Origin of the sequence: Taibaiella soli (genome assembly GCF_003236175.1) — a bacterium.
Lineage (GTDB): Bacteria > Bacteroidota > Bacteroidia > Chitinophagales > Chitinophagaceae > QKTW01.
Map to the genome: position 1 here is coordinate 27,589 of NZ_QKTW01000001.1, position 52,035 is coordinate 79,623.

The window sequence follows — 52,035 nt, forward strand, 5'->3', positions numbered from 1 at the left end:
TTGGAGCTCGGAGCTCGAGCGTTGAACTTCAAAGCGTTGGCATTGATGTTTTTTAATTCAATTATATTCGAGCCGTCATTCGCATTCAAGTACACTAGTCTCCACTCGGCAATAGCAATTCCTTCTTTTTCTTGTAGCGTTCTTGAATGATTGCATTAAATTTAGAAGCCAAATCATTATTTAACTTCTCTTGGTCCAATCCTTTGTTAGACTTACTTTTCGACACCTCCAAGTTAAAATGTAGCTCAGTATTCGCTCCCATTTCCAATGCTCCTTTAAAATCTAATTCGATGGTGCAAGTCCCCTGATGCAATCCAAATTCATAAGAATATTTTATGCGCACTTTTTGCATTAAAAGTGACTTTTTATACTCATCTGTGAAATAGTGAACAGAATCTAATGAAGTCCCTTTGAGTGCAAGCTCATTAACTTTACCTTTCAAGGATTCTAAATCAAAAGGAAGAACTTCTGGCAAGTCTCCATCGGGTTTTACCAAAATATATTCGAGCCGGGCATCACTAAAATGAACCATCCCCGAAGTGGTCATAAAATTTAGAAAAAATTCAATCCTTCCTTTATTATCAAAGTCATTAAAATAAATACTTAAAAACTCATCCTTAATGACCGCTTTTGAGAGCAATTCTTGCTCTATTTCTTTAAACAATTTTGTTCCGTAGGTATAAACTTCTTTGGAAGTATAGTCTATACGTCCAATCAATTCGTCATTTTCTATTTTAAATATTAATGCTCCATTATTATGCTGCGTTCCTGTTATTAAGTCTTTTGTAGAATTTCTCTTTTCTAAGACAAAGGATATAACAATTTCGTCACTAGAACCAATACTAATATTTGGCTTTTTATGGAACTTGCAATTTGTTGGGGGAAAAACAGAATCAAGAGAATTCTCCATCACCTCTTGTAAATTGCTCGCAAGCACATCCCGAGAAATCTCTTTTTGTGCCAAGTTTGTCTTACGAAGGACAGTTTTTATTTTATCTTCCTTCTCTTTTAAAAGAAATTTCAATGTATTTAATTCCTCAGGAGAAAAAAGCATCGTTGACATCAAAGGCACAGTATGTTGCTTGTCTTTATTTCCAATAAAAATTCCTTTTCGGACCAAAAATGATTTTAAGTCTGTTTCAGAAAGAATTGAAGAAGCAAGAATTGGCTTAATTATTTCACCGAACGGTAGCATCCGATCCAAATCATCGGACACTTTAGCATGTATCTGAGGTCTGACTTCTGCAATTTGATTGACGATTATTTGTTCCACCTGATCTTCCTTCAACGTCACAAAATCATATTCATTGATTCTTCTAATTGTCGTTTTAGAAATCAATTGACTGTCTGGAAACATTTGCTTCACCACTGCCTCGGTTTTCGAATCAGATGTAACGTCATAATCATTGAAGAAAATATCCACTTTGTTTGCCAATCCACATGTTTTGTGAGCGAGCCAAATTATTCTTTTCAAATATTCTTTATCAAAATCAATATCGCAAAATATCAGAACCTTAACGGAATTTGCGTCATCAACTACGATTGGTAAAATCGAAGTATTCATGAATTGAATAGGCAGTATTTTACCGTATGGCTGTAAGTCATGCGGCGAATTATTCAAACCAGTATGAGGATAAAGAAAATTAATCTGGTTGCCTGGATAGAGTTGTTGCGCAGTTTTAACTGAACTGTAAATGAAAGTTACCTTCTTATTATCTAAGACATAAATGCTATCAAAATTTATGCCTCGTAATCTTGGCTTGCCATCAGGATCGTCCTCTTTGAGAAAACCGTCACTAATTTTATCTACCATACTCTCATTTCGTTCGCTTGGATTCGATGAAATCCAAAAAAGAAGACCTTTATAAACTTTCTTTCTATCCCAGTTTTCAAATTCACTGTTAAAGCTAAAGTCTTTAGGAGCGCATTCAAGAGACTGAGCTAGATCTTTCATGTGGGAATAAGCTTTGCTCTTAGCAGAATAGGCGTCTTGATTATGTTTTGCCGAGCACAACACAACGTCAGTTTCATCATGATTTAAAGGATTCGCATAATGAAATATTCCGTCCACATTATGCCCTTGTCTGTCGGAATCTGAAAGCTTATGCTTTTCACCTAAACTACAGGAAAAAGAACTAGCAGGGGCCAAAGCACCCCAACCTACTAATTTCAAAAATTCTCTCATCATCTTTTCTCCGTCCTCACCAACTTTTTTAGGAAATTCGCCTCCGTTCATATTATATGGTTTAAAATGGTTACAATTTCTTCATCTCCTTTTCCGTCAATCCCGTCATTTTCTGAATGAATTCATCTGATACTCCTTCTCCTTTCATTCGCTTCGCAATCTCAATATCTCTTCGTTTCGCAGCTAGTTCCTTCTGTAGCTTCAATTCAAATTTCAATATCTCTGCAGTCTCTACTCCATCTACTTCATAACGGCCGCTTTTATCGATCTGCTCCATGATGCCGTATTCGCGGAAGGAGAAGAAATCTGTTTCGGAGATGACGAGGTGATCGAGTACTTCGATCTGGATGAGCTTGCCTACTTTGTAAAAACGATCGGTAAGGTGCATGTCGGCATCGGAGACGTTGTGCACTACGCCGCTGGGATGATTGTGCACCAGCACTACTTTGATGGCTGTTTTGTAAATGCCCATCCGGAATACTTCGGGCGGCTTTACGCTTACTATATTGTTGGAGCCGAGGGCTACGAGCTCTATGAATAAAATCTTGTGGGCGTTGTCGAGCCCTATCACCCAGAAATGCTCCTGGTTGCGGCGAATCTTGTTTTCGCGCAGCAGCACTTGCTGCATTATTTTGTAGATATCTTCTGAGTTGAGGATCGTAACCTTCTGTTCTTTAGACAGCCGTACATTCATTTGGTAAATATAGGATAAAAGGCTTCTCTAGCTCCTTCGAAAGAGGAGAACCTCTCATGTTATGCAAGCTCGTGTTTTTGTGAAGGTTGCTCATGGCGGCACAACGGCGCGGTGGTGTTTTATAACACTGGCGCGAGTGTTCCGAAGGATCACTCGTGTCTACGAATTCCTTCCGATTGTATCGGACTACTTTAGTGAAACTGCTCAATAGTTGTACAGTCGATGAATGGAGCGTCGCAACTATGTTTGACCGGAGCGATGGAAGATGGTGGCAACCCTCACGTTTCGCTCAGGGCAACAAATTTGACCTCCAAACGCACGTGTGGTTATGACTTGCCCGTGTTGTTGTGCAGGCTGCTTCCTTCGTCGCAGTGACGGGCGAGTGAGTGGCGTGAGCGCCCTTCGACTCCGCTCAGGGTGACAAATGCGAGCGACCCCGTGTGATTGCGGCTCGTATTTTGGTGCAGGCCGCTTCGTACCTCGCAGTGACGCAAGTGGGTGCGCGAGCCCTTCGACTCCGCTCAGGGTGACAAATGCGAGCGACCCCGTGTGATTGCGGCTCGTATTTTGGTGCAGGCTGCTTCGTACCTCGCAGTGACGCGAGTATTAATTATGCGAGAAATAAACTTGTATTAAAACACAAGAAAAAAATCAGACATCAGCCATCAGATATCCGAGATCTAAAGAGATTTAAGCAGGAATTTTTCCCATTACGTACACCTTGTCCATAGAAGGTGTGGGGCTGCCGCCGGCTTTTTCGAGAGTAATGGCGAATGCCTGTGCGGTGCCGGTCATTGGTTTCTGAACTTTTTCCATACCGCTTTTGGCAACGACATCGTTTGAAATCATGCCCATATCCACAGGCTTGTTGTCTTTCATAACCCAAAGCTGGTATTGCATACCGGTGGGCGGCGCGGGGAGTTTTTGAATGGAAACGTAACCTTCGCCTTTGTTGGGGCTCCAGTACACGGTGGCTACCATCGGGTGTCCTTCCTGCATGGTGTGCATCACTACAGACTTCATAGACGGATCGGCCATCATTTCTTTTTCGTGGCTGTATTGCTGCATGGTTGCGGCCAGGGCTTCGTGCTGCTGCTTCATCGTATCCATTTCCTGACGCATGGCTACTTGCTCTTCGCGGAGTGCGTTGCGTTCATTCATCAGATAAAAATTAAAGAGCAAACTACCTGTAAGCACAATCACTGCTGCGGCCCAGAGCCATCGCCATGGATGCAGTTGCCTGGGCGACTGGTGGGCTATTGTGTAAACATCAGCGCCTTTGGGTTCTGTTGGCGTTTCGGTGTTTGATGTGCTGGCTGCGGCGGGCTGGGCAGCTTCAATGGCTTCCCAGATTTGATTTTGCAGATGGGCCGGTGGTGCAATGGCGTGCTCTTCCACAAAATGCTGCATGGCATTTTCGATGGCTTCGAGCTCAACGGCAAGTTCCGGATGCGCTGTTACCTTGGCCTCTACGTCTCTGCGCTCTTCTTCTGTGAGGGCGCCGAGCACATAGGCTTCCAGTATTCCGGATGATATGTATTCGTTGATATCCAATGTTTATCTGCTAAATTTTTCCCTTAATAATTGTATAGCGTGGCGCATGCGGGTTTTGACCGTCCCAAGCGGCACCTCAAGCATCTTCGAAATTTCGTCTAATGTGAATCCTTTAAAGTAAGACAGCTCTATTATTCGCTGATATTCTGGCTTTAATTCTGCGATCAGCTTCTTCAGTCCGATGGCATCTGTATGCTGCTCCGTTTTCAGGCTTTGTTGCAGGTTATATACGTGATCTTCACCCGTATGGATTTTTCCTTTCATAATTTCACCTTTCGACCGAAGCTTATCGATGGCGGCATTACGGGCAATATTGATCATCCATGTATATACTCTTCCCTTGCCGGCGTCGTATGAATCTATATGCGTCCATATTTTCACAAACACTTCCTGTAACACGTCCTGAGCGATCTGCTGATCAGAGATGACACGAGCGATCACCCCAAACAACACGGCTGAATAGTTTTGATACAGATAATTAAACGCCTCCTGATTCCGCTGCTGAAGCAGATAAACCAGTTCGTCTTCCGAATATGAAATAGCAGGAGGCAATTAATTAAGTTGGAGTCTAATATATAAAATTATTTTGCAAACAGCATCTTATAATCCACACGGATTTTACCGCCGGCGATATCTTCCAGTTTCTTTTTGATCAAACGTTTTTTCAACGGAGGCAGATGATCGATAAACAGTTTACCGTCGATATGATCATATTCGTGAAGAATAACGCGGGCTGTGATGCCGTCGAATTCTGCTTCTTGTTCCTGGAAATTTTCATCTACATAACGCAAACGCACTTTTTCGGCACGTTTTACATCTTCACGTACTTTAGGAATGCTCAGGCAACCTTCGTTGTAAGCCCAGGGCTCACCGCTTTCTTCGATTTTATGTGCGTTGATAAACACTTGTTTCACACCCTTTTCGTTCGGATAATCTTTTTTATCCTGATCGTCGAAGCTTTCTACAATCTGCACTGTATCAATCACAAAAAGGCGGATAGCGCGGTTGATCTGCGGCGCAGCCACACCAACGCCGTTGCTGTTATACATGGTATCCCACATATCAGCAATGAGTTTTTTCAGTTCAGGATATTCCGGCGTAATATCATCACACATCTTACGCAACACAGGATGGCCATAAGCCACAATCGGTAAATTCATGAATTGTCTATTTACTATAAGAATGTAAAAATAGTAAATCAGGACTGGCTTTCGAGGTATTCCTGCAATATGATAACAGCGCTTACCAGATCAATACGACCTTTTTCTTCTCTGTCCTTCTTCTTCAGGCCCATTCCGGAAATGGCCTGAGACGCCATTCTGGAGGTCATGCGCTCGTCTACTTTCTCTATTGGCAGGTTGGGAAATACGTTTTTAAACTTGCCGATGAATTTTTCTACCAGCGGCGTGGCATCTGTGGGAGAATCATCCATGTTCAACGGATAACCTATTAGAACTTTCTCCACCTGTTCCTGCAGCATGTATTTTTTCAGATACCCGATCAGCTCACCGGTATCTACTGTTTCCAATCCGGTTGCAATAATCTGCAAGGGGTCTGTTACCGCCAGGCCTGTCCGTTTCTTTCCGTAGTCTATCGCTAGTATTCGTGCCAATATGAATTGTGTAAAAAGTAAAAATACTGTAAAATATATGTTAATACATCTTTTTTGTGTGGATTTCAAACTATTTGGGATGAAAACCCGTCTTATGAATAGAAAATATCCTACCTATTTAACAAACGAAATAATAATTTAGCGTAGTCAACGATCAATCATGCCACGTTTCCTCAAACAATTTCTGATACTTGCCGGTATCAGTGCCCTGACGACAGAAAGCCGGGGTCAATGCGGCGCGTTTATATCTAACCTGTCAGATACCATTCCGGCCTGTAAAAATACCAAGGTGCAGCTTGATGCTACCATTAATTCGACCGGAACGTTCTTTAAAGTATTGGATACGGTATGGACGCCGGCGACGGGCCTTACGAATCCAAATATTATTAATCCGGTAGCATCTATCGGTACCACCTCTCAAGGATATAAATTAACCGTACACGCGCTCACCGCAAATAACTTCGTGACCAATGGTAACTTCAGCGCCGGTAACACGGGCTTTACCACATCTTACGTTGTAGGTACGGGCGGTACCTGGGGATTGCTTTCTCTGGAAGGCACCTATGGTGTTTCATCGAACCCTAACCTGCTGCACACCAACTTTTCTTCTTTTTACGACCATACTGTTGGTACCAGCGCCGGCTCTATGCTGGTGGTAAATGGTGCCTCTGTTGCCAACGTAAATATCTGGTGTCAGACAATTACGGTAGTTCCAAATACTACTTATGATTTCTCTGCATGGGGCGCATCCTGTACCAACAGCAGTCCGGCGATTCTGCAATTTGCGATCAACGGTAACCTGCTCGGTACGCCACTTTCGTTACCTAGCACCACTGCTCAGTGGGTTCAGTTCCACACCACATGGTTCAGCGGCAACAATACTTCCATTCAGATTTGTATTACCGATCAGCAAACAGCTGTAAGTGGTAATGACTTTGCGATTGATGATATTGAATTCCGTGAAGTATGTACGGTGGAAGATTCTACCTATATCGCGGTAACCAATATGCAACCACAGATTAGCCAAACCGTAAATCTGGGCTGTCTGAGCGATACTTTAAATGTACAGGCACAAAACAATGGCGGCGATGTACCAAGCCAATACGTATGGGATTTCGGCGACGGTACTGGCGCTACTACTGCGAATGCACAGCACGTTTATCCTACTCAGGGTCAGTATACCGTAAAACTGGTAACGAAGAAAAACAATTGTGCTGATTCTGCCAGTGTAACGATCGATACGCGTCACCCGCTTACAATTGCTGCAGCTTCTGATAAAGACACAGTATGTGCCGGCGGTAGCGTGCAATTCTCTAATACTGATAATGGCACTACTGCACTCAATTATTCATGGGATTTTGGAGATGGGTCTCCTATCGACAATACGTCTGGTCCGTCACACGTGTACAGTACTGCCGGGGTTTATACGGTGACACACACAGTCACAGATCAGGTACCTTGTTCTGACACAACACAACTTACTATTGTGGTACAACCTGGTCCTACCGCTACTTTCCTGGCGAGCGACTCGGTTATTTGTCAGGGTACTTCCATTAATTTTCAAAGCACAGTGACGGACGGATTTAAGCGTCTCAACTGGAATTTTGGCGATGCAGACAGTATCCAGGCTATTACACAGACAATGCACTCTTACGATAAAGCGGGTGATTATACTGTTACACTGACGGTTGACTATCCTGTTTGTCCTTCAGCTATTGTTTCGAAAAATGTTCATGTACTCCCAATTCCGAAAGTATATGTGGGTCGTGATACGGCGATGTGTCCTAACTCTGGTCCAATTCCGATTTACAACCACTGGACAAACGGTCCGGATGTAAGCTATCTCTGGAATACCGGTGAAACAACGCAGTCTATCATGGCGAACGCAGTTGGCATCTACTGGCTGAAAGCTTCGGATACGCTGGGTTGTACCACATCTGACAGTCTGGAAGTATTCCGTAATTGTTATCTGAATATCCCGAATGCATTCACTCCGGATGGCGATGGTAATAATGAATATTTCTTCCCACGTCAGTTACTCAGCAGTAAACTGGTTTCATTCCATATGCAGATCTTCAATCGCTGGGGACAACTTATATTTGAAACCTTCAGTACATCAGGCCGTGGATGGGATGGTAAATTCAACGACAAGCCACAACCTTCCGGCGTATATGTGTACATGATCGAAGCGCAGATAGAAGGCGCACCTGTGGAGAAATATCAGGGGAACGTGACGCTTTTACGTTAATAAGTTAAAAGGTTGATAAGTTAATACGCGCGACAAACGCAATCACTACTACTAATAATAAAAAGAAAGTCCCCCAACGACATTGTTGGGGGACTTTCTTTTTGAAAAATCCAGACGAATTAACCAATTAACATATTACCTTATTAACCCAACAGGGAAACCATCTTCTGCAATTCTTCGGCATCAGATAAAAACTCAGAACCAATATCTAATACGCCAGGATGCTCGTTGGGAACGATATCGGGCTGCGTCATTTTAGCTGCGGTATGAAATTCATTAACGCCGGATGTCACCATTAATTCTGCGATATTCGCCGCGCGAACGCCACCGCCAGCCAGAATAATAATGCGTCCATTCGCCCATTGAACCAATTGCGCCAGCGTTGCTGCGCCTTCCAGCGCCGTTCTTTTTTGTCCCGAGGTCAATACTCTTTTTACGCCACAGGCAATCAATTGTTCCAATGCCTCAAACGGATCGGGAACCAAATCAAATACACGATGGCAGGTCACTTCCATACCGGCAGCACAGGCCACAAATTGGGCCATCAGCTCCGTATCGATCCGACCATCCTGCATTGCAGCACCAATTGAAATGCCTTCACAGCCCAATTCCTTGCACATTTCAATATCTGCCTTCATAATAGCAATATCATTTTCATCGTACAAAAAACTACCGCCACGTGGCCGGATAATCGGAAATACCGGAATATTAAGAATAGCTTTTGCCTGTTTAATCAATCCATACGACGGGGTTGTACCACCATCTGCCGGACTATCGCACAATTCAATTCGCGAAGCGCCAGATGCGGCTGCAATTACACAAGACTGAATATTAAAGGCACAAACTTCCAGGATCGCTGACATAGCTATACTTTTTAAAGTTTAATAAATGCTTTTGGCATCATAGATCTTTTCTTCTTTACCGCTTCTCACCGCATAAGTAAATCCTGACTGCAATGCGTACGCACCATATTCCCCTTTCTTATTCATCGCAAGAAAACCGACCTGTACTTTTTTTGCCTGCTCCGGGTTGCGGGAAATAATTCTTTCCACTGCTGCTTTACAAGCTGCCTCTGGCTTCAACCCCTGGCGCATTAATTCTACCACAAGATGAGAACCTACAATACGGATTACTTCTTCACCCACACCGGTAGAAGTTGCAGCGCCTACTTCATTATCTACATACAAACCGGCACCAATGATCGGAGAATCCCCCACCCGTCCATGCATTTTATACGCCATACCACTCGTTGTACACGCACCGCTCATATTACCAGACGCATCCTGAGCAATCATACCGATCGTATCGTGATTGTCTTTGCCACCCGGCATTGTATGGTACAATTGATTTTCCACGTTTACCTGTGGTTCGTATTTAGAAGTCTTCAGCCATTCTTTCCATTTCTGTTCGCTTTCCGGCGTGAGCAGGTTCTCTTTTTTGAAACCCTGTTCCAATGCGAATTGCAAAGCGCCATCGCCGGCTAGTACCACATGCGGTGTTTTTTCCATCACCAATCTCGCAACGGAAATAGCATGTGTCACATGTTCCAGACACATTACGGAACCGCAGCCATATTTTTCATCCATAATACAGGCGTCAAGCGTCACACGCCCATCGCGGTCTGGCAAGCCACCATAACCCACGCTCTGATTATTAGGGTCTGCTTCTGGCACTTTTACGCCGGCTTCTACCGCATCAAGCGCACGGCCTTTTTTCGCCAGCACTTCCCAGGCAGCAGAATTGGCTTCTTTACCAAAGTTCCATGTAGAAATTACAATCGGCTCTTTGTTGACAGTATTGTCTTTGGCCGGCGCGGCGGCAACTGATTTTCTGTTGGCCAATACACCAGCGCTCCCCAATAAGGAGAGTCTTAAAAATTTACGACGGGTAGTCATTAGGAGTTAACTTTTTTGCACAATACAAATATTGCGAAATACCTCCGGTTTCTATAATTGTTCAAAAGTCAAAATCCAAAATACTTCTTACTGCCCTGATGGCACCCATAACCAGTAACGCGAAAAAGACTTATTATTTAGCGTTTATAAATGCTTTGCGCCTTTGCCTTTTATGCGTCTTCGCGGGAAACCTAATTTTTGAATTTTGACTTTTGATTTTTGAATTAATAGACATTCATCGATATCCGTATAAAAGAAATTAATTTTCAATTTACATGTATGTACATACATTTGTACTGTCAAACGATCAAAAAACAAAAAAACGACAAAATGAAAAAAGTACTTTTCGTAGCAGCTATGGCCTTCGGCGCCTTAAACGTAACGGCTCAGACAGCAACAACTTCTTCTGCAGCAGGTAAATGGGCGGTAGATCCGGCACACTCTGCTGTGAAATTTAACGTAGACCACCTCGTAATCTCTGAAGTGGACGGTAATTTCAAAAAATTTGACGGTACTATCGATGCTCCGGGAGCAGATTTTACCAATGCTAAAGTGTCATTCACTGTAGATGTGAACAGTATCAATACGGATAACGCTGATCGTGACAAGCACCTGATGAGCGATGATTTCTTCAGCGCTGAGAAATTTCCGAAAATGACCTTCGTAAGCACTTCTTTCAAGAAAGTAAAAGGTAATATCTATACAGTTGAAGGTAACCTTACTATCCGCGATGTAACGAAAAAAGTAACATTTGCTGTGAGCCTGGGTGGTGTAACTAAAGATCCTTGGGGCAATACCAAAGCCGGTTTCAAAGCTGCAGGTACCATCAACCGCAAAGACTTTGGTCTTCAATGGAATAAAGTAACCGAAGCTGGTGGTGCAGTTGTCGGTGACGAAATCAGAATGCAGATCAACATGGAATTTGCGCAACAAAAAGCATAGTCAGCTGTTTCAATAGTTTATCCCAAACAATCCCCACAATCATTGTGGGGATTTTCTTTTGCATATAGTTCTCCAAAACGGAGCGATGTTTATGCCCCGGTTATTCATTATTTTTGTTATCGACTTATGGCTGCTAAGAAAACTGCGGATGCCGCAAAAGATTCCAATAAAAAAGAAACCGTAAAATCTCCCAAAACTTCCAAAGCGAAAATTGATCGTTTGCCTGATGAAGAAACAGCGCATGATGGAAATTCTATTTTCATCAAAGGCGCGCGTATGCACAACCTGAAAAACGTAAGTGTTGCCATTCCAAGAAATAAACTGGTGGTAGTAACAGGTGTTTCAGGCTCGGGTAAATCTTCGTTGACGATGGATACGCTTTTTGCTGAAGGCCAGCGCCGCTACGCAGAAAGCCTGAGCGCATATGCACGTCAGTTTCTCATGCGTATGGACAAGCCCGATGTGGATTACATTCATGGTATTTGTCCGGCGATTGCTATTGAACAAAAAGTAACAACGCGCACGCCTCGCTCCACCGTTGGTTCGATGACGGAGATTTACGATTACCTGCGTCTGCTTTATGCACGGGTCGGACGCACATTCTCACCGGTTTCTGGAAAAGAAGTGAAGAAAGATAGCGTTACCGATGTGGTAGATTTTGTGCAAAAGCTGCCCGAAGGAACAAAAGTGCAGATCATGGTGCCGCTGATAACGCGCTATGGCCGCAGTGTAGATGAAGAACTGAATATTCTGATGCAGAAAGGTTTTTCACGTGTGTATCAGAAAACCAAAGAAGGAAAACCGATCCGTATTGAAGAAATTTTGAACGGTGAAGTAAAAGTAACTGCAAAAAATCTGTACCTGCTCATTGATCGTATTGTTGTAAAAACATTTGACGAAGATGATTTGCATCGACTTGCAGACAGCATCCAGACTGCATTCTACGAAAGCGAGGGCGATTGTTTTATTGAAACGGACGGTGACAAACTCCACAATTTCAACAATCGTTTTGAAGCGGACGGCATCAAGTTTGAAGAACCTTCTCCGAACTTTTTCTCGTTCAATAATCCATACGGTGCCTGCCCGGAATGTGAAGGCTTCGGACAAGTATTGGGAATTGATGCAGATCTCGTCATTCCTGATAAAAGACTGAGTGTATATGAAGGTGCTGTGGTTTGCTGGCGTGGAGAGAAAATGAGCGAATGGCAACAAGCGTTTATTCGCAGTGCTACGAAATATGATTTTCCAATACACAAGCCAGTAGGTGATCTTACAGACAAAGAATATGATTTGCTTTGGTTTGGCAATGACCGTGTGAATGGTATACAGGACTTCTTTGACATGGTTTCACAAAACCTGTACAAAGTGCAATATCGCATCATGCAGGCCAGATTCCGCGGACGTACTACCTGCCCTACCTGCAAGGGTACCCGCTTGCGCAAAGAGGCGCTATATGTAAAAGTAGCTAACACCAATCTAGGCGAATTAATGCTGATGCCTTCTTCAAATTTGAACGACTGGTTTCAGAATATTAAACTGAGCGAACATGAACAATCGATTGCAAAACGTATTCTCTTTGAAATCAATCAGCGTCTAAAAACCTTGCTGGACGTAGGTTTGGGCTACCTCACCATGAATCGGCTGGCGAATACATTGAGTGGTGGTGAAAGCCAGCGTATACAGCTCACCAAATTCCTCGGTAGTAATCTGACTGATTCACTTTATATACTCGATGAACCAAGCATTGGTTTGCATCCTCGCGATACAGCACGACTCATCAATGTCTTGAAATCATTGCGTGATCTCGGCAATACTGTTGTGGTTGTAGAGCATGATGAAATGATGATGGAAGAAGCCGACCACATTATTGACATGGGGCCGCTGGCCAGCCATTTGGGTGGTGAAGTTGTGGCTACAGGACATTATAAAGAACTAATCAAAAATAAAGATAGCCTTACAGGTCAATACCTTTCCGGCAATCTGCGTATCGAGGTTCCGGCAATCAAACGGAAGCCCGTTGGTAAAATTACCATTGAAGGCTGTCGTCAAAATAACCTGCAGAATATCGATGTGAGCTTTCCATTGAATGTACTTTGCGTAGTAACAGGTGTGAGTGGTTCTGGTAAAACAACATTGGTAAAACAAACGCTGTATCCTGCCCTGATGAAGCATTTCGGACAAGGAACAGACAGACCGGGCATACATAAAGGTATTGATGGTGATCTGCAAAATTTTGCGCAGGTAGAAATGGTGGATCAAAATCCGATCGGTAAATCTTCGCGAAGCAACCCGGTAACTTACATTAAGGCCTGGGATGAAATCCGCAAACTGTTTGCCAAACAACAGCTCGCAAAAATGCGTGGCTTTGTAGAGAAACATTTTTCGTTTAATACAGACGGTGGCCGTTGTGATACTTGTAAAGGAGAAGGCGAAGTGGTAGTGGAAATGCAGTTCCTCGCGGATGTGCATCTCGTTTGTGAAAGCTGTAAAGGCAAGCGTTTCAAAGATGAAGTGCTGGAAGTTACCTACAGAACCAAGAATGTGTATGATGTACTGGAACTGAGTGTGGACGATGCCATCGCATTTTTCAAAGATGAAAAGAAAATCGCCACAGCACTGCAGCCTTTATCAGACGTAGGTTTAGGCTATATCAAACTGGGACAAAGCAGTGATACTTTAAGCGGTGGTGAAGCTCAACGTGTGAAACTGGCATCTTTTCTCGGCAAAAATAATAACAAGGAAAAGATCTTATTCATATTCGACGAACCAACAACGGGTTTGCACTTTCACGATATCAAAAAATTATTACAGTCGTTTAATGCTTTACTTGATCAGGGACATTCCATTATAGTAATTGAGCACAATACTGACGTAATTAAAAGCGCAGACTGGCTGATCGATTTGGGCCCGGAAGGCGGCTCTGGCGGCGGAAAATTACTGTACGAAGGTGTTCCTGAAGGAATCAGTAAGATAAAAGAAAGCCAGACTGGAAAGTATTTATAAAAAAGCAGTTTACATTTGGGTTCACAAATAGAATTGCCTTGAACTCAAATCCTATTTCTGCGAAAAAGGAGAATGTCATTGGCGGCATTCTCCTTTTTATTGCACTAATTATTTACACTGCACTACAATGGCAGCAATTGCACGCTGACATCTGGAACGATGAAATGTACACACTCAAACATTTCGTGCTAGTGTATTTCCATGATACAGTTACCGACTATCATGTCCCCAACAATCATGTCTTCTTTAGCATTGCAGAAAAGTTTTTTCTGAAAATATTCCATCAGAAAGATCTGATGTTATTATTAGACAAACCCTGGATCGCGCGACTGCCAGGCCTTTTATTTTCCTATTTAACGCTCATCTATATTTATGCCTTCGGCAAAAAATTCTATTCTCTACCAGTTGCCATACTAGGCGTCGTACTGCTGATAACTACAGTACCCTTTTTCAATTTTGCCCTACAGATCCGCGGATATAGTCTTTGCATATTGTTTACCACAATGATTCTTTACTATACATTCAGCTATCTGCATACGAATCGAAAACAGTTGCTGTTTATCATCGGGCTTTTAATTGCACTAACGATCTACACCATTCCTTCTAATTTTTATCTCGCTATCCCATTGGTATTATTCATTGGCATCGCAGCGTTGACCGTCGCCTTTCGCAAAGACAGCAGCCTGAAAGGAAATTTCTTCATAAAATTATTTACCAATCATTGGAGCCTGCTTATTTATAGTGTTGTTGGCGGCGTTTTGCTTTCACTTGTTTTGTATGCACCCATCCTGCACGATGTATTTTTCAATCCCAATGTAACACCGGCAACTCCGTTTAATAAAGTGGTGATACAAGATTATTTCCCCGATGTATTCACCGATATGACATCCTATCGTTACCTGTTTTTTCTGCCGTTAACATTGGCAGTTTTCGCAGTAAAAAAGCATACAGACCGCGTGCTTATTTGCCTGTTGATATTCCTAATGATTGCGCCGTTTATCATGGGGTACTTGCGCGGTGAAGCCCCGCCGGGACGTGTATACTCCTACATTGCGCCGCTGTTTGTAATGCTGAGTCTACCGCTTGTACACCAGCTTTTCATCCGGATGAAAACAAACTGGCAGCCAGCTCTAGTAGTTGTATTTATAACAGTGTATTGTAGTTTTTGCTTTTGGAAAGTCAATGCAATGATCGATCAGAAACTGTATGAGAACCTATTTGTAGGCAACATGGAAATGGGCCTTTACAATAACTATTTCGCCCGTCATTTCGAGCCATACAAGACAGCAAAATACTTTAAGGACAATTATTATCACGATGGCACGGTGCTGGTACTACACGACAGCGAACCCCATGACATGCCCTATTATCTTGATCGCTTTCAAATGAAATATTATGAAGCAGACTCGCTTGATTCCTTGTTGCAAACACGTGACTCTGTATTTGTGATCACTCGTTTTCCATACACGATCAGTGATGAAATATTAGTCCATCATCCCGGATGGAAAGCTCATTTTCTTTATAAAGAAATTACTTACCACAATTTTGTTTTGCTACAAAAATCAAAAGTCGAAAGCCAAAAGTCAAAACCATAGGGAACAAACCATCTGCCTTGAACGGTGTTACACCGCATCTACTAACCTTTGCGTGTACGGATTCGTCGGATGTTTTAGAACAGCCTCAGCAGTGCCGGTTTCAACGATTTTACCTTTTTGCATCACCATAATGCGATCACAGAGATAATAAACGACGGAAAGATCGTGAGAGATGAACAGGTAAGTGAGTGCCAGCTCTTGCTGCAAATCGCGCAGCAGATTGAGAATTTGTGCCTGAATACTTACATCTAATGCGGAAACGGATTCGTCGCAGATCAATACTTCCGGCTTTAATCCCAACGCACGGGCAATCCCGATACGCTGTCTCTGTCCGCCGGAAAACTGGTGTGGATAACGATCATATGCAGAAGCTGGAAGCTGCACCAGGTCAAAGACGCGCAGTGTTTCTTTTTTTAATTCACTACGAGAAACAATACGATGAACACGCATTGGTTCGGAAACAATGTCCCCAACAGTAAGTCGAGGATTCAGAGAAGAAAAAGGATCCTGAAAGATCATCTGCATTTTGCGGCGCGCCGTCAGCCATTCTTGCTGGGATGCCTTCGCGAGATCTTTACCATCAAAATAAATATGTCCGTCATGAATCGGTACTAATCCCATAATACCACGACTCAAAGTACTTTTGCCACATCCAGATTCGCCCACCAGCCCTAATGTCTCACCTTTATACAATTCAAAAGAAACATCATCCACTGCTTTAAAATACTCAAGAGCATTTCGTAACCAGTTCTTTTTCTGTGGAAACCAGATGCGCACATTTTCTACTTTTAAAATGGACTTGTTTGATTGTGAATTTTCCCTTTTTGCCGCAGGAATATTTTTAAGTTCAGATTCCGATGTCAACAGCTCATTTTCAGGCTGCCAGAAATCAGAGACAACCGGCAGTCGTTCCGATTTATGATTTACCGAAGGCCGGCAAGCCAGCAATGCCTGCGTGTAAGGATGTTGCGGATGTTTTAAAACAACTTCAGCCGCACCATATTCCATCACCTGACCTTTATACATCACCAGTACTTCACTGGCAATTCTTGCTGCAAGCGAAAGATCGTGTGTAATAAAAATCATGCTGGTTTCGTGCTCGCGTTGCAGTTGTTGCATCAGTAAAATCACCTCCTGCTGTACCGTCGCATCCAACGCCGTTGTAGGTTCGTCCGCAATCAATATTTGCGGATGATGGCACATCGCCATCGCTATCATCACACGTTGTTTTTGCCCACCGGAAAGCTGATGCGGAAAACGAGCGTATATTTTCTCCGGCTCCGGCAACTGCACTTTTCCAAGCCACTCAATGGCAATTTGTCTTGCTTTATCATGGGATACTCGCTGATGCGCACTGATAGCTTCCGATAATTGTTTGCCAACCTGCATCACAGGATTGAGCGCGCTCATTGGTTCCTGGAAAACCATACTCACAACCCTGCCACGAACATCCTGCCAGGTGGTTCCGTTCAGCTCTTGTAAGATTCTTTTCTGATCGCCGTCGGCAAATGCAGCATCACCGCGCAGAATTGCGGTCTTCGGTAAAAGCCCCATCAAAGCCAGTGCTGTCAGCGATTTCCCAGAACCACTTTCACCAACAATTGCTAAAGTTTCTCCGGCTTTCAGTGTAAATGAAAGGTCCTTCACCGCAGCAAATTCCGGCGTGCCAGCAAAACCTATTTGCAAATGTGATACATCAAGAACGCTCATGCAACCTCTAAGTTAAAAGGTTTCAGCCAAAGAATCAGGTCTCTCGCGACGATGTGTTTCCCACAAAGATGCATAAGAAGCAAAGGTGCAAAACCCTACAACCATTCGTCTCCGCTCCGGATGACAAAACGTTGTGGACAAAATCAAAAATCAGCGATCAGGAAATCAGCGCTTAAAAGTGAAGATGCTTCACTGTAAGACCGTTATTGATTAACTGTTTCAATGAATCAATACCGATGCGCAGATGCAGGTCCACAAAGCTTTTGGTTACTTTGCTATCGCTCTCTGCAGTCTTCACGCCTTCCGGTACCATTGGCTGATCAGAAACAAGCAATAAGGCACCCGTTGGAATGCGGTTATAAAAACCTGTCGTAAAAATAGTGGCGGTCTCCATGTCAATTGCCATGGCACGAATCCGTTTCAGGTATTCCTTAAAGTTTTCATCGTGTTCCCATACCCGGCGGTTAGTTGTATAGACCGTGCCAGTCCAGTAATCCTGCGAATAATCACGAATCGTTGTAGATATAGCTTTTTGCAGTGCGAAAGCTGGCAATGCCGGTACTTCTGGCGGGAAATAATCATTGCTCGCCCCTTCACCGCGAATGGCCGCAATGGGAAGAATCAGGTCGCCCACTTTATTCTTTTTCTTTAACCCGCCGCATTTGCCTAAAAACAAAACCGCTTTAGGAGAAATAGCAGAAAGCAGATCCATCACTGTTGCTGCACTAGCGCTGCCCATTCCGAAATTGATAATCGTAATCCCGTCTGCAGTGGCACATTGCATCGGCTTGTCCGAGCCCTCCACCTCCACTTCATGCATTTCCGCAAAGCGGGCCACATAATTACTGAAATTGCAAAGGAGCACATATTTGCCAAAATCTTTTAATTCCTTTCCAGTATAACGCGGCAGCCAATTTTGAACAATCTCTGATTTGGTTTTCATACGGTTCTTTTACTTACCAAATATAACTATTCTGCGAAACGCTGTCAACGAAAGGTAGATGGTTAAATCGTTAAATAGTCGATGCGGCAATTAAACGATGCGATAATGGAATGTGACAAATGTGCTAAAATGTGATCAATGTGTTGCACAACAGGAGCAACTGTCAACTGTCCATTGTCAATTGAAATTACATTTCTGCCTGCGAAATAATCCCATTTTGCAATGCAAACTTCACCATTCCAATCAGATTTTTGGTGCCTAATTTTTTGGCAATATTGTTACGGTATTGCTCAACAGTTCGCTCCGACAGAAAAATCTCCTGGCTTGTTTCTTTAGCAGTCTTCCCCATGCAGAGCAAACGGATAATCGCTACTTCACGGTCGTTGAGTACAATATCGTTGCCATAACGAAACATGACGCGTTCGGTATTTTCTCCGATGCGATTAAAGAGATATGATTTTGCTTCCTCACAAAAAAACTCACGGCGGTCAAGTACGGTATCAACTGCAGTACGTAATATTTGTGCATCTGAACTTTTAGTGACGTAGCCATGAACGCCCGCATCTACCATTTTAGAAATCGTGCATTGATCCGCATGAAATGTATAACAGATGACTCTTGTATTCGGACAACGGTAGCGAAGCTCCCTTACAAGCATATCGCCCGTTCCGTCGGGCAACGAAAAGTCTATAATCGCCAGGTCTGGCTGGTGAAAAGATGCCTGCTCTGCTGCCCCCTGAATCGTGTGGGCAAAATGAAAATGATTAATCCTGTCGTCCAGCAGCATTCTGATGCCATTTACTATAAGTTGATGATCATCGACGACAAGGATATTATAGCGTGTGTTTTTTACTTGCATTTGGTGACAAAAGCTTTACAGGGAGAGCCTGTAGATAATGGTTTGCGAATGGGTACCGGATGAAATTTTCGTTGGGTATTCTTTTCTAAATGTATTTATTTCTTTTGATCGAAAACGTGTCAATTGATAAGTAATTCGGTATCTACAATCTTTTTAAAATATCCTCCGGCAAAAATAACCTACAAGTGCGGTTTCATTATCCCCAAAATCTGCGAAACTATCGTTGAAAGCCGCTACAAATAAGATTTTCAACAACTTTGTTACCCACATGAAACCTATTGCAAACAGGTTGATGACTTTTTAAATATCCAGGAATACAATATCAAGCGAAAAATATACTTACATCAGTTTCTTCACCAGCCTTCTTTCCGCAAAAACGGTCAAAAGCTGTAGTTTCGTCTTATAGTTATGATAACGATAGATTTTTCAGGAATTGAACTTCCCGTGAGAAGGGAAAATGATAAAGTAACTGTTTTTGATCCACTCCGGAAAAAATGGCTGGTACTTACACCTGAAGAACAAGTGCGTCAATATCTGCTCCATTATCTGATGCAGGTAAAAGGCTATCCTAAAACACTGATCGCTGTCGAAAAGAAAATAAAAGTAGGCTCGATGGATAAGCGCTTCGACATTGTCGTATACAATCGTAATCACGAGCCCTGGATGCTTGTAGAATGTAAAGCTCCTTTTGTGGTAATCGATCAGGCCACGCTTTTCCAGTTGCTCAATTATCAGCGCACCATTCAGTGCGACTATTGGGTAATGAGCAACGGGCACCAACACTTTTGTGCTGATGCCCGTAACGTACAAGCCATTTCCTGGCTTACTGATTTACCGCTTTATAATGTCTGAATACTTATTGCCGCGTAAAATCTCCAATGCTTTCTGGATGACATTATCATCTTTCATCGTAATGGAATAATAACCGTTATTACGGAACAGAATACGTGCCAGCTGTGCTTTTGCCTGCAATTTGAAATAAGCAAGACTACCTGGTTTGTTGAGTATTTTCTCGGCAGCACCTTTTTCCGATGGTTTTACTGTTTGCAAATATCCTTTCACAATCGCTTCTTCGCTATCAAAATGCTGATCAAACTCAGCAATCGTTTTATACTGACGGAGCTCTGTGACGTGCGACAGGTAATAATCCCAGAGTGCTATCTTCAATTCATCGCTAAAGATTATTGACAAAATACCACCCGAAAGCTTTGCTGTATCATAAGGCACATAAATATCTGGCTTAATACCGCCACCGCCATACACTACTCGTTTTTGAGAGGTATAATAAACTTTATGATCGTCGTCTTTTGCCGCTGAATCCTTACCAGTCAGTTCGCCCGATTTATAGCGATTTTCGAAATCTTCTTCGTACGCTTCTTTGCCTTTGGCGAATGAACGTTGAATACTGCGACCCGACGGTGTATAATATTTGGCAATGGTAAGACGCAATGCTGAGCCATCGTCCAGATCGTATTGCTCCTGCACGAGGCCTTTACCGAAACTGCGGCGGCCAATCAGCACACCTCTGTCCCAATCCTGAATGGCACCAGAAAGAATTTCACTTGCAGAGGCAGAATTTTCATCTATCAAAACCGCCAGGCGTCCATGTTCGAAAATACCCGGGTCACTTGCTTTATAATCGGTACGTGCAGATTTCCTTCCCTGTGTATAAACAATCAGCTTTTCGTCGTCGAGAAATTGATCAGCAATATGTGTTGCCGCATCGAGATAACCGCCCGGATTGTCGCGCAGATCAAGAATCAGCTGACGCATGCCTTTTTCCTTCAATGATTTCAATGATTTCATGAACTCATCGTAAGTGGTGGCACTAAAGCGATTGATCTTAATAAAACCAGTCTCATTGTCGAGCATCATGCTCGCATCAATGCTGTACAAAGGCACTACATCCCGTTCAATCGGCAGTTGTTTCAGTTTCGCAGAAAGTGCATCTTTGATCGTAAGATTAACGCGGGTATGTTGTTTGCCGCGTAGCATTTTGATGATCTTCTCAGATGTAATTTTTGTACCGGCAACTACTTTATCATCAACTTTAATCAGTTTGTCGCCTTCGTGAATGCCGGCGTGTTCAGCTGGTCCATCTTCCACAACAGACGTAACTTCTATCGTATCACGAACAATTGCAAATTCAACACCAATACCGAAAAAGCTGCCTTCCAGGTCTTCATTAACACCTTGTAATTCATCGGCAGGGATATAAACGGTATGTGGATCCAGGTGGCTGAGAATGCCCGTGATGGCGTCTTTATAAAGAAGGTTTGAATTGACAGAGTCTACATATTTTTCATTAATCAGGTCTATAATTTCTTCGAGACGGTCATTCCGTTCAATGACAGCCTGAATATCTCTTTTATTGCGCAACGTGTCTCTCAGGTTAAAACCAAGAGTCATCCCCAATACCATGACCAAAGCAAAAAGCAGCGGTAGCCATACTTTCAGGCCACCGGATTTCTGTCCATCCATCTGTGTAAAATGAGCACAAAGGTACTCCGTAATATTGAAGTTACTAAGATAGAATCTAAATATTGCAATGTTGAATCGCTTTATAATAAAAGAACAGAGCCGTTTAGAATTTTAATAAAAACAAGGCAAAACAGATTAGGAAATTATGGCGGCATCATGCAAATTTGTATTTCAATCGCCGTTCTAATGTCCTCTTTGCTTCTCGCCGAAAGTGGCTCGACCAAAACAGACTGGTGCCTTATCCGAAAAGGAAAAAAACCGGTAGAATTCCGGACAACAGGTATCAATCCGCTTCTGCAATCTACCGAAGAAATCATGTCCGTTCTTCACAATGAATTGCACTGGAATCCTAAAATTCATGCAGCTGAAAAAATTTCTTTTTATGGTTCCGGCGCAGGCAGCGCACAACGGCAAAAAGAAATCGCCGCAGTATTGAAAAAATTCTTCGGTTCCGGTGCAGTGGAAGTGCAAAGCGATATGATGGCCGCTGCAAGAGCTTTATGTGGCGATCAGAAAGGTATTGTCTGTATTTTAGGCACCGGAAGTAACTCCTGCTTTTACAACGGGAAAACAATTAAAGAGCAGCAGGCTTCACTTGGTTATATTGCGGGCGATGAAGGCAGTGGGAACCACCTAGGAAAAAGAGTACTGCAATATTATGCATATAAGACCTTCGATCTGGAATTGACACTTGCATTTGAGAAGCTATTCGGTAATGACTTGCCAGAAATCCTCCGAAAATTATACCGCGAACCTTTTCCAAATCGCTACCTGGCGCAGTTTGTGCAGTTGCTGGTGGAAAATCGCGGGCATTATATGGTTGAAAACATCCTGGAAGATTGTCTGAATGACTTTTTCCACAATCATATCCTCAAATATCGCCAAAGCTGGAAATCGCCTATTCATTTCACAGGTTCTATAGCTTACTTGTTTCAGGATATCATTCTTGATATTTCTCATCAATATGAGCTTGAATTAGGGAAAATCGAAAAAAGCCCCATTCAGGGTTTAATGAATTACCATAAGAGTTCGCTTTAATTATAAATGACCTTAAAAAGAAATGTGCCTTTCCGCAATACGCGGAAAGGCACATTTCTTTTTTACAATATATAGCGTATACCTCTGGTTAATTCATTTCATGAACTAATTACAAACAGTCTCAAAACAAAAAGCCTCCTGCAAATTGCAGGAGGCTTTCAATTTATGTTATCTAACGAGAGATATTAGTTTCTTCTCAGGTTAGGGAATGGAGGAGGTACGTTACCAGGACCTTCTTCACCAGGTTGAGCTGAACGATACATAACTGAGTTAGGATCGCCTGCTTGGCCATATTGGAAGATGAAACGGTTACGATCTACACCATTCTTTTCGCTCATGTACTCAATGATTGAGTTCACGCGATCCCAAGAACGTTGTTGTTGAACTTTGCTTGTGTTACCTTGACCGATGATTACCACTTTACAAGTTGGGTTAGCTTGCATTTGAGCAGCAAGTGTAGCCAGCTGAGCTTGCATTGCAGGAGTCACTTTAGAAGAGTTAGCACCGAAAGTGATAGAACCAGCACCGATGTTACCACAAGTTACAGCAGCAGTACCACAACCTGGAGGACATGGACATTTACCGATACCATCAGCGTCAACTGGTTGACATTCTGTTGGAGTGATCAGTTGTTTATCACGATCATCTGGAACGCCGTCACCATCAGTATCCATTGGACAACCATGGCTATCAACAGCTACACCAGAAGGAGTGCCTGGACATTTGTCGAATTGGTCTGCGATACCATCACCGTCAGAATCAGACAGAACTGGTTCAGGCAGTACCATGTGACGTGGATTGCTGAGTTCGCCGTAGCTGTAATCCAGTGGGTTAACCCAGTACAGTGGCTCAACATTTTTCTTACCGTTACCGAGGTTGAAGTTAACACCTACGTTAAAGTAGTTGATCGCATCTCTGTTCTGAGACAGTACAGGGTTACCTGGTACCTGCTCAGCCCAACGTTGACCGTCGAGGAGATCTTCCTGAGCACCCAAAGGCATAGTCAGACGATCTTCCAGAGAGATATTAACGCGTTTGCTTACACGGAACTGAGCACCAACACCGATACTACCGGCGAAGTCAACTGTTTTCTTGTTGAACAGTTTTGGACGACGACCGCCTTCTTCTGTTTCACCATCAGTTTCATAGCTCTTATCCATCAGGCTCTGCAGATCTTTACGAACATCATTTCTTTTGTCGTAAGGGATCGTACCATTAACGGCGTATTTATCAATGATAGCTTGATAATCATACGTTTGGTATTGATCGTTCAGAGAGTTGATCCAAGTTTGGTGAGCGATTGCACCCAGACCCACGAAAGCGTAGAAAGAAACGCCAGTGTGAGCTTTATGGAACTTGATGTTGTTAGTAGAAGCCATCAGGTCGATAGATGCCTGGTGTACTTCAGTTTTGTAGTTGTAGAATACTGGTTTACCTGCGTAACCACCAGATCCTGCTGCACCCCAGTTAGTACCATTCCAAGCTGGGTTCAGAGAATAGTTGGTAGATGGTTGCCATTGCAGACCGAAACCGTTACCGTAGATGTACTGAGCACGGATTGACATCACATAACCCAAAGATTTACGAACGTGCGCGTGGAAACCATAACCACCTTTCTGCCACAGCATCAGAGATGGAACGTCACCAGAGATATTGTACAGACCAGCACCAACACCTACTTCCCACATGTTACGTGGCTTAGAAGGGAATTGATATTGGTGGTTAAGGAACTTGCGATGTTGTTCCATACGTGACTTAGGCACATAGCTGGAATCTAATACATCGTAGCTGCCACCGCGATAGGTCATATCGCGATTTCCCCACTGTGATGTAGAAGACTGTGATCCGCTTTCTTGTGCAAAAGCTGACTGAGCACCCATAATGGTACATATGCCAGCAAGCAATAGGTACTTTTTGTTGACCATAACAGATTATTTATTTAAAGAATCTTTAGTTTGTTAAATTAATGGGTAAAACTGTGACAAAGGTAGTCTTCACTTTTAAAAAAACAAAAAACTCAAAACGTTTTTTCTTTATTTATATGCGTTTAACATGAATAATTATTAACTATTTGTAATGAGATTTCGAGAAGAAATCTTTTACCAGTCAAAAAATGATTCCCTTTTTTCACAAACTTTACTTTCATCATAAGTCTTATCAAAGACTATGCCAAAGTTTGAAAATCGTCCCGAATGGGACCTTTTAAAGGGAAAATATTTTCCTATAGCACAAACCGGCATCTTTTGATTTAGCAATTTTCATGCCATGACAAAAAAACGTCAAATAATGCTTTCTTCTGTCAATCATCATAATACAATCTTTATGCCAATATTTAGCAAGTCCGCGTAGCTGAAAAAATTTCTTTTATTAATCAAATCTTCTACGACTTTTGCATTTCCCTGATCGAATATACATAATCAAATGGAACTTGTCAAGAACGTTATAGGTTACGAACTTAATGAATTTGAAAAAAAATTCACGAATAATGTGAAGGGAAGCAACCCTTTACTCGACCGTATCATGCGTTTCATCATCCGAAGAAAGGGAAAACAGATGCGTCCGATGTTCGTTTTTCTGGCAGCAAGAATTGCGGGCGACATTAATGAATCAACCTATCGCGCAGCTTCACTTATAGAATTATTACATACGGCAACCCTTGTACATGATGATGTTGTAGATAATGCCATGGTGCGTAGAAATTTTTTCTCAATAAACGCCCTCTGGAAAAACAAGATCGCTGTGCTTGTCGGTGATTATTTACTCGCCAAGGGCCTTCTGCTTTCACTCGACAACAATGATTTTCAAATCCTGCAACTCGTATCCCGAGCGGTAAAAGAAATGAGCGAAGGTGAATTGCTCCAAATGGAAAAAGCCAGAAAACTCGACATCCGCGAAGATGTCTATTTTGAGATCATCCGTGCGAAAACTGCTTCGCTTTTATCTGCCGCTTGTGGCGCCGGCGCTTATTCTACAACTCAAGACCAATCTGTTGCTGAACGATTCCGTCTGTTCGGAGAAAAAGTGGGTATCGCTTTCCAAATTAAAGACGATCTCTTCGATTATGGTCAGGATAATATCGGCAAACCAACCGGCATAGATATTAAAGAAAAAAAGATGACCCTTCCGCTTATATATACATTGCAACATGCCGAAAAAGATGTGAAGCGCAAGATCATTTATATTGTAAAAAATAAAAGTACTGATCGTCAGAAAGTAAACGAAGTGATAGAACTGGTAAAACAATCAGGTGGCATCGAATATGCAGCGCAAAAGATGATGGAATACAAATCAGAAGCATTGCAAATTCTGAAGGAATACCCAGACAGTCCGGCACGCCAGGCAATGATTGAACTGGTGGAATATGTGATTGACCGGAAATACTAATTCTATTGACAGTTATTTCAGTCTAGTAAAAAATCCGCTCAGATACCGTGAGCGGATTTTTTATATCTGGTTGTTACGACGTATTAACCCGTTTACGTATTAACGTATCACCCCATTAACGTATTACCTATTGCCCTATTAACGGATTAACCCAAAAGCTACGTAAATTGCGTATCACTATTTCTATGGCTAAGAAAGAACAATTGCAGGATCAGAATGGATTCATTGAAGTGCTGGGTGCCAAAGTCCACAATCTCAAAAATTTAGACGTACGGATTCCAAAAAATAAGCTGGTTGTTATTACTGGTATTTCCGGCAGTGGTAAATCATCGCTTGCTTTCGACACCATTTTTGCCGAAGGTCAGCGCCGTTATATGGAAAGTTTTGCCGCGTATGCCCGTCAGTTTATGGGTGATCTCGACCGTCCGGATGTGGACAAGGTAAGTGGCTTGTCTCCGGTTATTTCCATCGAACAAAAAACGACCAACCGCAACCCACGTTCTACAGTGGGAACGGTAACGGAAGTGTACGATTTTATGCGTCTCCTGTACGCTCGTGTTGGAGAGGCATTTTCTTATAATACCGGCAAGAAAATGACCAAGTTTTCCGAAGAGGAAATCGTATCGCATATCTATGAAAATTTCTCCGGTAAGAAAATTGCTTTGCTTGCACCATTAGTGCGTGGCCGTAAAGGACATTACCGCGAACTTTTTGAGCAATTGCGCAAACAAGGTTATCTGAAAGTGCGCATTGACGGTGAAATCACCGACCTCAAAGAACGCATGCAGCTGGATCGTTATAAAATCCACGATATTGAACTGGTAGTAGATCGCATGCTTGTGCAAGATGACGCGCAGGCGCGCTTGAGCCAAAGCATTCAAAAGTCTCTGCAAATGGGAAAAGATCTGATGTTTGTATTGAACACAGATAAAAACACCCTTGCACAATACTCCAAACAACTGATGTGTGCGGACACCGGTCTTTCGTATGAAGAACCTTCGCCAAACACATTCTCGTTCAACTCACCTTATGGCGCTTGTCCACGTTGTAAAGGTCTGGGTAGTGTGTATCTCGTAAACATGGATGAAATTATTCCCGACCGGAATAAATCGATCAATGACGGGGGTATTGCACCACTCGGTTCTGAGCGTGATGCGTGGACTTATCAACAGGCAATGATTCTGGCGAAGAAGAATAAAATTCCGCTGAACAAGCCTATCAAAGATATTCCGCAAGCACAGATGAATATTCTGCTTTATGGCAATGAAGAAGGCGTGCTTTCTTATACTGATGACGAATCAGAAGCTTACCACGAGCAGCTTGCAGAGCATCATCATAATTACGAAGGCATCATCAATATGGTGCTGCGCTGGTTTAATGAAACCACTTCTGAAGCCATACGTGACTGGGCTGAAGGTTATATGCAGCTGAGCACTTGTCCGGAATGTAACGGCGCTCGTCTGAAGAAAGAAAGCCTTTGGTTTAAAGTTGATAATAAAAATGTTGCAGAGCTTTCGCAGCAATCATTGCAAGAACTAATGCAATGGTTTACCGGCATCGAAGAACGACTGAGCGAAAAACAACGTGTGATCGCGAAAGATATTCTGAAAGAAATCCGCGATCGGCTGCATTTCCTGCTTGACGTAGGTTTACATTATCTTACACTAGACCGTGCTACGCGAACACTGAGTGGTGGCGAATCACAGCGCATCCGACTGGCAACGCAAATTGGTTCGCAGCTTACGGGTATTACGTACATTCTCGATGAACCGAGTATTGGCCTGCACCAAAGAGATAATCACAAGTTGATTTCGGCGCTGCAAAACCTGCGCGACGGAGGCAACTCGGTGCTCGTTGTAGAACACGATAAAGATATTATGCTCGCTGCCGATCATCTCATCGATATTGGCCCTGCAGCGGGTATTCACGGTGGACGAATTGTAAGCCAGGGAACACCTGCGGAGGTAATCAAAGACAAAACCACAACTGCCGGTTTCTTAAATCATACTTTAAAAATCGCCGTACCGGAAGAACGAAGAAAAGGGAATGGCAACAAGCTAAAGCTAAAAGGCGCTACCGGCAACAATCTGAAGAATGTAAGCATTACATTACCGTTGGGCACATTTATCTGTATCAGCGGCGTATCCGGTAGTGGCAAAAGTACCTTGATCAATGAAACACTCTACCCTATTCTGGGTAAACATTGCTATCATAATTTCAAGCAACAGCCCATGCCGTACAAATCGGTTGAAGGCCTCGAAAAAATTGATAAAGTAATTGAAATTGATCAAAGCCCGATTGGCCGTACGCCGAGAAGCAATCCAGCAACATATTGTGGGTTCTTCAATGAAATTCGCCAGCTGTTTTCGCAAGTTCCGGAAGCAAAAATTCGCGGCTATAATGCAGGTCGTTTTTCATTTAATGTAAAAGGCGGTCGCTGTGAAGAATGCCAGGGCGGCGGCATGCGCGTGATTGAAATGAACTTCCTGCCGGATGTTTATGTGCCTTGCGAAAAATGTAATGGTCAGCGTTACAATCGTGAAACCCTGGAAATTCGCTACAAAGGAAAATCAATCGCTGATGTATTGAACATGACTGTTGCAGATGCGGTGGAATTTTTCATCAACGTACCATTCCTGCATCGTAAAATAAAAACACTGGAAGATGTGGGTCTGGGTTATGTAACGCTTGGACAAAATGCGGTAACGCTTTCTGGTGGCGAAGCACAGCGTGTAAAACTTGCGACGGAATTATCTAAACGTGATACGGGTCAAACGATTTATATTCTTGATGAACCGACAACGGGTCTGCATTTCCAGGATATCGAACATCTGCTTACAGTGTTGAACAGATTGGTAGATCGCGGCAACACCGTATTAGTCATTGAACACAACCTTGATGTCGTAAAAGTGGCGGACTATGTAATTGACATGGGTCCTGAAGGCGGTGGTGGCGGTGGAAAAGTCGTTGGTGAAGGAACACCGGAAGTGATTGCGAAGATCAAGGAAAGCCATACGGGGCAGTACTTAAAACTGGAACTTTAGATCGCTGAGTTAATTTGGTGAAATGTGTTTAATATGAAGAATGTGCACCACACCATTTAATCACTGATTTCACAAAAAATGAAAATATAAACGTACGCGGCTGGCAGATTTCTGCTGGCCGTTTTTTTGTTTCATCCCTGGCCCCTGAAGGGGAATTCCTACGCGAGTATATTCACAGAGTTGAGCGAAATTTTTTTTAAGAGCGTGAGCCCCATTATTTCGCGGGATATCTCCTACGTCGATATGACATTCTGGTTATACATCCACATTAATCATCGGATTATCGAATTATTGGACTTACAGTTGACATTTGACGTTTCACGTTTGACCATTCCCCACATTAAACACATTATGCACATTAAATTACCGCATTCCTCAACATTACCGCATTGCCGCATTATTACGTATTTTCACCCCACTTTTTTATTGCCACCGCATGAAGAAAATTTTACTGGCAATTGGTTTTGCCGCTAGTTCTATTACAAGTTTTGCGCAGCTCAACGATAACACGTACCGCAGCAGCACCAATCCGCTTTACTGGCAGAATCGCAAGCCAGATGGGGCTTACTGGCAACAGGATGTTCATTACACGATCGACGCCAGGATTGATGAGACCAACAATTCCATCAACGCTACCGAGCAACTGGAGTACTGGAATAATTCTCCGGACACGCTGCATTTTGTGTATTTCCACCTTTGGCAAAATGCATTTATCAAAGGCTCCTACCTGCATAATCTCGAAAAAACGCTTCATCAAAAGACGGTTTTAGGGAAAAACGAAGCAGCCGGACTGGGCACAATTGTGGAAAATCTGAAAGTAAACGGTGCTGAAGTGAAATCCGAACTGGACAACTCCATTCTGAAAGTGTACCTGCCAAAACCTTTGTTGCCGAACAGCAAGGTTACATTCGCAATGAATTTTACCACCTGGTATGATAAAGGCAGCACCCGCCGCCGCATGCAGATGTGGAACGCCTGGGGCGCTACACACTACAACGGTGTACAATGGTTCCCAAAAATTACCGTTTACGATCGCAAGTTTGGCTGGGATACTTACCAACATCTGAACAAGGAGTTTTACGGTGATTTCGGTTCTTATGATGTATCGCTCAACTTCTCGTCCAACTATGTAGTAGAAGCTACAGGCGTGTTGGAAAACCGTTCAGAAGTATTGCCGGATGCACTCCGCGCCAAACTCGATATCAAAAATTTCGCGAATAAAAAATGGAACGAACCGCCATCCATTATTACTCCATATAATAAAAACGAGCGTAAGACATGGCGCTATCACGCCGATAACGTGCATGATTTTGCTTTCACTGCCGATCCTTCTTATCGCATTGGCGATACAACCTGGAATGGTATAGAATGTGTAGCAATCGCGCAAGAGCCCCACGCCTCAGGCTGGCAAAACGGAGCTGAATACGTCGCAAAAATCATCAAGACTTTTTCTGAAGACATCGGCATGTATCAGTATCCGAAAATGGTAGCTGCTGATGCCAACGACGGCATGGAATACCCGATGCTGACATTAGACGGTGGTCGCGAACCTGGCTACAGAGGTTTGCTGGTGCATGAAATCGGCCACAACTGGTTTTATGGAATGGTGGGCAGCAATGAAACTTATCGTGCAGCTATGGACGAAGGTTTTACTCAATTCCTCACTGCATATGGACTTCGTCGTATTGATGGAGATACAATGGTAGTAGATCAACCGAAATCAAAATTCAAACGCTGGCTGACTGAGCCAACAATTGCAGAAGAGCGTAATGTTTTCAGTGCCTATACTTATGATGCGTTGAACCAAACCGAAACGCCGATCAATACACATTCTAATGACTTTAACGATGCATTAGGCCATGAAGGTGGTTACCGTCAGGTATATTTCAAAACAGCGACGATGCTGTACAATTTGCAATACACGCTGGGCGATTCATTGTTCCTGGCAACGATGCAACATTATTTCAAACAATGGCGTTTCGGCCATCCATACTTTGAAGATTTCCGCGCTTCCGTGATTCAATTCACACACGCCGATCTCAACTGGTTTTTCGATCAATGGTTTGAAACAACAAAAACGATCGATTACAAAATTGGTAAGATCCGCAAAATCGACGGACGTGACAGCTTTGCCATTCGTCTGCAACGTGTAGGCAAAATGCAGATGCCAATTGATTTTACAGTAACTGCGAAAAATGGCGAGAAACATAGCTTCTATGTTTCCAACGATTGGTTTACGAAACAAACAGATGCAACGGTTTTACCGAAATGGTATGGCTGGAGCAAGATTCAACCAACCTACGACGCACATGTGTACATTCCGTCTGGCATTCGTCGTGTACAATTAGATACCACATTCCGCCTGGCCGATGTAGATTATGAAAACAATTACAAATCACGCGGATTACCGGTTGCGCCACAATCCATCAAACTAAAGCTGGACGGCGGCTTCAACATGCCGAATGACCGTCGTTATTATCGCATGTATATCCGTCCTGATCTTTGGTGGAACTCAGTAGATGGCGTTAAAGCAGGTGTACATTTTGAAGGAGATTATTTCGGTAGCCTGCATAAAATAGATGCAACGGTTTGGTGGAATACGCACGTAGGTCAGGAAGGTCAATACCAAAGCTTAAAAAGTGAAGGATGGTATGCGCGCTACCTGCCATTGAGTTATACGTTCAATTATGTTTCGCCGCTTACTCGTCGCTATGCAAAACTGCAACTGCAAATCAACAGCCGTATTCTGGATGGTTTGAATTATCACCGTGCAGGTTTTAACTGGTTACCGAATGCAGCAAACACCGTGCAGCTATACGGACAAACAATGTGGCGTCAGTTAAATTACGATCTGGACTATCTGCTGTACCCACAAGAATGGAGCAGTAAAATGGCACATCCGAATTCATCACTGAATCTCGCATGGAATCACCGCTATCATTACGTTCACGGCGATGGTAACTATACGTTCAGCTTCCGTGCACCTTTCTTCACCGGCAACAACAGCAAAGCATTTAACTATAGCTATGCACAGATCGAAGCCGTGAACTATAACAAACTTGACAAACTCGAAATCCGCACTCGCCTCTTTGGCCGTTATGGTACCGGTTCCAATATTCCGTATGAAAGCGCTTTGTTCTTAGCTGGCGCAAATCCGGAGCAAATGATGGAAGACAAGTACACACGCAGCCAGGGTTTTGTACCGGACGACTGGCAAGGTTATTCCCGTTATGATGTAAACCATTTCCAGCAAGGCGGTGGACTAAACCTTCGCGGTTACGCCGGCTATTTTGCGGCAGACGAACGCAACGGCAATGTGATGGTAGCTTATAAAGGTCGCAGTGGTGCTTCCGCAAACCTGGAAGTAGATGTAGATGATTATATTCCGCTGAAGCCACGCCTGACGCGCAACTGGCTGCACGCAGACCTGTACGCCTTTGCAGACGCGGGCCTGATGGAATTGAGCAATTACCAGTCTTCTGATTTTACCCAGATCACACCAACGACAATGTGGAGTGATATCCGTTTTGATGCCGGTGCCGGTATTGCATTCACTATTAAAAAATGGGGCATCTTCGATAAAGCGAAACCATTAACGCTGCGCTTTGACGTACCGCTGTTCCTGAATCGTCCGCCGTATGCCAATCCGCAATACACAACATTCCGTTATGTAATCGGTATCAACAGGACATTCTAAATGATCTCAACCTTAAAATAAAAATCCCTCTCCAAGATATCATGGAGAGGGACTTTTGCTTTATAGATATTTTATCTGGCAGTATTATTGCTGCGTCAATACAGCAGAGGTTCTTACTGTATCAGATTTCATTGAACTAGTGTTGGTACGTTTTACTAACGCATCAGAAAGCGTCACACTCATTTTGCCATTGCTGATGGTAACATTTGCAGTACCTGCGTTGTCAATTGACTCGTAAATTGATTTTACGCCACCTTGAGTAACCGCAGTAATCTTGATCTGATTATCCGCCTCAACGTCATCCACAATATTAAACGTACCACCAATCACAGGTACGATGTTGAACTGAATCGTGTAGACGTTTGTCTGATCAGTAGAAGCCAACACAGAGTAACCTGCAGCGTCAGACTTTGACACAATGGTCGGATTGTAAGTGGCGCCCGCCAGTGTAAATGAATTTGAAGGGCCATTATCGTCCTTTTTGCAGGATGTCGCAAAAATTACGGACAGGGTTGCAGCGCCAAGCAGGATCTTTTTCATTATAAAATATTTAGAGGTGTTTCTTTTTGTGGCGTAAATAAAGAGGTATTTTCCAAGAAATCCAACCCCTAATAAGGCTATTTTTCCGTTAAAAGCCCCATGCCAACACATACTTCGCACTGTCTCCGCGCTGAAAAAAGGAACATCCGCCTGTCTATGAAAACATTATCTGCATAATGCGTTTCACGTTTACAGGAAATGCACAGCCATAAAAAAAGGTCCACACATCCGTGTGAACCTTTCCTATTTATCTTTTTGACAGACTAGTTTTCAACCAGTGTACCGGAGATTTTCACTGTATCCTGTACGGTATTAACGCTGCGCATTGCAGAGATTTCAGGAACAACTACAGTGACTTTACCACCATTAACGGTAACAGTAGCTGTCGCTGCGGAAGTTGCCAGGCTTGTGTAAGCAGCCATACCCGTTCCACTTACTGCTGTAGCCAAAATAGCCACTTCATCAGCAGCAGTTGGTGCTACAGTAACGATCTTGTAAGTACCGTTCGCTGTAGGCATTGTCTGGAACGTTGTTGAAAATGAATTACCACTTTGATCAAGACCAGTAAGAGATCCCAGATTTCCGCCTGTTCCTCTAACAGTGCTGGATGGATTGTAGGTAGTACCAGCTAATGTATAAGTGCTGGTGCCAGATGGACCGCTTTTATCGTCGTTCTTTTTGCAAGATGTTGCGAACATTACGGAAAGGGCTGCGGCGCCGAGTAATACTTTTCTCATTTTAAAAATGTTTTAGAAGGTGTTTTTTGGTGGCGTAAATAAAGAGGTATTTTTTAAGATTTGCAACCCCAACTATGTTGTTTTTTTCTTCAAAAACCTTGATTTAACTCATTCTTATTGTTAAAACGCTGTTGAGGGCAATTGTACAAAAAGGCTATTTCTTTAATACGTTTCACTCCTTTTTAAGAAAATAATAGTTTTTGGGGAGGAATGTTGGCACAGTCTTTTGAGGTTCTAATTGAACCAAAAACTATAATCATGAGATCGCTATTGTATATCATCGCCGTGATTTTGCTCATAGGCTGGTTGTTAGGTGCTTTTGTATGGAATGCAGGCAGCATCATTTATATCTTACTCGTACTGGCCATTATATCTTTTTTATTGGGTGTCATCAGAAGAGGCGAAGTGTAGATCAAACAGTCAGGATTTTGTAAAAGAATAGTAAGCCGGTTGCGGGAGCAGCGGGCTTTACTTGCAAATAGTTTATCTATGATATATCTTAGGAGAAATCCCTGTCGAGATGCGTATCTCTATTTATCTTCTTTCTTTTCTGATCTTCATTGCCGCCTGCAAAAAAGAAGATCCAGGTCCGTTACATTATTTTGTATTGCCGGCAGATTCAGATTGTGCACCAGTGCTGTTGGACAGCTTTCCGCTTACACAGGGCCATGTTTGGATTTATGACAGCGGCGACACAATGAGGACCCTTGCGGACACAATTATCAATGGCAGCAAAACGACCAAACTCTGCATAGGACAAGGGGCCAATCTCGTCAATTATCATTTGAAGAATGCCAGCGATGGATTTTGGAATCTTGCGTTCCCACTTGATTCTGCCACGCCTCGAAATGCAGGATTAAGTGCCTATTTATATGATATGAATTCAGTTGGCAATAGCCTGAACGCAGTCCCTATCAGGCTCATGAAATTCCCGATAGTACTCAACGACACTTTTTCCTCCGGCGAAAATTATTTTGGGGAATATTATCAATCTCAATGGATAACCTTTAAAAGAATTACAACTGTAGCCGGGACATTTGATTGTGCTGTTTTAAAAGTACAAAGCAGCGGCGCACAATCCTGGTACAGATATTATTCCACCAAAGGATTAGTAAGAGAAATTTCAGTAGTTACGTTTGGCTCGAAAGCGAAAGACGATCCTGGTTTTTACTACAGCACTACAGATCTGATCAGCATCAATTTCTGACATAAAAAAGCCCCCGCAGCAAGTACTGTGGGGGCCTATAATTTAAACCAGCAGCGATTAATAACCTCTGCCTTCTTTTTGTTCCATGTAATTCATGAATGCTTTGTTAGCTACACGATTACCGCCCGGTGTCGGATAGTTACCAGTAAAATACCAGTCACCTTTATTGTGCGGACAAGCGTCGTACAAACCTTCTACTGATTGGTAAATAATATCCACAGAAGCGCTCACATCTTCCGGACGGAGTAATTCTGCGATCTTTTTACTTACTTCTTCTGGCGTGAATGGTGCGTAGATTGCTTTTACAAAGTTTTGTTCTTTCAACTGACCATTTGCTTCCGCATCTTTACACTGTTGGAAAGTTTCCTGCAGCACATTTTCCATGCCACGGTCTTTCAACAAAGCAACAGCTGCCTGGAAGGCAATGAAATCGCCCATTCTACTCATATCGATACCGTAGCAATCGGGGAAGCGGATTTGTGGCGCGGAAGAAACAACGATGATACGTTTCGGCCCCAGACGATCCAGCATTTTGATAATGCTTTCGCGCAGCGTGGTACCACGAACGATGGAGTCATCAATCACTACCAGCGTGTCACCTTGTTTTACGGTACCATAAGTGATATCGTATACGTGCTGCACCATTTCATTACGCGAAGCGTCTTCGGTAATGAACGTACGCATCTTCACATCTTTAATCGCAATCTTCTCAATGCGCACGCGGCGATTGATCAGTTCACGCGTTTCCTCTTCTGTCAATGTACGGGAGTGAATACGGCTGATCTTGATTTCGTTCAGATAATCTTCCAAACCTTTGATCAAACCATAAAACGCGATTTCCGCGGTATTTGGGATAAAAGAAACAATCGTATTTTTCAGATCATTGTCGATCATGTCCAGCACTTTTGGTGCCAGGTTACGACCAAGATCCATTCGTTCACGGTAAATATCAGCATCGCTGCCGCGGCTGAAATAGATACGTTCGAAGCTACAAGCTTTATGTTCACCCGCTTCCAGAATCTGAGGATTAGTCAGACTGCCGTTAGCTTTAATGATGATGGCACTACCCGGTCTCAGTTCTTTAATTTCTTCCAAAGGAACATTGAAAGTAGTCATGATTGCCGGACGTTCAGACGCCGCAACAATCACTTCATCATTCTGGAAGAAATAAGCGGGACGGATACCGTTCGGATCGCGCATCACAAAGCTGTCTCCATTACCGATAAGACCACTGCATACATAACCGCCGTCAAAATGACCGGTAGCCTGTTTCAGAATACCTTCGATATTAAGCGCTTCAGGATCTGTATCATCAGCCAGACAGAGATAGTAGTGTACCATCTCAATCATTGCGCCCAGATCACTTTCGCGAATGGTAGTCGTGGGGTGTGCATCCAGCATCGAAAACAACTCATCTGTATTTACCAGATTAAAGTTGCCCGCCATCGTAAGCGTACGTGTCGGGTTGATGCTTGGTTTCATAAAAGGATGGCAGAACTCCACATTGTTGCGGCCTTGTGTACCGTAACGGAGGTGGCCCAGCAGGGTTTCACCCATAAAGTTGAGATACCCCTTCAGCAAACCGGGATACTGACGTATGTCCGGGTACATTTTTTCGAGGTCGCTTACTTCCTGCTGAATGTTCTGGAAGATTTTAGAAATAGCTTGCGCACCGCTGATGCGCATTCTGTGCATAAACTGGTGGCCTGGCTCTACGTTAAGCTTTACGGTTGCAATACCTGCACCATCCTGCCCACGATTGTGCTGCTTTTCCATAAGCAGGTACAATTTGTTAAGGCCATAAAAAGCTGTTCCGTATTTGCGGTGGTAGTAAGCCAGTGGTTTCAGAAGGCGGATGTATGCTAATCCGCATTCGTGGCGTATCGCGTCAGACATGAGGCTGCAAAGATACTAAGCTTTGGCAATCTTTAAAATTTCAGTGTATCGGTAATGGTTATATGAGGATTTTCGCTCGGCAGGATTCTTTAATTCAATATTAAGTATTGTGAGAATCAGAATGGCAACACCAAATACTAACAAACAGAGCGACGAGAATTTATGCAAGTACATAATTTTCCGCAAGGTGAGCTTTCTGCGAATGGAATCCGCCAATATAACTTTCAGTAAATCAACACCTAAAACCAATCCCAGACAACAACCGAAAAATATAAACCGGTAAAAACCGACCTCAGCCGCAGTAGCCGTAGCTGCCAATATCCATTGCAAAATAAGTGCGGGATTTAGTGTATTCAACAGAAATCCGCTTCCCCATATCTTGAAATATTCGCTTTTATTGATAGTAACTTTTTTGGTAGACGGTCGCTGGGGTTTGTATTTTTTTAATAAACCTACCGCTCCTGCAATCATCAAGGCAGCAGCTGCGAGATAAGAAAGCGTACGTGCATATTGATGAAACCACTGCAACCATGGCGTAGCCATATTGGCAATAGTCACGTACATAATATCACTGAACGAAACCCCCAATACGAACGCTACCCCCGCTTTGTAGCTGTGGTTAAGACTGTAACGGATTATAGCAAACAGAGTTGGGCCGACCGAAATGGCCATAAACAGGCCAAGTGACAAGCCACCAACGACAGCTGAGGTTATTTGCATGGTGGCAAGATAGTGAGTTCTTCTGAGAGCTTCGCCAAATAACTTTTCAACAATTACATCTAAAGGGTTAAAACATCGGCCGTTACTACGTTATTAGCGTGAGTGTTCTCAAGGGTCACTCAATCGGCGAAACTCTTTAAACACAAATGTCCTTTCGAAACAGTTACGCCAGATTTGTCCTTTTGCCGCCAGCATTCTTTCTCCGGTTAAACTCCCTTGCGTCGCACGCTGCATCTCCGGCACTACTATTGATCATTGTCCGTACGATCTGAAAACAAGCCCGCATTGTACACTTTTATACATAAAGAGAAAAAAAGTGGAATACAATTTGAGTTATCCTCCGAAGTCGCACTCGACTTCATTCACAAAATAATTAAGATGAAAAAACATTTACTGCGCCTCTCTGTACTATGCGCTGTTTTTAATGGCGTTGCCGCCCATGCTCAGACCGAGAAAGGAAATTTACTCGTTGGCTCTGACGTTTCGAACTTCAAACTGAATTTCCAAAAAGAAAATACAGCTTTCAGTATGAATATTTCTCCGAAACTGGGTTATTTCATCGAAGATAATATCGCTGTTGGCGGTTACGTTAATATCGATTTTTCAACCAGCGATGGCGCCTCCGACCTCGGCTATGGAGTTGGTGCATTCGGCCGTTATTATCTGAAGGATAAAAAAGTGCAGGTCTTAAAACGTTCTTGCTTTTTCGCGGAAGCCAATGCAGGTTTTGCAGGCAGAAATATTTCAGTAAAGGATGGTGGCAAAACAAACACAAACGGTCTGGGAATTGGTTTCGGTCCGGGATGGAGCTATTTCGTAACACCTAACATTGGCCTGGAAGCCTTGCTGAAATATAATATTGCCGCAGGTTTCGGCAACGCCACTACAAGCAATTCACTCGACTTCAATGTAGGTTTTCAGATTTACCTGCCGGGTAAAAAAATGCAGAAACAATTGAAATCAGATATTACACACCCATAGCCCCTAAAGGGTAACTCCTGCCCTGCTTCAATTTCCATCTTGATTAAAAGCGTCTCTATAACAATTATGGAGACGCTTTTTTTCTTCAAAAGAAACCAGCTTCTAATTTTTGACTTTAGTTCGCTCCGCGCAAACTGTCAACCGCATAAATTCTTACGGCGCGGAAATCTTCCAGAACATGCGTATAAAAATGCGTTTCTGCAAAATCTTTGTTTCTCGTACTGTACACGACTATTTTATCACCAGCCGCTACATTCCATGGGGTCCACTGATCTCTGCGCGTCACCTTCATTCCCTTCAGTTCCATCACACGTATATACCAGATCAGATTGGTTTCACTGTAATCCATGATCAGTTTATAATTCTGGATATTGCGACTACCACGCAATGCGCTTTGCAGGAAGAAGCCCATTTCCTGGTTTTCCGCTTCCCATCGTTCTGTTTGTGGATTAAGCGTTTCATTAAGCATTTTACGAAACGGCACAAAACTGATAGCGGCCACCACAACCACAGAAACGAGCGCCGCCAGCCATAACTTTTCCGAAAATCTTTTTTGCAAAAAAACCGTGAACAAATAAACGGGCACAGCTGCGAGCATCGCCATAAAAGGATACGCCGGCAATGCGTACCACAAAAATTTTGTACCTGCGGCGGAAATGATAATCAGAAAACTGAATGAAAAGAATGCAGCGAAAACAATGAAACGTTTCAGCGTTCTGTTTTTTATAAATATTGAAACACCAGTTCCAACCACCGCAAACGGCCACCAGTAAAGAAATCCGCGCCTGGCAATGTCATTTATATAGTAGCTGACCGGAAGTGGATCATTATTTAAAGAATGGAAGAAGCGACCCGAAACATCCAGCCCCCAGAAAGCTTTGAAAAAGCCAGGATCAGCTTGCTGACGAATAACAAAATAAACAGTAAGTGGAACAATGCTCAATAAAGCGCCCCAATAAAACCGTGGCATTTTGAGTACAGTTGTCAGTTGTTTATTCCAGAGCGTATACAAAAACAAACCAGGCAAGATCATTAGCGCTGCAATACCTTTTGTAAGAAAAGCGATACTCAAAAAAGCAAACGTCTTGTTCAGATATTTCTTCTCTCCGGTTTGCAGAAACGCAAAATAAAAAAGACCTGTTGCAGTAAGAGTCAAAGTGAGCAACGCGTCGTAGTCGCCGGTCCGCGTGCCGTGCAGCATTACATATCCAGATGATGACACCAGTATGATCGCAGCTATAATACCAAGCAATTGTTTTTTCAGAAACTCCCGGCAAAAACCAAATATCAATAAGCAGGTAAGCAGCGCAGCTATAGCCGACGGAAGCCGCAAAGAAAGTTCGCTATAACCAAACGTGCGCAGACTGAAAGCCTGGAGCCAGATCAATAGTGGTGGTTTCGGATTCCAGTAATCAGGCTGACCATCAAAAGTTGTGGTCACCCAATTGCCGCTTTGCACCATCTCAAATGCGTTATTGGCCAGCCGCTGCTCATCATACAACTGCAGCGGCGTTTCGTTAAGATGCCCGAATAAAGGCAACGCCACTATGCAGATAATCAGTAAATAAAGAATTACAGAGTATTTACGCAACAACATATATTTAACGTATTCCCTGCAAAACAATAAAAATAAATTGAAACCTCATCTAACGTCCGCTGAGGGAGAAGAACGTCCGCCAACAGCAAACGAAACAATCTGCACATGATATTTAGCCTTACCAAACTCAGAAGACGAAGCATGATAAGGCTATTCGCTGACACTACCCTTGATGGCTGGGATAATTAGTGACTCACCAGATTCACCGTCATGCTGCGCTTATTATCTTCCAATGTTTCTATGCTGATCCATAAGTAAGGAAGCGGAAACAATTCGATCGCCTGTTCCGGCCATTCTACAAAACAATAGGCATCACTCAGCAATGCATCTTCCATTCCGGCATTGATGGCTTCGTCCGTATCTTTCACACGGTACCAGTCCATATGATAAATCTTATTGTCCATAGCATTTGCCTGGAAATGATACTCATTAATAAGCGCAAATGTGGGGCTGCTTACGGCATCGGTCACGCCCAGATATTCACAAAGCGTATGAACAAAAGTCGTTTTCCCTGCACCCAGCTCTCCGCTGAAAGCCAATACTCTGTAGTGATGCGCGTATTGCCAAAACTGTTCGACAGCATTTTTAATTGTTACCAAAGAATAGGAAATTTGTAAAACTGGTGTCATAACTGGATAAATTCTGGTTGTGAAAATTTAAAGCTCATGAACAAAACCTACGCAACGCGGATAGAAGGTATGACCTGCGGTAATTGTGCATTAACCGTTTCAAAATTACTGGAGAAAAAAGGAATGACCAATATCTCTGTTAATGCTGTTTCCGGCGATGCAAATTTTACGGCTGCCGGAGATACGGACGTAGTGAAGATTTATGATGCGATTGACGGACTTGGTTACCACGTCATACGGGATACTGACGAAGCAGACATACATGCAGGCCATCATCATCACCAGAGCAAACACAATGACAATACATTATTACTGATCTGCGCAGCATTTACCATTCCGCTTTTGCTGCACATGTTTATTTCCTGGCCGTTTCTCCACAATCCCTGGGTACAATTAGTTTTAGCAACCCCTGTATTTGCCATCGGCTGTTATTCTTTTATGCCCAGTGCGTTCCGTTCGCTGAAACATGGCATTCCCAACATGGATGTGCTGATTATGATCGGTGCATCGGCGGCTTATATTTATTCACTTGCGGGCTTGTTATTGACCAATCAGGCGCATCACTATCTTTTCTTCGAAACAACTGCAGCCATTATTACATTGGTCATGTTTGGCAACTGGCTGGAACGCCAAACCGTAAAATCTACTTCAGCTGCAATCGACGATCTCGTTCGTTTGCAGCCACAAAAAGCGCGCATTGTCATGACCGACAGCATCGGCAAAGAAAGCGTGATGGAAGTAGAAAGCAAGTATGTACGTAACGGAGATGTAGTACTCGTAAACCATGGTGACAGCGTGCCGGTGGATGGCGTCATTGTACATGGCACTGCCCTGCTCGACGAACACATGATCACCGGCGAAAGTATGCCGGTGCAAAAAGAAATCAACGATGCCGTAGTTGGTGGCACATTAGTACAGGAAGGAAATTTACGGGTAAAAGCAACGACCGTTGGGGCGGAGTCTGTGCTTAGTAACATCATTCGAATGGTGCGTGAAGCCCAGGCCACCAAACCGCCAATGCAGAAACTGGCGGATAAAATCAGCGCCATATTTGTTCCGGCGGTACTCGGTATTGCGCTCATCACTTTCCTGATCAACTACTTTGCGGTCTCCATCGATTTTGAACAGTCAATGATGCGTGCCATTGCTGTGATGGTTATCTCCTGCCCCTGTGCGATGGGACTTGCCACACCTGCTGCGGTAGCTGTAGGACTGGGACGCGCCGCGCGCAACGGCATTCTGGTAAAAGGCGGCGACACTTTGGAACGCATGAAAACGGTAAAGCAGATTGTGTTTGACAAAACAGGCACACTGACCACCGGGCAATTACAAGTGGAACAAGTGGTAACAAACGGCATTGATGAAAATAACTTCCGATCCGTCGTTGTTGCGATAGAGCAACGTTCCTCACATCCAATCGCGAAGTCCATTATTGCACAATGGAAAAATGTTCATCCTGTTTCGTTCCCCACAATAGAAGAAATAAAAGGCAAGGGCATGCAGGCCACAGATGAAAACGGCGATGTATGGCAACTTGGATCTGAACGCTGGCTGGGCACTGGCGCACCGTCCGGCCACGATCTTTACCTGGTAAAAAACGGGCATTATACCGGAGCGTTAAGTATCAGTGATACGCTTCGCGATGATGCCAAAGAAACGATTGAAACATTGCACCGTCATGGCTACAAAACCATTTTACTCAGCGGCGACAAAAAAGATAAATGCGAAAAAATAGCGGCAGCGCTCGGTATTGACGAAGTGTACAGCGAACAATCGCCCGAACAGAAAAATAACAGACTCGAATCGTACATAAAATCGGCCCCGACAGCAATGGTTGGTGATGGCATTAATGACGCACCGGCGTTAGCAAAAGCGACAGTCGGTATTTCCCTGAGCGATGCCACACATATCGCCATGCAATCGGCCAACGTGATTTTGTCCAATAATAAACTTTCTTCTTTGCCAAAGGCTTTACGTCTTGGTATTTATACAGATCAAACCATCCGGCAAAACCTATTCTTGGCATTCTTTTATAATATCTGTGCCATTCCCATAGCAGCCGTAGGATTGCTTTCACCAACATGGGGTGCCGGCCTGATGGCCGTGAGCGATGTGGTTCTGATTTTAAACTCATTAAGGCTGGGCATTCGCCGCTTGTAGCAGAAAAACACTATATGAACGGCTGATTTTAAGGATTCGTATTTGTTATTTCGCGAGCCAAAGCCCTGACGGCCATTTTTTGCCTATATTCGTTATTATTCTTTTAAGTTTTTTGAAATAAATAATGAATACAAGATTAATTTTTCCGGCACTGGCTGGATTGACGTTTTTATTGGGCGGATGCAGCACTTCAAAGAAAACGACCAACCAGTCCACGCGGCCATCCAGCGTGCCTGTATGTTCCAACAACGCAAAGGATAGTCTGCAACTGGAATGGTACAAAGTAAACAACCCGCTGCAGTCAGACGTCCCCACCTATACCTTACCAACACACTTCAATACCTACGCTATATCAACAGACCGGCAACTGAAAGCTTTTTTCATAAAAGCGAAAACAACTGCTGCGCCATTTTCCATGCCGTTATCCGGCCCGGACGATTGTCGTGCGTTTACAACGCAGGTATCAGGAACTATGTCTGCAGAGCTGGCGGCCAAATACCCTGAGATCGTATCACTGAAAGGCAGAAGCGATGCAAATGCCGATGCAGATTTACGTCTGGACTATGACGGCAACCAAATGCGCGGACAGATAATCTGGAGCGGTAAAGTATATATCATAGATCCGGTAAAATACGGCAACAGCACAGTCTATATCGTATACGACAAAAATGATACGTCCGTACCGAAAAATTCTTTCGAATCGGACCCGACGAAGCAGCAGCAACCGCAAAAAAAGGACCAGCCGAAATACAATACGAAACCAAAATATGACGCCAACTACTAATCGAGTTTAGTTAATAAAAATTCAACAAGAGCACAATGAAGAAAATTATTACGCTGCTTTTATGTGCAGGCCTGACTTCGCCAGCTGTCTTCGCCAGCGATTACAGCAGCCTCTGGCAAAATGTAAATGCCAACCAGGTAGCCAGCACAGGCAAACAACTGCTCCATCCTGACCAATTTCTCGTTTATACCGCCAATAATCAGGTACTGAAATCGCAATTGCTGAATATTTCCGAAGATCCGGCGATGGCGCAGGTAATTCAGTTGCCAATGCCAGATGGTTCATTCCGCTCGTTCAGAATCTGGCAGACACCGATGATGGAAAAAAACCTGAGCGACCGCTATCCGGGTATCAATACCTTCACGGCAGTGGCTACAGACAATAAAACTGTTACCGCGAAAATCGATTACACACTTTCTGGTTTTCACGCGATGATCTTCGACGGTGCCAATACAGCCTTCATTGATCCATACAGCAATACCAACGATGGTTATTATATCTCTTACTACAAAAAGGATTATACACGACCTGCAGGTCAAACAATGGCTTGTACGGTGGGCAGCGAACAGATTGCCGGCCAGACTGCCGAGCCAATCGCATTAAACAAAACCGGTCTGCCTGATCTTACACCGCTCAACCGCACCAACGGTACACAGAAAAAAACTTACCGTCTGGCGCTGGCTTGTACCGGCGAATATTCAGTTGCAGTTGCGGGCGCAAGTCCCACCAAAGCAGCAGTACTGAGCCATATGGTAACATCTATAAACCGCGTGAACGGTGTATACGAACGCGAAGTAGCGGTTACCATGACGCTGATCGGCAATGAAGACACACTGATATTTCTCGATGGAACCACCGATCCTTATACCAACAACAGTGGCGGCACCATGCTGGCAGAAAACCAACAAACCGTCACTAACCTTATCGGCACTGCCAATTATGACATCGGCCACGTATTCAGCACAGGCGGCGGCGGCGTTGCATTTCAGGGTTGCGTGTGCTCAGCATCTTACAAAGCAAGAGGTGTAACCGGTTCTGGCAGCCCGGTTGGCGATCCTTTTGACATCGACTATGTAGCGCACGAAATGGGCCACCAATATGGTGCCGGTCACACATTCAATGCCAATACGGGTTCTTGTCAGGGTAATGCGGACACCACTATCTCGTATGAACCAGGCAGCGGTTCTACAATCATGGCGTACGCAGGCATCTGCGGCGCAGGTGATAATCTGCAGCAGCACAGCGATGCCTATTTCCATGCAGCCAGTCTGAATCAGATCTCCAACTATATCACAACAGGTTATGGCAGCACTTGTGCTGTAGCAAGCAGTACAGGTAATACACCGAACACTGTTGGCGCATTCAACGCATCGTACAACATCCCGTTCAAAACACCATTTGAATTAACAGCTCCTGCAGCAATCGATGCAACAGCAGACACGCTTACCTACTGCTGGGAAGAATGGGATCTCGGAGATTTCAATACATCATTTGCCCCGACTCGCCGCTTCGGACCAATCTTCCGTTCATTCACTCCGGATAGCTCCAGCACACGCGTGTTTCCAACACCGGTAAAATTGCTCGCGAATATCACTTCTTACCTGGGTGAAAAACTGCCGGATACTTCCCGCAAACTTTGCTTCCGTCTTACAACCAGAGATATCTTCAATGGACTTGGTTGCTTTAATTTCCCTACCGATTCCATCCATCTAAATGTTGTGTACACAACAACACCGTTCACAGTTACCAGTCCAAACACAGCTGTAAACTGGACGGGTGCTACGCAGCAAACTATTACATGGAATATATCAGGCACAAATGCAGCCCCGATCAGCTGTGACAGCGTGACCATTTATCTGTCGGTAGATGGTGGTTATAACTATCCGTACACAGTAGCTACTGTGCCGAATAATGGATCCGCAACTGTAACGATTCCAAATGTGGCCACTACCACTAAGGGTCGCATCAAGGTGAAAGGCAACAACAATGTGTTCTTTAATATCAACAACACAAACATCACACTTACCTACAATCAGACCGCTGGTGTACCAACAATCGTGAACAATGCTGATATCAAAATTTATCCGGTGCCAGCATCAGATGTTGTAAACATCAGCAACAACACACGTTCTGTACTTCAGTCAACCGTAATCAACAGTGTTGGCCAAACGGTATGGAAAGGCACCATTACACAAACTGCTGCAATCGCAGTGAACAGCTGGGCAAAAGGCATGTACTATATCCGCATGACCGACGAAAAAGGACAACAGTCTGTAGCGAATTTTGTGGTGAAATAAATTAGAAAGGCAAAAGTTAAAATCTAAAAACGGGTCCGCTCATAATGGGGACCCGTTTTTTTATACGTTGTACTCAAACATCTGATGTTTCAGCATACAGGTATTGTATTCCACGGCTTTTATTTTTTTTATTTTTCGGCGTGCCCCTTCGGGTCGCGCTATCCGCTGCAAGTCCTCGCTCCGCGTTGCTGCACTGTGGGCTTTCCGCTGCTATTGTAACCTTACCCGTTTTGTAACCTTACCCGTTTTAAAACATACCTAAGTTAGAATAAACTCTGTAACCTTTTGTATAGATGTCGATATCTTCTAGTTTGTGTAGTTCAATTTGAGTTTGTTAATAAAAATTGCTTCGTCTGGAAATACTGCTGTGTAATAATCTGTAGTTTCTTTCCAGTGTTGAGTTATGGCATTTTTCCCCTTAGTTGTCAGTGTAAATTTGCCAAGACCATTCGTGTACTGAGCATCAATTAGCTTTTCGTCGCATAGATTCTTTATTAAGTTATCGCAAGAAATAATTTTAAACTTCCATGCGAGAATCTTGCATAGTTGATATGAATTGGAAAATTCATCTCTATTATCTAAAATTAAAAGTGCTATTATTTTTTCCTGGTTCATATATGATTACTGTTGTTATTGTTCGTAAGCTTTGTTTCCAGCATCTATTGCTCCTTTTGTATATAATTTCCGTTCGTAGTCACGGTGATACATTCCCTGTTCCCGCTGTTCGACATGTTAGCGTAGCGCATGTCGAACTATAAATAATTAGGATTTTGTAATCCCATTCAATGTAAAATCGATACGGATGCGCTGCCCGCCGGAGTATTGATAAGAAGCCTCCACCTGGCCTCCGCCAAAGGAGGAGGAAGTGTAGTGCAGCTCATTGAGCCCATTGAACTGCATCGTTTGCAGATGCAGCAGATGCGGCATCGTGATCATATTACCACGGGCGTCGTGGCATAAAAATCCCGGCTACTTGATAGCAACCGGGACTATTTAAAATCTGTCACTTTTTTAGGACTATTCAGATTAAAAATTTCTTGGCTTTTTTGCAATACCATAGTACTGCCATGAATGATTACTCTCTGCAAGGAATCGTTTCAATGTTGATAAATCAAGTGTATTTAACCGAGTGTTAGCTACATAAAAATCAGCATTATGTTCTAACAATTTAATTATGAATTCCAAAAGAAACATCTCATCTCTGCACTCCAGATCAATAATTGGAAAATATTCTTCCCCACTGTCTTCGACCGGATAGTATTCGTTTCTCTCATAAATATCCTCATTTTCCAAACAAGTAGCATATATATTAGGTAAATTACCTGCATCAATGTCATCACCTTTTTGTAAATATTTTGAGATAACCAAATCAGGCAGCTTACCATCATTATTTGTATTGTGGAAGTCGTATTTGTAATTTATCAGGCAATCTATTATTGTATAAAAATTTTGAATATCATTCCGCGGTTTCTTGCAAGTAATATAAACTGAATCCATAGCTTATTTTTTTTCATTCACTCCTGCTGTTCGACATGTTAGCGTAGCGCATGTCGAACTATAAATAATTGGGATTTTGTAATCCCATTCAATGTAAAATCGATATAAATATTCAATAACCCACCAAGGGAAATATAAAAAAACGGACAGCTTAAAGAAGCTGCCCGTTTCATGTTGTTTTTCTTATTGACAACAAGTTAAAGTTGTACACGCGAAGAAAATAATCGACTGAGTGAGCCAACTTTGAATAGTTGCAAAATTAATGGAATTACAGTTCATTTAGCATTCGACATGCGCTGTACTTACATGTCGAACAGCGGATAATTACAAATTGTAACTACCGTAGTCAACAACTTCAGTAATAGCATCAGCGCCATATTTTTTATATGCATCCAATACACTCAATATCTCTATAATTTTGACGCCTTGACCCTGTAAATATAAATCCTCAGGCATTAAGCGAAGACTATTGTTCGATGCTACATAATAACGGAGTTGACTATCAGTTAAAGCTTTTTCAATAATGAATTCATCGAGCTCCTTCTGGCCATCCTCTCGTTTATATGTGCCCAGATAGCGATCGGAAATTTCTTGTTCAAATCCCAAAACTGCGGATAATTGCCAAAGTTTCATAATAACTTATCGTGTTTTAAATGGTATAGCTTTAACTTCATAACCTAAACTCTTCCAAAACTGTTGAGCGGCTTCCCATGTTTTTTCATTAACTAAAGGATTACCGTCTCCAAATCTACCGGATCCAGCGTTTATTATTACGGTGTTTTCCGATTCAAACCATGCTTCGCCAGCTATGTATGCTTTTGAGCTGATATTACTATGAACTATATTACCTCGGTCAGTTGTCATAGGCGTCTTTTCTAACGCAACATTTAAACCTCGTTCGTCTATTGTCCATAAATATGTCGTTGCTTTATCACCCTTTGTTCCCAAAGTTACGTTTTCAAATTTACCAGAGTGCGAAGATTGTAAGCCTTCTGCAGGTGTAATTAATATATCTTCGTCTTTACTTAATGTTCTCGCAGAATTTTTAAGTATACCTAATTCGCTTCGTAGTGTTTCTGCAGCGGGTATCGCTTGTTGAGTTGTTGTTTCAATAGTTGTTTGAGTGACTGCATTAGCTGAAGTTTGTTTGGACTCTGTTTTAACTAGATCTGTTGCCGCTGAATTTTTGACCTGAGGTAACCCTTCCAATGCGATCATTAGTCCGGTGTTTCCAGCATCTACCGGAGAAACATTTCCTCCAGCACCTACTTGAACGTTTGTCTGCCATGCATCGGTACCATCAAGGTTATGCACAGTTTTTTGTCCTGTGATCCCAGACGTAACCTGTTGTAAAAATCTTGATGCGGGATTCGCGACTGCATCAACAATATGCGTTGGAATTGAAATCTCAGAATTCCCATTTTTCATGTAATACCAGAGATTGTAACCATGCATTTCATCTTCAGTGACAGACCGCATTGTATCTCCACCGCTTGGAGCAAAACCACCGTGTATAACAACTTCTGGAAGATGGACATCCGGTGCAGGCACTCCAGTATATCCACTGTCAGAATGCTTTTCGCGAACGCCCGTTGTCGGCTGTTCAGTGTACTGGATCTTTTTATCATTTGGTCCCATGCCAGTAGGGTCTGTCCAAGTTATTGGATTGTTGAACCCATAATTATAACAGCTTAACGGCGCATACTTCCCTTCCAGCGGATCACACGCGCTCCATCTCGCCAACCACGGGATATAATACCGCGCACCATGATAGTACAAACCCGATTCCTCATCGCGTTCTTTGCCGGTAAAACGATAACGTTTCGCAACGGCATTGATCGTGGCATCGGTTGCCTGGTAAGCAGTGGTGCCATACGGATGATATTCTTCATAAGAAATCACGGCGGCAGATTCATCCAATTCCAAAGCGGCAGAACCAAGATGATTGGAGTAGATGTATCGTTGTAACGTAGCGGCATTGCTGTCTGTATAGTTTGGATTACGCTGCTCTAGCATCGCTATACGACCTGTATCATCAGAGACATGTACGGTGCTTCGTTCCAGTGTTAGCGTGCCGTTGTCGTATTTACGATACAGTTCAAAACTGCCTAAATAAATACGTTCTTCTGCAATGCCACTTTTCTGCACATACTTACGGATGCGTTGACCACCGGAGTATTGATAAGAAGCCTCCACCTGGCCTCCGCCAAAGGAGGAGGAAGTGTAGTGCAGCTCATTGAGTCCGTTGAACTGCATTTGTTGCAGGTGCGGCATCGTGATCATATTACCACGGGCGTCGTGACTATAGTCAAACGTCTGACCATTTACTTTCGTGCTTAACAGCTGATTACTGCCTGATCCGTATTGATAGGTACGCGTATAACCTGCCGCGGCGGCGGCATGTGTCAGCGTTTTTATATTACCTACTGCGTCATATTCATAGGTCTGCATATAGTTCTGCACCGCGCTGCCATTTCCTTTTTGCGTAGTGATGTGATCGCTATCGTTATAGTTATCACTGCTACCTAAGGTGGCCAGGCTAGTTAGTTCACGACCTTGTGCCTGTATCAAACGATACAACGCATCGTAGGTAAAATCCTGATCGGGGCTTACTACGCTATTCTTGAAGAAAATGGTCTGTTGCGCATCATCACGGATGAAAGCGATATTACCCACCGGATCATAATAGTAATTCAGGTCCTGCAGTATTTCGTTGTAATGAGTGCTTGCAGTATTTACATTGACGGTGAGTAATCGTGTAAGCCTGTAGGTAAGCGAATCGTAAACATAGGATGTTTTGGTGCCATTGCCATACCAGATCGCTTGTCTTTGTCCTTTGGCATCGTAATGAATATCGTTCACATAACTATCGCCATTAAGGCGCACTGTTTTCAGAGCCCCACCGCGATCATACACATGCTGTGTCTGGTTGCCGCCCGCATCGGTCAGCGTTACGGGTCTGCCCAGTGCATCTGCCTGTATAGTGGTGGTAAATGTTTCTGTAGACAATGTAGGGTTGGTATTCCAATCCGTATCGGTTACTGTACGATCTGCAATTAATTGCAACGCGGTTTGCAACGGCTGACCTTTAAAGTCATATCCAAGTGGCATCGATGTTTTACCTGAACTATCAAAATGTTCGTAAACCTGTCCGCGCAGATTGAGCGTTATTGCGTTTGCTGCACTTTCACCGTAGTTCGTTATTTCTAATACAGTATCTGTATGCCAGTCCTGCGTCGTACTGTTGTAAAGTGCCAGCTTTTTCTGCGCCGGTCTTCGAAGTACATCATGCGCAACCGTAAAACGACGCTTTTCCGCATCCCAAGCGTAAAGCGGTTGTCCTGCCACATCGGTAAGGGTATAACTGTCGGCGCTATCAATACTGTGCTGATAGCATACCTGCTTCAACATATTGTAGCGATACTGCAACTGCGTGCGGCCTAAACCATCAACTACAGCCAGCCGGTTACCTAAAATGTCCAATACAACATAGCTATGGATATCCATCACCCCTCCTCCGAAGGGTCCGGGGGAGGCTATTGTATAAAAAGGCCTTGCCAGCGCGTCCAGATGGACCACTGTTGGCGTGTTATAATGCACTACTGCTTTAGCGGCGGTATCTTTTCTTTTTTGTATATCCGCGATGTCTGCCTGCGTAAGGTTAAGGTCTGTGGTGGACAAAGCCAGTATCGCGGCGTACCAATCACTGTCTTTTACGGTATCATTTGCATCATAGCTTGTCTGTTGCCAACTGGTCCATTCTGTTTTACTAAACGTACCGTCCGGCATATCTACGCGCTGCACGCGGCTAAGCGGATCATAATGCATCCTGGGACTCACACCCTGACTGGCGGCTTGTGCTGCGGTATCACACAAATGCGTACTGCTGAAATAAGGCTCAAACTGCATCACCACGTTGCCTTTGTTATTATAAATGGTGCGGCCTGTGCCAATCCATCCTTCGTCTTCGCTCAGAGGGTGTTTAAAAAGAAAAGCATAAAAAAAGGAATCAGTGTTGTAACTAAGAGGTTTAATCAAACACCATCTTGCAAATGTGTTTTCCTTCTAGTTTAACTGATTCCGAATGGCAAGTTATATCAAGTTTT

General features: G+C 43.3%; 39 protein-coding genes. 15 read left to right on the forward strand and 24 right to left on the reverse strand.

The window, feature by feature from the left end:
* Positions 1 to 94: 94 nt before the first annotated feature.
* From DN068_RS00135 to ruvX, 6 genes are all read right to left on the reverse strand, one after another.
* Positions 95 to 2,236, reverse strand: a complete 2,142-nt coding sequence (locus DN068_RS00135; RefSeq protein ID WP_110996846.1) for a hypothetical protein — start codon at positions 2,234 to 2,236, stop codon at positions 95 to 97.
* 19 nt (positions 2,237 to 2,255) lie between these two features.
* On the reverse strand, positions 2,256 to 2,879 hold the full coding sequence (locus DN068_RS00140) for a JAB domain-containing protein (protein WP_110996847.1): 624 nt from the start codon (positions 2,877 to 2,879) through the stop codon (positions 2,256 to 2,258).
* Positions 2,880 to 3,569: 690 nt separating this feature from the next.
* Positions 3,570 to 4,433, reverse strand: a complete 864-nt coding sequence (locus DN068_RS00145) for an anti-sigma factor (protein ID WP_110996848.1) — start codon at positions 4,431 to 4,433, stop codon at positions 3,570 to 3,572.
* A 3-nt stretch (positions 4,434 to 4,436) separates the two neighbouring features.
* Positions 4,437 to 4,985: an RNA polymerase sigma factor gene (locus DN068_RS00150; protein WP_110996849.1), complete on the reverse strand. Its 549-nt coding sequence runs from the start codon at positions 4,983 to 4,985 to the stop codon at positions 4,437 to 4,439.
* Positions 4,986 to 5,014: 29 nt separating this feature from the next.
* Positions 5,015 to 5,593 carry a peptide deformylase gene (gene def / locus DN068_RS00155; protein WP_110996850.1) on the reverse strand — a complete coding sequence of 193 codons (579 nt, stop codon included), beginning with the start codon at positions 5,591 to 5,593 and terminating at the stop codon, positions 5,015 to 5,017.
* A gap of 38 nt (positions 5,594 to 5,631) precedes the next feature.
* On the reverse strand, positions 5,632 to 6,045 hold the full coding sequence (gene ruvX / locus DN068_RS00160) for a Holliday junction resolvase RuvX (protein WP_110996851.1): 414 nt from the start codon (positions 6,043 to 6,045) through the stop codon (positions 5,632 to 5,634).
* A gap of 160 nt (positions 6,046 to 6,205) precedes the next feature.
* On the opposite strand from ruvX, the gene DN068_RS00165 reads away from it, so the two are divergent.
* On the forward strand, positions 6,206 to 8,293 hold the full coding sequence (locus DN068_RS00165; protein WP_110996852.1) for a PKD domain-containing protein: 2,088 nt from the start codon (positions 6,206 to 6,208) through the stop codon (positions 8,291 to 8,293).
* A 143-nt stretch (positions 8,294 to 8,436) separates the two neighbouring features.
* Here the strand turns inward: DN068_RS00165 and DN068_RS00170 are convergent, their stop codons facing one another.
* On the reverse strand, positions 8,437 to 9,156 hold the full coding sequence (locus DN068_RS00170; RefSeq protein WP_110996853.1) for a copper homeostasis protein CutC: 720 nt from the start codon (positions 9,154 to 9,156) through the stop codon (positions 8,437 to 8,439).
* A gap of 18 nt (positions 9,157 to 9,174) precedes the next feature.
* Positions 9,175 to 10,188 carry a N(4)-(beta-N-acetylglucosaminyl)-L-asparaginase gene (locus DN068_RS00175; RefSeq protein ID WP_110996854.1) on the reverse strand — a complete coding sequence of 338 codons (1,014 nt, stop codon included), beginning with the start codon at positions 10,186 to 10,188 and terminating at the stop codon, positions 9,175 to 9,177.
* A gap of 330 nt (positions 10,189 to 10,518) precedes the next feature.
* Between DN068_RS00175 and DN068_RS00180 the strand changes: the two genes are divergently transcribed.
* The 3 genes from DN068_RS00180 (at position 10,519) to DN068_RS00190 (ending at position 15,728) form a co-directional block, all read left to right on the forward strand.
* Positions 10,519 to 11,130, forward strand: coding sequence for a YceI family protein (locus DN068_RS00180; RefSeq protein WP_110996882.1), 612 nt, complete (start codon positions 10,519 to 10,521; stop codon positions 11,128 to 11,130).
* 126 nt (positions 11,131 to 11,256) lie between these two features.
* Positions 11,257 to 14,133, forward strand: coding sequence for an excinuclease ABC subunit UvrA (uvrA, locus tag DN068_RS00185; protein WP_110996855.1), 2,877 nt, complete (start codon positions 11,257 to 11,259; stop codon positions 14,131 to 14,133).
* A gap of 38 nt (positions 14,134 to 14,171) precedes the next feature.
* The gene (locus DN068_RS00190) at positions 14,172 to 15,728 is read left to right on the forward strand and encodes a glycosyltransferase family 39 protein (RefSeq protein ID WP_110996856.1); all 1,557 of its coding nucleotides are present in this window, start codon (positions 14,172 to 14,174) and stop codon (positions 15,726 to 15,728) included.
* Positions 15,729 to 15,755: 27 nt separating this feature from the next.
* Here DN068_RS00190 and DN068_RS00195 read toward each other — a convergent pair whose 3' ends face one another.
* The 3 genes from DN068_RS00195 to DN068_RS00205 all read right to left on the reverse strand — a co-directional run bounded on the left by DN068_RS00195 (position 15,756) and on the right by DN068_RS00205 (position 19,240).
* On the reverse strand, positions 15,756 to 17,438 hold the full coding sequence (locus DN068_RS00195; RefSeq protein WP_110996857.1) for an ABC transporter ATP-binding protein: 1,683 nt from the start codon (positions 17,436 to 17,438) through the stop codon (positions 15,756 to 15,758).
* 172 nt (positions 17,439 to 17,610) lie between these two features.
* The gene (locus DN068_RS00200) at positions 17,611 to 18,381 is read right to left on the reverse strand and encodes an AMP nucleosidase (RefSeq protein ID WP_110996858.1); all 771 of its coding nucleotides are present in this window, start codon (positions 18,379 to 18,381) and stop codon (positions 17,611 to 17,613) included.
* Positions 18,382 to 18,568: 187 nt separating this feature from the next.
* A complete protein-coding gene (locus DN068_RS00205) occupies positions 18,569 to 19,240 on the reverse strand; it encodes a response regulator (protein ID WP_110996859.1) in 672 nt (223 codons plus the stop codon).
* Between the two features lie 444 nt (positions 19,241 to 19,684).
* Here DN068_RS00205 and DN068_RS00210 point away from each other — a divergent pair, with 444 nt between their 5' ends.
* On the forward strand, positions 19,685 to 20,092 hold the full coding sequence (locus DN068_RS00210; RefSeq protein ID WP_207798819.1) for a type I restriction enzyme HsdR N-terminal domain-containing protein: 408 nt from the start codon (positions 19,685 to 19,687) through the stop codon (positions 20,090 to 20,092).
* On the opposite strand, the gene DN068_RS00215 is transcribed toward DN068_RS00210, so the two are convergent.
* Complete coding sequence (locus DN068_RS00215; protein ID WP_110996861.1) at positions 20,072 to 21,721, reverse strand: S41 family peptidase; 1,650 nt, start codon at positions 21,719 to 21,721, stop codon at positions 20,072 to 20,074. The genes DN068_RS00210 and DN068_RS00215 overlap by 21 nt on opposite strands.
* 186 nt (positions 21,722 to 21,907) lie before the next feature.
* On the opposite strand from DN068_RS00215, the gene DN068_RS00220 reads away from it, so the two are divergent.
* Positions 21,908 to 22,759 carry an N-acetylglucosamine kinase gene (locus tag DN068_RS00220; RefSeq protein ID WP_110996862.1) on the forward strand — a complete coding sequence of 284 codons (852 nt, stop codon included), beginning with the start codon at positions 21,908 to 21,910 and terminating at the stop codon, positions 22,757 to 22,759.
* A 185-nt stretch (positions 22,760 to 22,944) separates the two neighbouring features.
* Here the strand turns inward: DN068_RS00220 and DN068_RS22440 are convergent, their stop codons facing one another.
* The gene (locus tag DN068_RS22440; protein WP_110996863.1) at positions 22,945 to 24,684 is read right to left on the reverse strand and encodes an OmpA family protein; all 1,740 of its coding nucleotides are present in this window, start codon (positions 24,682 to 24,684) and stop codon (positions 22,945 to 22,947) included.
* A 496-nt stretch (positions 24,685 to 25,180) separates the two neighbouring features.
* On the opposite strand from DN068_RS22440, the gene DN068_RS00230 reads away from it, so the two are divergent.
* The 3 genes from DN068_RS00230 to DN068_RS00240 all read left to right on the forward strand — a co-directional run bounded on the left by DN068_RS00230 (position 25,181) and on the right by DN068_RS00240 (position 32,884).
* Positions 25,181 to 26,143 carry a polyprenyl synthetase family protein gene (locus DN068_RS00230; RefSeq protein ID WP_207798820.1) on the forward strand — a complete coding sequence of 321 codons (963 nt, stop codon included), beginning with the start codon at positions 25,181 to 25,183 and terminating at the stop codon, positions 26,141 to 26,143.
* A 185-nt stretch (positions 26,144 to 26,328) separates the two neighbouring features.
* Positions 26,329 to 29,187 carry an excinuclease ABC subunit UvrA gene (gene uvrA, locus DN068_RS00235; protein WP_110996865.1) on the forward strand — a complete coding sequence of 953 codons (2,859 nt, stop codon included), beginning with the start codon at positions 26,329 to 26,331 and terminating at the stop codon, positions 29,185 to 29,187.
* Between the two features lie 436 nt (positions 29,188 to 29,623).
* Positions 29,624 to 32,884, forward strand: coding sequence for a M1 family metallopeptidase (locus DN068_RS00240; RefSeq protein WP_110996866.1), 3,261 nt, complete (start codon positions 29,624 to 29,626; stop codon positions 32,882 to 32,884).
* A gap of 84 nt (positions 32,885 to 32,968) precedes the next feature.
* Here the strand turns inward: DN068_RS00240 and DN068_RS00245 are convergent, their stop codons facing one another.
* Together DN068_RS00245 and DN068_RS00250 are read right to left on the reverse strand one after the other, a co-directional pair.
* Positions 32,969 to 33,424 carry a hypothetical protein gene (locus DN068_RS00245; RefSeq protein ID WP_110996867.1) on the reverse strand — a complete coding sequence of 152 codons (456 nt, stop codon included), beginning with the start codon at positions 33,422 to 33,424 and terminating at the stop codon, positions 32,969 to 32,971.
* A 263-nt stretch (positions 33,425 to 33,687) separates the two neighbouring features.
* Positions 33,688 to 34,161, reverse strand: coding sequence for a hypothetical protein (locus tag DN068_RS00250; RefSeq protein ID WP_110996868.1), 474 nt, complete (start codon positions 34,159 to 34,161; stop codon positions 33,688 to 33,690).
* A gap of 258 nt (positions 34,162 to 34,419) precedes the next feature.
* Here DN068_RS00250 and DN068_RS00255 point away from each other — a divergent pair, with 258 nt between their 5' ends.
* Both DN068_RS00255 and DN068_RS00260 read left to right on the forward strand, forming a co-directional pair.
* A complete protein-coding gene (locus DN068_RS00255) occupies positions 34,420 to 34,572 on the forward strand; it encodes a lmo0937 family membrane protein (protein WP_110996883.1) in 153 nt (50 codons plus the stop codon).
* A 109-nt stretch (positions 34,573 to 34,681) separates the two neighbouring features.
* Positions 34,682 to 35,368 carry a hypothetical protein gene (locus tag DN068_RS00260; RefSeq protein ID WP_110996869.1) on the forward strand — a complete coding sequence of 229 codons (687 nt, stop codon included), beginning with the start codon at positions 34,682 to 34,684 and terminating at the stop codon, positions 35,366 to 35,368.
* 57 nt (positions 35,369 to 35,425) lie between these two features.
* Here the strand turns inward: DN068_RS00260 and DN068_RS00265 are convergent, their stop codons facing one another.
* Positions 35,426 to 37,264: an amidophosphoribosyltransferase gene (locus DN068_RS00265; protein WP_110996870.1), complete on the reverse strand. Its 1,839-nt coding sequence runs from the start codon at positions 37,262 to 37,264 to the stop codon at positions 35,426 to 35,428.
* Between the two features lie 15 nt (positions 37,265 to 37,279).
* On the reverse strand, positions 37,280 to 37,984 hold the full coding sequence (locus DN068_RS00270) for a LysE family translocator (RefSeq protein WP_110996871.1): 705 nt from the start codon (positions 37,982 to 37,984) through the stop codon (positions 37,280 to 37,282).
* Positions 37,985 to 38,362: 378 nt separating this feature from the next.
* On the opposite strand from DN068_RS00270, the gene DN068_RS00275 reads away from it, so the two are divergent.
* Positions 38,363 to 38,965: an outer membrane beta-barrel protein gene (locus DN068_RS00275; RefSeq protein ID WP_110996872.1), complete on the forward strand. Its 603-nt coding sequence runs from the start codon at positions 38,363 to 38,365 to the stop codon at positions 38,963 to 38,965.
* Positions 38,966 to 39,080: 115 nt separating this feature from the next.
* Here the strand turns inward: DN068_RS00275 and DN068_RS00280 are convergent, their stop codons facing one another.
* Positions 39,081 to 40,562, reverse strand: coding sequence for an ArnT family glycosyltransferase (locus tag DN068_RS00280; protein WP_110996873.1), 1,482 nt, complete (start codon positions 40,560 to 40,562; stop codon positions 39,081 to 39,083).
* A gap of 185 nt (positions 40,563 to 40,747) precedes the next feature.
* Positions 40,748 to 41,191: a tRNA (adenosine(37)-N6)-threonylcarbamoyltransferase complex ATPase subunit type 1 TsaE gene (gene tsaE / locus DN068_RS00285; RefSeq protein WP_110996874.1), complete on the reverse strand. Its 444-nt coding sequence runs from the start codon at positions 41,189 to 41,191 to the stop codon at positions 40,748 to 40,750.
* A gap of 36 nt (positions 41,192 to 41,227) precedes the next feature.
* Between tsaE and DN068_RS00290 the strand changes: the two genes are divergently transcribed.
* The 3 genes from DN068_RS00290 to DN068_RS00300 all read left to right on the forward strand — a co-directional run bounded on the left by DN068_RS00290 (position 41,228) and on the right by DN068_RS00300 (position 46,432).
* A complete protein-coding gene (locus DN068_RS00290; RefSeq protein WP_110996875.1) occupies positions 41,228 to 43,351 on the forward strand; it encodes a heavy metal translocating P-type ATPase in 2,124 nt (707 codons plus the stop codon).
* Between the two features lie 124 nt (positions 43,352 to 43,475).
* Entirely contained in the window at positions 43,476 to 44,135 is a 660-nt protein-coding gene (locus DN068_RS00295; RefSeq protein WP_110996876.1) for a hypothetical protein, read from the forward strand.
* Between the two features lie 35 nt (positions 44,136 to 44,170).
* Positions 44,171 to 46,432 (forward strand): reprolysin-like metallopeptidase, encoded by a 2,262-nt coding sequence (locus DN068_RS00300; protein ID WP_110996877.1) that lies wholly within the window; start codon positions 44,171 to 44,173, stop codon positions 46,430 to 46,432.
* A gap of 306 nt (positions 46,433 to 46,738) precedes the next feature.
* Here the strand turns inward: DN068_RS00300 and DN068_RS00305 are convergent, their stop codons facing one another.
* The 5 genes from DN068_RS00305 to DN068_RS00320 form a co-directional block, all read right to left on the reverse strand.
* Positions 46,739 to 47,047, reverse strand: coding sequence for a hypothetical protein (locus DN068_RS00305; protein ID WP_110996878.1), 309 nt, complete (start codon positions 47,045 to 47,047; stop codon positions 46,739 to 46,741).
* Between the two features lie 147 nt (positions 47,048 to 47,194).
* Entirely contained in the window at positions 47,195 to 47,359 is a 165-nt protein-coding gene (locus DN068_RS22010; RefSeq protein ID WP_165836234.1) for a hypothetical protein, read from the reverse strand.
* A gap of 99 nt (positions 47,360 to 47,458) precedes the next feature.
* Positions 47,459 to 47,929 carry a hypothetical protein gene (locus DN068_RS00310; protein ID WP_110996879.1) on the reverse strand — a complete coding sequence of 157 codons (471 nt, stop codon included), beginning with the start codon at positions 47,927 to 47,929 and terminating at the stop codon, positions 47,459 to 47,461.
* Positions 47,930 to 48,253: 324 nt separating this feature from the next.
* Positions 48,254 to 48,562, reverse strand: coding sequence for a hypothetical protein (locus DN068_RS00315; RefSeq protein ID WP_110996880.1), 309 nt, complete (start codon positions 48,560 to 48,562; stop codon positions 48,254 to 48,256).
* 6 nt (positions 48,563 to 48,568) lie between these two features.
* A complete protein-coding gene (locus DN068_RS00320) occupies positions 48,569 to 51,967 on the reverse strand; it encodes an RHS repeat domain-containing protein (protein WP_110996881.1) in 3,399 nt (1,132 codons plus the stop codon).
* Positions 51,968 to 52,035 lie beyond the last annotated feature (68 nt).

Coding starts and splice junctions, on each gene's coding strand:
- DN068_RS00135 (WP_110996846.1), bottom strand. CDS start 2,236: ATGAACGGAGGCGAATTTCCTAAAAAAGTTGGTGAGGACGGAGAAAAG.
- DN068_RS00140 (WP_110996847.1), bottom strand. CDS start 2,879: ATGAATGTACGGCTGTCTAAAGAACAGAAGGTTACGATCCTCAACTCA.
- def (WP_110996850.1), bottom strand. CDS start 5,593: ATGAATTTACCGATTGTGGCTTATGGCCATCCTGTGTTGCGTAAGATG.
- DN068_RS00165 (WP_110996852.1), top strand. CDS start 6,206: ATGCCACGTTTCCTCAAACAATTTCTGATACTTGCCGGTATCAGTGCC.
- DN068_RS00170 (WP_110996853.1), bottom strand. CDS start 9,156: ATGTCAGCGATCCTGGAAGTTTGTGCCTTTAATATTCAGTCTTGTGTA.
- DN068_RS00175 (WP_110996854.1), bottom strand. CDS start 10,188: ATGACTACCCGTCGTAAATTTTTAAGACTCTCCTTATTGGGGAGCGCT.
- DN068_RS00180 (WP_110996882.1), top strand. CDS start 10,519: ATGAAAAAAGTACTTTTCGTAGCAGCTATGGCCTTCGGCGCCTTAAAC.
- uvrA (WP_110996855.1), top strand. CDS start 11,257: ATGGCTGCTAAGAAAACTGCGGATGCCGCAAAAGATTCCAATAAAAAA.
- DN068_RS00195 (WP_110996857.1), bottom strand. CDS start 17,438: ATGAGCGTTCTTGATGTATCACATTTGCAAATAGGTTTTGCTGGCACG.
- DN068_RS00200 (WP_110996858.1), bottom strand. CDS start 18,381: ATGAAAACCAAATCAGAGATTGTTCAAAATTGGCTGCCGCGTTATACT.
- DN068_RS00205 (WP_110996859.1), bottom strand. CDS start 19,240: ATGCAAGTAAAAAACACACGCTATAATATCCTTGTCGTCGATGATCAT.
- DN068_RS00215 (WP_110996861.1), bottom strand. CDS start 21,721: ATGGATGGACAGAAATCCGGTGGCCTGAAAGTATGGCTACCGCTGCTT.
- DN068_RS00220 (WP_110996862.1), top strand. CDS start 21,908: ATGTCCTCTTTGCTTCTCGCCGAAAGTGGCTCGACCAAAACAGACTGG.
- DN068_RS22440 (WP_110996863.1), bottom strand. CDS start 24,684: ATGGTCAACAAAAAGTACCTATTGCTTGCTGGCATATGTACCATTATG.
- DN068_RS00230 (WP_207798820.1), top strand. CDS start 25,181: ATGGAACTTGTCAAGAACGTTATAGGTTACGAACTTAATGAATTTGAA.
- uvrA (WP_110996865.1), top strand. CDS start 26,329: ATGGCTAAGAAAGAACAATTGCAGGATCAGAATGGATTCATTGAAGTG.
- DN068_RS00240 (WP_110996866.1), top strand. CDS start 29,624: ATGAAGAAAATTTTACTGGCAATTGGTTTTGCCGCTAGTTCTATTACA.
- DN068_RS00245 (WP_110996867.1), bottom strand. CDS start 33,424: ATGAAAAAGATCCTGCTTGGCGCTGCAACCCTGTCCGTAATTTTTGCG.
- DN068_RS00250 (WP_110996868.1), bottom strand. CDS start 34,161: ATGAGAAAAGTATTACTCGGCGCCGCAGCCCTTTCCGTAATGTTCGCA.
- DN068_RS00255 (WP_110996883.1), top strand. CDS start 34,420: ATGAGATCGCTATTGTATATCATCGCCGTGATTTTGCTCATAGGCTGG.
- DN068_RS00260 (WP_110996869.1), top strand. CDS start 34,682: ATGCGTATCTCTATTTATCTTCTTTCTTTTCTGATCTTCATTGCCGCC.
- DN068_RS00265 (WP_110996870.1), bottom strand. CDS start 37,264: ATGTCTGACGCGATACGCCACGAATGCGGATTAGCATACATCCGCCTT.
- DN068_RS00270 (WP_110996871.1), bottom strand. CDS start 37,984: ATGCAAATAACCTCAGCTGTCGTTGGTGGCTTGTCACTTGGCCTGTTT.
- DN068_RS00275 (WP_110996872.1), top strand. CDS start 38,363: ATGAAAAAACATTTACTGCGCCTCTCTGTACTATGCGCTGTTTTTAAT.
- DN068_RS00280 (WP_110996873.1), bottom strand. CDS start 40,562: ATGTTGTTGCGTAAATACTCTGTAATTCTTTATTTACTGATTATCTGC.
- tsaE (WP_110996874.1), bottom strand. CDS start 41,191: ATGACACCAGTTTTACAAATTTCCTATTCTTTGGTAACAATTAAAAAT.
- DN068_RS00290 (WP_110996875.1), top strand. CDS start 41,228: ATGAACAAAACCTACGCAACGCGGATAGAAGGTATGACCTGCGGTAAT.
- DN068_RS00295 (WP_110996876.1), top strand. CDS start 43,476: ATGAATACAAGATTAATTTTTCCGGCACTGGCTGGATTGACGTTTTTA.
- DN068_RS00300 (WP_110996877.1), top strand. CDS start 44,171: ATGAAGAAAATTATTACGCTGCTTTTATGTGCAGGCCTGACTTCGCCA.
- DN068_RS00305 (WP_110996878.1), bottom strand. CDS start 47,047: ATGAACCAGGAAAAAATAATAGCACTTTTAATTTTAGATAATAGAGAT.
- DN068_RS22010 (WP_165836234.1), bottom strand. CDS start 47,359: ATGCCGCATCTGCTGCATCTGCAAACGATGCAGTTCAATGGGCTCAAT.
- DN068_RS00310 (WP_110996879.1), bottom strand. CDS start 47,929: ATGGATTCAGTTTATATTACTTGCAAGAAACCGCGGAATGATATTCAA.
- DN068_RS00315 (WP_110996880.1), bottom strand. CDS start 48,562: ATGAAACTTTGGCAATTATCCGCAGTTTTGGGATTTGAACAAGAAATT.